Source organism: Gemmatimonadales bacterium, assembly GCA_030697825.1.
GTDB lineage: Bacteria > Gemmatimonadota > Gemmatimonadetes > Gemmatimonadales > JACORV01 > JACORV01.
On sequence record JAUYOW010000272.1, the window covers coordinates 1 to 52,312 of the forward strand.

Annotated in this window: 49 protein-coding genes and 1 tRNA gene; 38 read left to right on the top strand and 12 right to left on the bottom strand. The window is 70.2% G+C overall.

What is annotated here, in order from left to right; all coding sequences use genetic code 11:
- The 7 genes from ccsA to Q8Q85_13215 all read right to left on the bottom strand — a co-directional run.
- The coding region (gene ccsA / locus Q8Q85_13185) for a cytochrome c biogenesis protein CcsA (GenBank protein ID MDP3775210.1) at positions 1–980 on the bottom strand (980 nt) is incomplete at its 3' end.
- 61 nt (positions 981–1,041) lie between these two features.
- Positions 1,042–1,461, bottom strand: coding sequence for a cytochrome c maturation protein CcmE (locus tag Q8Q85_13190; GenBank protein ID MDP3775211.1), 420 nt, complete (start codon positions 1,459–1,461; stop codon positions 1,042–1,044).
- Positions 1,462–1,613: 152 nt separating this feature from the next.
- Entirely contained in the window at positions 1,614–2,825 is a 1,212-nt protein-coding gene (locus Q8Q85_13195; GenBank protein MDP3775212.1) for a c-type cytochrome, read from the bottom strand.
- A complete protein-coding gene (gene nrfD / locus Q8Q85_13200) occupies positions 2,822–4,183 on the bottom strand; it encodes an NrfD/PsrC family molybdoenzyme membrane anchor subunit (protein MDP3775213.1) in 1,362 nt (453 codons plus the stop codon). The genes Q8Q85_13195 and nrfD overlap by 4 nt, the downstream gene beginning before the upstream one ends.
- Position 4,184: 1 nt before the next feature.
- The gene (locus Q8Q85_13205) at positions 4,185–4,868 is read right to left on the bottom strand and encodes a 4Fe-4S dicluster domain-containing protein (GenBank protein ID MDP3775214.1); all 684 of its coding nucleotides are present in this window, start codon (positions 4,866–4,868) and stop codon (positions 4,185–4,187) included.
- Positions 4,869–4,881: 13 nt separating this feature from the next.
- Positions 4,882–7,230 carry a molybdopterin-dependent oxidoreductase gene (locus Q8Q85_13210; protein MDP3775215.1) on the bottom strand — a complete coding sequence of 783 codons (2,349 nt, stop codon included), beginning with the start codon at positions 7,228–7,230 and terminating at the stop codon, positions 4,882–4,884.
- A 10-nt stretch (positions 7,231–7,240) separates the two neighbouring features.
- The gene (locus Q8Q85_13215; protein ID MDP3775216.1) at positions 7,241–7,783 is read right to left on the bottom strand and encodes a cytochrome c3 family protein; all 543 of its coding nucleotides are present in this window, start codon (positions 7,781–7,783) and stop codon (positions 7,241–7,243) included.
- A gap of 342 nt (positions 7,784–8,125) precedes the next feature.
- Here Q8Q85_13215 and Q8Q85_13220 point away from each other — a divergent pair, with 342 nt between their 5' ends.
- The 8 genes from Q8Q85_13220 (at position 8,126) to Q8Q85_13255 (ending at position 18,024) form a co-directional block, all read left to right on the top strand.
- Positions 8,126–9,988 (top strand): ATP-binding protein, encoded by a 1,863-nt coding sequence (locus Q8Q85_13220; protein ID MDP3775217.1) that lies wholly within the window; start codon positions 8,126–8,128, stop codon positions 9,986–9,988.
- Positions 9,985–11,370, top strand: coding sequence for a sigma-54 dependent transcriptional regulator (locus Q8Q85_13225; GenBank protein ID MDP3775218.1), 1,386 nt, complete (start codon positions 9,985–9,987; stop codon positions 11,368–11,370). The genes Q8Q85_13220 and Q8Q85_13225 overlap by 4 nt, the downstream gene beginning before the upstream one ends.
- A gap of 194 nt (positions 11,371–11,564) precedes the next feature.
- The gene (locus Q8Q85_13230; protein ID MDP3775219.1) at positions 11,565–12,512 is read left to right on the top strand and encodes a DmsE family decaheme c-type cytochrome; all 948 of its coding nucleotides are present in this window, start codon (positions 11,565–11,567) and stop codon (positions 12,510–12,512) included.
- A gap of 96 nt (positions 12,513–12,608) precedes the next feature.
- Positions 12,609–14,804 carry an MtrB/PioB family decaheme-associated outer membrane protein gene (locus Q8Q85_13235; GenBank protein MDP3775220.1) on the top strand — a complete coding sequence of 732 codons (2,196 nt, stop codon included), beginning with the start codon at positions 12,609–12,611 and terminating at the stop codon, positions 14,802–14,804.
- A gap of 17 nt (positions 14,805–14,821) precedes the next feature.
- A complete protein-coding gene (locus Q8Q85_13240) occupies positions 14,822–15,151 on the top strand; it encodes a cytochrome c (GenBank protein ID MDP3775221.1) in 330 nt (109 codons plus the stop codon).
- 424 nt (positions 15,152–15,575) lie between these two features.
- Positions 15,576–16,598 (top strand): hypothetical protein, encoded by a 1,023-nt coding sequence (locus tag Q8Q85_13245; GenBank protein ID MDP3775222.1) that lies wholly within the window; start codon positions 15,576–15,578, stop codon positions 16,596–16,598.
- A 12-nt stretch (positions 16,599–16,610) separates the two neighbouring features.
- A complete protein-coding gene (locus tag Q8Q85_13250) occupies positions 16,611–17,261 on the top strand; it encodes a cytochrome c (protein MDP3775223.1) in 651 nt (216 codons plus the stop codon).
- 25 nt (positions 17,262–17,286) lie between these two features.
- A complete protein-coding gene (locus Q8Q85_13255; GenBank protein MDP3775224.1) occupies positions 17,287–18,024 on the top strand; it encodes a c-type cytochrome in 738 nt (245 codons plus the stop codon).
- A gap of 5 nt (positions 18,025–18,029) precedes the next feature.
- Here the strand turns inward: Q8Q85_13255 and glpK are convergent, their stop codons facing one another.
- From glpK to Q8Q85_13270, 3 genes are all read right to left on the bottom strand, one after another.
- Complete coding sequence (gene glpK / locus Q8Q85_13260) at positions 18,030–19,484, bottom strand: glycerol kinase GlpK (GenBank protein MDP3775225.1); 1,455 nt, start codon at positions 19,482–19,484, stop codon at positions 18,030–18,032.
- A 37-nt stretch (positions 19,485–19,521) separates the two neighbouring features.
- A complete protein-coding gene (locus Q8Q85_13265; protein MDP3775226.1) occupies positions 19,522–20,142 on the bottom strand; it encodes a hypothetical protein in 621 nt (206 codons plus the stop codon).
- A 257-nt stretch (positions 20,143–20,399) separates the two neighbouring features.
- Positions 20,400–20,473 (bottom strand) — tRNA-Pro (locus tag Q8Q85_13270).
- 568 nt (positions 20,474–21,041) lie between these two features.
- Here Q8Q85_13270 and Q8Q85_13275 point away from each other — a divergent pair.
- Together Q8Q85_13275 and Q8Q85_13280 are read left to right on the top strand one after the other, a co-directional pair.
- Entirely contained in the window at positions 21,042–21,260 is a 219-nt protein-coding gene (locus Q8Q85_13275) for a type II toxin-antitoxin system VapB family antitoxin (GenBank protein ID MDP3775227.1), read from the top strand.
- On the top strand, positions 21,257–21,622 hold the full coding sequence (locus tag Q8Q85_13280; protein MDP3775228.1) for a PIN domain-containing protein: 366 nt from the start codon (positions 21,257–21,259) through the stop codon (positions 21,620–21,622). The genes Q8Q85_13275 and Q8Q85_13280 overlap by 4 nt, the downstream gene beginning before the upstream one ends.
- 40 nt (positions 21,623–21,662) lie before the next feature.
- Here Q8Q85_13280 and Q8Q85_13285 read toward each other — a convergent pair whose 3' ends face one another.
- Complete coding sequence (locus Q8Q85_13285; protein ID MDP3775229.1) at positions 21,663–23,528, bottom strand: multicopper oxidase domain-containing protein; 1,866 nt, start codon at positions 23,526–23,528, stop codon at positions 21,663–21,665.
- Positions 23,529–23,653: 125 nt separating this feature from the next.
- On the opposite strand from Q8Q85_13285, the gene Q8Q85_13290 reads away from it, so the two are divergent.
- The gene (locus tag Q8Q85_13290; protein MDP3775230.1) at positions 23,654–24,838 is read left to right on the top strand and encodes an amidase; all 1,185 of its coding nucleotides are present in this window, start codon (positions 23,654–23,656) and stop codon (positions 24,836–24,838) included.
- On the opposite strand, the gene Q8Q85_13295 is transcribed toward Q8Q85_13290, so the two are convergent.
- Entirely contained in the window at positions 24,810–25,421 is a 612-nt protein-coding gene (locus tag Q8Q85_13295; protein ID MDP3775231.1) for a hypothetical protein, read from the bottom strand. The genes Q8Q85_13290 and Q8Q85_13295 overlap by 29 nt on opposite strands.
- 351 nt (positions 25,422–25,772) lie before the next feature.
- Between Q8Q85_13295 and Q8Q85_13300 the strand changes: the two genes are divergently transcribed.
- The 27 genes from Q8Q85_13300 to Q8Q85_13430 all read left to right on the top strand — a co-directional run.
- Positions 25,773–26,390: a TetR/AcrR family transcriptional regulator gene (locus tag Q8Q85_13300; protein ID MDP3775232.1), complete on the top strand. Its 618-nt coding sequence runs from the start codon at positions 25,773–25,775 to the stop codon at positions 26,388–26,390.
- A complete protein-coding gene (locus Q8Q85_13305) occupies positions 26,387–27,697 on the top strand; it encodes a TolC family protein (GenBank protein ID MDP3775233.1) in 1,311 nt (436 codons plus the stop codon). The genes Q8Q85_13300 and Q8Q85_13305 overlap by 4 nt, the downstream gene beginning before the upstream one ends.
- Positions 27,687–28,697 (top strand): efflux RND transporter periplasmic adaptor subunit, encoded by a 1,011-nt coding sequence (locus Q8Q85_13310; protein MDP3775234.1) that lies wholly within the window; start codon positions 27,687–27,689, stop codon positions 28,695–28,697. Before Q8Q85_13305 ends, Q8Q85_13310 begins: the two co-directional genes overlap by 11 nt.
- A gap of 53 nt (positions 28,698–28,750) precedes the next feature.
- The gene (locus tag Q8Q85_13315; protein ID MDP3775235.1) at positions 28,751–30,133 is read left to right on the top strand and encodes an ATP-binding cassette domain-containing protein; all 1,383 of its coding nucleotides are present in this window, start codon (positions 28,751–28,753) and stop codon (positions 30,131–30,133) included.
- A 51-nt stretch (positions 30,134–30,184) separates the two neighbouring features.
- Positions 30,185–31,303 carry an ABC transporter permease gene (locus tag Q8Q85_13320; GenBank protein MDP3775236.1) on the top strand — a complete coding sequence of 373 codons (1,119 nt, stop codon included), beginning with the start codon at positions 30,185–30,187 and terminating at the stop codon, positions 31,301–31,303.
- Entirely contained in the window at positions 31,300–31,821 is a 522-nt protein-coding gene (locus Q8Q85_13325) for an ABC transporter permease (protein MDP3775237.1), read from the top strand. The genes Q8Q85_13320 and Q8Q85_13325 overlap by 4 nt, the downstream gene beginning before the upstream one ends.
- Positions 31,793–32,431, top strand: a complete 639-nt coding sequence (locus Q8Q85_13330) for an ABC transporter permease (GenBank protein MDP3775238.1) — start codon at positions 31,793–31,795, stop codon at positions 32,429–32,431. The genes Q8Q85_13325 and Q8Q85_13330 overlap by 29 nt, the downstream gene beginning before the upstream one ends.
- A gap of 75 nt (positions 32,432–32,506) precedes the next feature.
- Positions 32,507–33,100, top strand: a complete 594-nt coding sequence (lepB, locus tag Q8Q85_13335; protein MDP3775239.1) for a signal peptidase I — start codon at positions 32,507–32,509, stop codon at positions 33,098–33,100.
- Position 33,101: 1 nt separating this feature from the next.
- Positions 33,102–33,944: an alpha/beta hydrolase gene (locus Q8Q85_13340; protein ID MDP3775240.1), complete on the top strand. Its 843-nt coding sequence runs from the start codon at positions 33,102–33,104 to the stop codon at positions 33,942–33,944.
- 34 nt (positions 33,945–33,978) lie between these two features.
- Positions 33,979–34,980: a M20/M25/M40 family metallo-hydrolase gene (locus tag Q8Q85_13345; GenBank protein ID MDP3775241.1), complete on the top strand. Its 1,002-nt coding sequence runs from the start codon at positions 33,979–33,981 to the stop codon at positions 34,978–34,980.
- On the top strand, positions 34,977–35,690 hold the full coding sequence (locus Q8Q85_13350; GenBank protein ID MDP3775242.1) for a dihydrodipicolinate reductase C-terminal domain-containing protein: 714 nt from the start codon (positions 34,977–34,979) through the stop codon (positions 35,688–35,690). The genes Q8Q85_13345 and Q8Q85_13350 overlap by 4 nt, the downstream gene beginning before the upstream one ends.
- Positions 35,687–36,610 (top strand): 4-hydroxy-tetrahydrodipicolinate synthase, encoded by a 924-nt coding sequence (dapA, locus tag Q8Q85_13355; protein ID MDP3775243.1) that lies wholly within the window; start codon positions 35,687–35,689, stop codon positions 36,608–36,610. Before Q8Q85_13350 ends, dapA begins: the two co-directional genes overlap by 4 nt.
- Positions 36,597–37,430: a 2,3,4,5-tetrahydropyridine-2,6-dicarboxylate N-succinyltransferase gene (locus Q8Q85_13360; GenBank protein MDP3775244.1), complete on the top strand. Its 834-nt coding sequence runs from the start codon at positions 36,597–36,599 to the stop codon at positions 37,428–37,430. The genes dapA and Q8Q85_13360 overlap by 14 nt, the downstream gene beginning before the upstream one ends.
- A 231-nt stretch (positions 37,431–37,661) precedes the next feature.
- Complete coding sequence (locus tag Q8Q85_13365; protein MDP3775245.1) at positions 37,662–39,887, top strand: TonB-dependent receptor; 2,226 nt, start codon at positions 37,662–37,664, stop codon at positions 39,885–39,887.
- A gap of 209 nt (positions 39,888–40,096) precedes the next feature.
- A complete protein-coding gene (gene hemA, locus Q8Q85_13370; protein MDP3775246.1) occupies positions 40,097–41,404 on the top strand; it encodes a glutamyl-tRNA reductase in 1,308 nt (435 codons plus the stop codon).
- Positions 41,401–42,318, top strand: coding sequence for a hydroxymethylbilane synthase (gene hemC, locus Q8Q85_13375; protein MDP3775247.1), 918 nt, complete (start codon positions 41,401–41,403; stop codon positions 42,316–42,318). Before hemA ends, hemC begins: the two co-directional genes overlap by 4 nt.
- Positions 42,315–43,100: a uroporphyrinogen-III synthase gene (locus Q8Q85_13380; protein MDP3775248.1), complete on the top strand. Its 786-nt coding sequence runs from the start codon at positions 42,315–42,317 to the stop codon at positions 43,098–43,100. The genes hemC and Q8Q85_13380 overlap by 4 nt, the downstream gene beginning before the upstream one ends.
- Complete coding sequence (hemB, locus tag Q8Q85_13385; GenBank protein MDP3775249.1) at positions 43,097–44,098, top strand: porphobilinogen synthase; 1,002 nt, start codon at positions 43,097–43,099, stop codon at positions 44,096–44,098. Before Q8Q85_13380 ends, hemB begins: the two co-directional genes overlap by 4 nt.
- Before the next feature lie 14 nt (positions 44,099–44,112).
- Positions 44,113–44,802, top strand: coding sequence for a chlorite dismutase family protein (locus Q8Q85_13390; GenBank protein ID MDP3775250.1), 690 nt, complete (start codon positions 44,113–44,115; stop codon positions 44,800–44,802).
- A complete protein-coding gene (hemE, locus tag Q8Q85_13395) occupies positions 44,793–45,851 on the top strand; it encodes a uroporphyrinogen decarboxylase (protein MDP3775251.1) in 1,059 nt (352 codons plus the stop codon). The genes Q8Q85_13390 and hemE overlap by 10 nt, the downstream gene beginning before the upstream one ends.
- Positions 45,848–46,771 carry a ferrochelatase gene (hemH, locus tag Q8Q85_13400; GenBank protein ID MDP3775252.1) on the top strand — a complete coding sequence of 308 codons (924 nt, stop codon included), beginning with the start codon at positions 45,848–45,850 and terminating at the stop codon, positions 46,769–46,771. Before hemE ends, hemH begins: the two co-directional genes overlap by 4 nt.
- Positions 46,768–48,168, top strand: coding sequence for a protoporphyrinogen oxidase (gene hemG, locus Q8Q85_13405; GenBank protein ID MDP3775253.1), 1,401 nt, complete (start codon positions 46,768–46,770; stop codon positions 48,166–48,168). Before hemH ends, hemG begins: the two co-directional genes overlap by 4 nt.
- Positions 48,165–49,448, top strand: a complete 1,284-nt coding sequence (hemL, locus tag Q8Q85_13410) for a glutamate-1-semialdehyde 2,1-aminomutase (GenBank protein MDP3775254.1) — start codon at positions 48,165–48,167, stop codon at positions 49,446–49,448. The genes hemG and hemL overlap by 4 nt, the downstream gene beginning before the upstream one ends.
- Positions 49,449–49,468: 20 nt before the next feature.
- Positions 49,469–50,611, top strand: a complete 1,143-nt coding sequence (locus Q8Q85_13415; GenBank protein ID MDP3775255.1) for a TIGR04053 family radical SAM/SPASM domain-containing protein — start codon at positions 49,469–49,471, stop codon at positions 50,609–50,611.
- 120 nt (positions 50,612–50,731) lie between these two features.
- A complete protein-coding gene (locus tag Q8Q85_13420) occupies positions 50,732–50,959 on the top strand; it encodes a hypothetical protein (protein MDP3775256.1) in 228 nt (75 codons plus the stop codon).
- The gene (locus Q8Q85_13425; protein MDP3775257.1) at positions 50,960–51,409 is read left to right on the top strand and encodes a hypothetical protein; all 450 of its coding nucleotides are present in this window, start codon (positions 50,960–50,962) and stop codon (positions 51,407–51,409) included.
- Positions 51,410–51,962: 553 nt separating this feature from the next.
- Positions 51,963–52,312: NAD-dependent epimerase/dehydratase family protein (locus Q8Q85_13430; protein ID MDP3775258.1), on the top strand; the 350-nt coding region annotated here is incomplete at its 3' end.

Genomic DNA, 52,312 nt, shown 5'->3' on the forward strand with positions numbered 1-52,312 from the left:
AGCAGGCTGAAGCCCGCCACCGCCGCGAAGATGAGGAAGCCGAGGAAGAAGTAGCCCACGTTGGACTGGGTGAAGCTGTGCACGCTGGAGATGACGCCGCTGCGCGTGATGAAGGTGCCGAAGATGGAGAGGAGGAACGAGCCCACGACGAGGCCGATGTTCCACCGCTTCAGCATCCCGCGCTTCTCCTGGATCATCACCGAGTGGAGGAACGCGGTCATGGTGAGCCACGGCAGGAACGACGCGTTCTCCACCGGGTCCCAGGCCCAGTATCCTCCCCAGCCCAGCTCGACGTAGGCCCACCACATCCCGAGGACGACGCCGCAGGAGAGGAAGAGCCACGACAGCAGCGTCCAGCGGCGGATGGCGTGCAACCAGCCGGTGTCGAGCCGCCCCGAGAGCAGCGCGGCCATGGCGAAGGCGAACGGGATGGTGATGCTGGTGTAGCCGAGGTAGAGCATCGGCGGGTGGATCGTCATCCCCGGGTTCTGGAGCTGCGGGTTGAGCCCGCGGCCATCGGGCGGCGTGAAGCCGAGCCGCTCGAACGGGTTCGACGCGAACAGCATCACCGCCACGAAGAACGTCACGGTGACGAGCACCACGCCCGCGACGTACGGCATCAGCTCGCGGTACTTGCCACGGTTGCCGAGCATGGCGGCGGAGCCGAAGGTCGCGACGACGATCGCCCAGAAGAGGAGCGAGCCCTTCTGGCCCGCGTAGAAAGCCGACCAGGTGTAGTAGACGGGAAGGTTGCGGCTGGTGTACGCCGCGACGTACTCGATGTTGAAGTCGTGCATCAGCAGCGCCCGCATCAGCCCCACGGACGCCACGAAGAGCAGGCCCCACATCACGTACACCGCGCGCTCGCCGGACGCCGCCAGATCCGCGCGACCGGTCCGTCCCCCGGCGAAAGCGACCGCGCTCCCCCAACAACCGATGAGGAGCGCGATCCAGAGAGCGATGTTGCCGAGATCGGTCACTGGTCAGAGGGCACAGGCGCACGGGCGCATAGACGCACAGGCGAACAACCGCCTTGCGACCTCACGCCCGGGTGCCGCTTTGCCCCGGCACGGCCTCGTAGCGCGAGCCACACTTGGCAAGCAGCGTCGTCGCGCGGAAGGTGCCGTCGGACTGGAGCCTACCCTCGACGACCACGTCCACCTCGTCCGTGAAGGTGTCGGGAGCGAGCCCCCGGTAGATGACCGGGTAGCTGTGCACGCCGTCCGTCACTCGGAAGTTGATGGTCTGCGAGGCGACATCGCGCTGGATCGAGCCCTTCACGACCCGCGCGCCCATCTTCATGCCGACATCATAGAAGGAACGGTCGGTCTCGATCTTGGCGGCCAGCTCGGACGGCGTGAGGTAGTAGACCCCCGTCTCCTTGATGCCTGACGCCATGAGATAGCCGACAGTGGCGAGGATCATCCCGCCGCCGATGAGGAACTTGGTCCGTGCCTTCATGATAGGATCACCCGGTTCGAAAGATATCCGACCCTTCGTATCCGCAAAAGTAATGCCGGGTCGCGGCTGGGTTGAGTATACCCTGGCGGGGACAAAAAGGCCCATAGGGCGTGATGGGTGATGGGTAACGCGTGAGTTCGCCGCCCCCGGTCTCAGCGAGGAAGGCTGGCGCGTCGAGCCGGCGGGGTGGAGCGGGCAAGGCCGCGCAGGAAGACCGACAGGTCTCGCATCTCGTCTCCCTCGAAGCGAGGCCACTCCAACGTGCGAGTGCGCATCACCGCGTACATGGCCGGAGCATGATTCCACATCGCAGCCGCCAGGCGCATCGGTGCCGTCGCGGCTTCGGACTGCGAGAGATCCGGGCCGAGCACGGCGCCCGTATCCGGCCGGTGGCAGCCGGCGCACCCCTTCGACCGGAAGACTCTCTCCCCCGCCGCGCTGTCGCCGCGCGTCTCGTCGAAACGGAGATAGTAAAGAAAGGCGATCACGTCCGCCATCTCGGTTCCGCTGAAGCGCGGGAATGCGAATCCTCGTTCCCGCATCCGCTCCGACATCTGGAACGAGTGGTTCCAGAGCACGCCCGCGATCTCGGAGACGCGCATCCGGAGGGTCGCCGCCCGCAGGTCGGGACCATCGGCCGTGCCGCGACCCGACCCGCCGTGGCAGCGAACACAACCTTTGCTGCCGAACAGTTGCCTGCCGCGTTCCGGGTGGGGGGGCTGTAGGAAAACGGCTCTGCGTGGCGCTTCGCTGGAAGCTCGGCGAATGTAGGCCTGGATGTCGGCCATCTCCCGACCCACGAACGTCGGGGTCGGCACACCCCGCGAGTGCTGGGTCGCCTGCATGGCAGGGCCGTGGTTCCACATCCCTTCGGCGAGCACGATCGGCGCCACATAGCGCGCGTAGCGGTCCAGCGGCGGTCCGACGCGGCCGCCCGCACCGCCCACCCGGTGGCAGTCGACGCACCGCTTGTCGCGGAACCAGCGCTCGCCGAGCCCGGGGTCGCCGGGCTCGTCGAACAGCTTCACGTAGTAGATGTAACTGATGACGTCGACCAGTTCCTGCTCGGTGAGCCGCGACCACTCGAAGCCGCTGCGCCGCACCGTCTCCATCATGCGCGGCGTATGGTTCCAGAACAGCCCCGCCAACTGCTGCATGCTGCGGCCCGCGCCCACGGTGGCGAAGTCGGGGCCCAACGTCCCGCCGTTGCCCCAGATGGAATGGCAGCGGACGCAGCCGCGGTCGTGGAAGAGGCGGCGCCCGGCGCTCGGGTCGCCGGCGCCTCCGGGCGAAGGGGCCGTCTGTGCTACGCCCGCCGGCAGCCGTGCCAAGAGGATCAGCACGAGCACCACGGCGGCTCTCATGCGGTCGCCTCCCCCACCGGCTCCGGCGGCAGGTAGCCGGCCACCCGCTCCGCGACGTCCTGCACCGTCTCGCGTCCCTCGCGCATTTCCCAGATCGAGATGATGGGAAAGAACTTGGTCGCGACCATGTAGAGCAGTATGAAGCCGGAGAGGGTGCCGGCCATGATGGACAGCTCGACCCACGACGGGAAGTAGTGCCCGGCCGACTCGAACTCGAAGCGCGGGTTGACCGATGTGGGGACCACGATGTTGAACCGCTCCAGCCACATGCCGATCACCACCGCGACACTCGCGATCAAGGTTCCGCGCGGCGTCCGGGTGACCTTGCGCCACATCAGCCCCAGCGGGATGACGAAGCAGCACACCACCATCGTCCAGAACGGCACGGCGAACGGCCCCCGCACCTTCGCCCAGAAGGCGCGCATCTCGGAGGGCTCGCCGCCGTAGAACGCGGTGAGGTATTCGGCGAAGGTGAAATAGAACCAGAGCAGGCTGAACAGCAGCAGCAGCCGGCCCATGTAGTCGAAGTGCACGGGGCGGAAATACTCTTGCAGGCCGTACACCCGGCGGAGCACGACCATGGCGATCAGCAGCGCGGCGATGCCCGAGTAGATGGCGCCCATGACGAAATACGGGCCGAAGATCGTCGAGTGCCACATGGGCCGCAGCGTCATCGCGAAAATCCAGCCGATCACCGTGTGCACCGAGATGGCGATGGGTATCACCATGATGGCCAGCACGCCGATTACCCGCTCGAGCCGTGCCCGCTGCGCCGCGGTGTCGTGGTAGCCCGCGGCCAGGAAGCCGTAGAACCGCGGCGCCTTGATGCCGGCGTCCCGGATGATGGCCAGGTCCGGGAGCATCGGGAGATAGAGGTAGATCGTGCTCGCGGTGAAGTAGAGCCCGATGCTGATCACGTCCCACAGCAGCGGCGACCGGAGCTGCGCGTGCCAGAACACGTTGAGAAGCCGGTCGGGACGGCCGAGGTCCACGATCGGCTGGATCGCGCCGAAGCCGAGCACCAGCACCGTGATGAACTCGGCGGACCGCGTGATGGAGCGGCGCCACTCCGCCTTGCTGATGCGCAGGATCGCGGAGATGAGGGTGCCGGCATGACTGATGCCGATGAAGAACACGAAGTTGATGATGTAGATCCCCCAGTACTCCGGCTGGTTGAGCCCGGTGCGCCCCAGGCCGTACCGGAACTGGAGGTAGTAGGCCGCGATCCCCCACACGGCGATACCGCCGAGGACCCCAGCCCACGCGTAGAACCGCCACGTGGTCTCGACCAGGGGCGCCAGCAGCGTGCGGGCGTCGTCGGGAAGCGCGCGGAACCTGGCCAGGGCGGCGGCGGTCACTTTAGGTCCTCGGCGTGAGGTAGTAGACCTTCGGCTCGGTGCCGAGGTCTTCCATCAGCCGCGTGGCCCGCGAATCGTGCCGCAGCTCGAAGACGCGGTGCCGCGCGTTGTCGAGGTCGCCGAACACGATCGCCTGCGTCGGGCAGACCTCGGCGCAGGCCGGCTGGTAGTCGGACTCGCGCAGCTCCCGTCCCTCCGCCCGCGCGTCCTCGCGGGCCTTCTGCAGGCGGTGGTGGCAGAAGGTGCACTTCTCGATCACCCCCTTGGGCCGCACTGAGACGTCGGGATTGAGGTGCGCGCGCTCCGACTCGGGCCAGGACGGTGCATACCAGTTGAAGTACTTCACGGTGTACGGGCACGCGTTGGCGCAGTACCGGCAACCGATGCACCGGGGGTAGATCTGCCCCACGATGCCCTCCTCGCCGATGTAGGTCGCCGCGACGGGGCACACCTTGACGCACGGTGGGTTGTCGCAGTGCATGCAGGGGCGCGGCACGAAGTGCAGCCTGTTGTCCGGGAAGTCCCCGTCGATCTTCGTCATCACCTTCATCCAGCTGATCGTGCGCCCCATGGCCGCCTGCTCCGGGGACACCGTGGCGACGTTGTTCTCGCTCTTGCACGCCACCTCGCAGGCCGCGCAGCCGGTGCAGAGGTCCAGGTCGATCACCATGCCCCAGCGCGGCATCGCGGCCCCGCCCTCAGGCCCGCTCGAGGCGCACGAACGTGGTGCACCAGGAAGGCAGATCGGTCAGCGGATCGGCCGCCCCGTCGAGGAGCTGCAGCGGGTTGGCCGGCTCGCCGCTCGGGTGCGACAGGCCGTAGGGCGCGCCGAGCCCGTCGCGCGCGGTCCCCGCGAAGTGCTTGACCTGCGCCCGGTAGCGGCCGCGCAGCGAGACGACCCAGGCCATCGTGCCATCGTCGAGCCCCAGCTCGCGCGCCGTGACCGGATGCACCTCGACCCACGGGATCCAGTGGACATCGGGGAAGATCGTGGGCCGCTCGGCCAGCCAGGGCGCGAGTTCCAGAGTGCCGGACGCGAGCGTGGAGAGCCGGTACGGGCTCAGGCGGAGCGGGAAAGCGGGCGTGGGTTGGTCCGGGGCGGCAAAGAGGTAAAGGCGCGGCGGCCGGCCCGCCAGGTCCGCCTGGCGGCGCAGCTGCTCGGGCATCAGCTCGATGCGGCCGCTCGCGGTGCGGGAGAGCCGCGCCGGATCGGTGTCATCGAAGAACGGGTCCGTCCATCCCCCGCGCTCCTCCACGGCGGTCCAGAAGCTCTCGAAGTCCGGCGCCGAGGCGAGCCACCAGCCGCGCTCCTCCATCTGGCGCTGCTGCGCGGTCTCGAAGTCGTCGCCGAGCGGCATGCCGCGGTGCGCGTCGTACAGGCCGCGCGCCCGCGCCTTGAGGAGGTCCTCGAAGCTCGCCCAGGGCAGGCTTGCCGCGACGCCCCCGCCCAGCCGGGCGGCCAGCGCGAGCATCAGGTCGCCGGCGCTGCGGCCGCCGGCCCCCGGCGTGACCAGGGGCCGCGCCACGCCCCAGGTCGGGTACGGGTAGGAAAACGGCGTCGGACCGTCCTGCCATCGCTCGTGGGGGAGGAGGTCCGGGATCACGAGGTTCGCATGGCGGGCGCTCTGGTCGAGGAAAGGCGAGAAGCTCACCACGAAGGGGACGCGCCCGAGCGCGTCCGCCCAGGCGTCGCGGTCCGTGGCCGACGCCAGCGGGTTGGCGTAGTAGAGGACGAGCGCTTCGATGGGCGGCGCCGACGCGGAAGCGATGCCCTCGGCGAGGCGGCGCGCCGACGGGGCACCGAACGGCGCGGACGCGGCGACCGGGATCGTCGCTAGGCCGCGCCGCGCAACGTCGTCCATCACTACCGCGGGAAAGGACGCGAGCGGCGGATCGTCGGCGAAGAGCACCCCGCCCGGACGGTTCACGTTCCCCATGAGGACGTTGAGGCTGTGGATGGCGAGTCCCGCGGCGAGGCCGTCGGGAGCGTGTGTCACGTCGGGGCCGCAGACCGCGAGCGCGGGCGTGGTGTCGGCAAACGCCTTCGCGAGCCCTACGATGCGCTCGACGGGAACGCCGGTCGCCTCCGACACTTCCTCGGTCCGGTAGTTCCGCAGCACGATGGAGCGATACCCCTCGTGCGCCGTGCCTTGGGCGTCGGTCCAGTCCTCGAAGCCTGACACGTGCCGCGCCACGAACTCCGCCTCTATCCGGTCTTCCTTGATGAGCACGTACGCGATGCCGAGCGCCAGGACGGCATGGGTGCGCGGCCGCACGCCGACCCACTCGTGGGCGTGCGCTGCGGTGCGCGAGAACCGGGTATCGACCTGGATGAACCGCGAATGCCGCCGCCGGCTGTCGGCTGGCCGGCCGTAGGCGACGTACGCCTGAAGGGGCGACCACCACGCCTCGAACAACGGAGCGCCGAAGGACAGCACCAGGTTGGCGCGCTCGAGATCGTAGCCCGGGCGGCGCGCGATGCCGTGCATCGCCGCCATGATGGCCTCGGTGCCGTCACCGTACGCGTCGGCAACGTAGTTGGGCGAGCCGTAGGCGCGCAGGAACTGGCGCCAGGCCTCGTCCATCGATCCGGCGCAGTAGCCGGCCAGCACCGCGAGCGTCTCCGGCCGGCCGGCCGAGCGCAGCTGCCCGAGCTGGCGAGCCAGAAGGCTCAGTGCCCCGTCGTACGAGACGGCACGCCACGACCCGGCCCCGGGCGCGCCCACCCGCACCAGCGGCGTCCGGAGGCGCTCGGGATGATAGAGCGTCTGGACGGCCGCGGGCCCGCGCGGGCAGAGGCCTCCGCGGCTCAAGGGATGCAGCGGGTTGCCGTCGATGCGCACCAGACGCCCGTCCACCACGCGCCCGCGGATGCCGCACCGCGACGGGCAGATCAGGCAGGTCGAGTTGCGCCGCTCCTCGAGGCCCGGCGCCCATCCGGGCCCGGCCTGCTCCTCCGACCACCTCACCCCGCACGCTTCGGCGAAGGAGAGGCCGGCTACCCCTCCGCCCATCGTCTGCAGGAAGCGACGGCGATTCAAGCTCACGGGGGGCTCCCTAGCGATGGCACGCGGCGCAATCGAGGGTCTGCCCCATGCGGCGGTGGCAGTCCAGGCAGAACCCCATCCGGATCCGGACCAGCGGCCGCCGCGGCGGGCGGGTGGAGAGCGCGATGTCGCCGTGGCAGTTGTCGCAGCTCAGCTTCGCGATTCCGACGTGCCGGCGGTGAGTGTAGAAGACGTGCGGCGGGAGCCGGAAGAGCTTTGCGAAAGCCAGTGGGCGCTGCTGTTCGACGTACGCCGTCAACCGGGCCGCCTCGGGGCTCGTGCCCTGCGTCGCCTGGTGGCAGAGGGCGCAGGTATCGAGACCCGGCAGCCCGGAGTGCGCGCCGGTCTGCACGTACGGATGACAGAACTCGCAGCCGAGCTGGAGGTCCTGCGTGTGCTTGCGGTGGTTGAAGGCGATGGGTTGATCGACGCCGCCCGATCCGGCGGCGACGGCTGCTCCGAGAGCGACGACGAGGAGCAGCATCGCGACAACCGCGATCCGCAGCCGCACCCGCATCCTGGTCACGCCTCCGGCGAGCCGAGCCAACCACATCTGTCATGCCTCCCGCAGAAGTCGAAGGGGGTCCCCGCACCAATGCCTGACCCAGGGTTGTGGCAGAGTGGGCTAAATGCCCCACTCGATGCCCCCGTCCGCGGTGTGTCGCCGGTCCCTGAGGAGCTTCACGACTCAGGACTAGCAGGTTGAATGCCACGCCGCGTCATCAGCGGCAACCCTTTGTGGCGGCGGATGTTACGGCTCAAGACGCTGTCCTGGGCGCCCTGGCGAGTGTGGGGCAGTAGCCCCGGTCTGGGGGGCCTGGCCGGTCAGGCCGAGTCAGCGGGCGCGGCTTTTGCCAGTTGGTTGATCGGCGTTTGGGAGGCGATGATCCCCTCGATGCAGGCTGCTTGGACAAGCTGGCGCGCGCTGTGGCGCGAAAACCCCCTGCGCAGTGCGCTAGGGAAACGGCTCCTCGCGTGGCTGCTCCTCCTCTCGCTCCTGCCCCTCATTCTCTCCAACGCCGTCGGCTACGTGGTGAGTGGCCGGATCATAGGGGGACTTGCCGAGCGCGATCTCCGAGCCCTCACCACAGTGCAGGCGCACCATGTGCGCGACGTGCTGGAGCGGCTTTCGCTGGGACTCGAGTTGGCCGCCGGTGCCGACCGGCTGCTGGTCGCCAGCGCGGCGGCGCTGCGCGACTCGTCGGCGAGCCCGGTCGTTCTGAGCGGCGCGAGCGGACTTGCGGCGGAGGAATTGGACCGCCTGCGGGAGCAGCTCACGACCTTCAGCTCGCTCGCGCTGGTTCGACCCTCGGGCCGCGTCGTCGCTTCGTCGCCGCGGTTCGCGTCGGGGGTGCTGTGGCGCGATCCGGTGCTGGTGTCGCGCGCCGCCTCGCAGGAGCGGGCGTTCGCCGTAGGGCGGGGAGTCGAGCGACGGGAACCGTCGCTGGTCTTCGCCGTCGCCCTCCCCGCGCCGGACCCGGCGCCGCCCGCGGTGGTCATCGGGGTGATCGCCTTCGCCGACATCGGGTCGGCGCTGCAGATACCCGCCCGCCTGGCGGGCGTGGTCGAGGGTTTCGTGGTGGACGAGGCCGGACGGCCGGTCTTCGCGTCCGACCCGCGCGGGCCGATCGACTACGAACGTCCGCTCCCACAGTATCGCTCGCTCGCCGGAGGCGTGACGCGCTACCGTGACGGGGACGGGGACGAGGTGGTGGGCAGCCGCGACCGAGTTCCCGGGTATCCGCTGCAGTTCGTCAGTCAGGTGCCCGTCCGCGCGGCGCTGGGTGAACTGCGCTGGCTGCGTCAGCTCTCGGTGGTCGTCGAGGTGACGTTCGTGCTGGTTCTCGTCGCGGCGGCGTGGGTGGTCTCGGGCGGCATCGTGCGCCCGGTGTACCAACTCGTGGCGGCCGCCGAGCGCATCGGCCGGGGCGACCTCGGGGTGGCGGTGACCGTGACCCAAAGAGACGAGCTGGGCCAACTCGCGGAGCGCTTCAACGACATGGCGGCCCAGCTTCGGGAGTCGGCCATGCGGATTCGCGACCTGCACGCGGAACAGATGCGGCGCGCCGAGCAGTTGGCGACGGTGGGGGAGTTGGCGGCAGGCATCGCCCACGAGCTCAAGACGCCGCTGCTTGGCCTGAGCAGTGGGACGCAGCTCTTGAACCGGCACCTCGATCCCGGGGACCGCGAGGGCCGACACCTCACCGGAGAGATGCTTCAGCGTATCCAGCGGATGGAGACGGCCATCCAGGACCTGCTGAACTATGCGCGGCCTTCGCCGGCGCGCCTGTCCCGGCTGGACCTGAACGCCATCGTCGAGCGCGCGCTTCGGTTGGTGGAGCCGCGGGCGGAGCACTCGGGGGTCCTGATCCACCGGGACCTCGCCAGCGGTCTGCCGCACCTCCAGGTTGATCCGGAACAGATCGGGCAGGTGCTGGTCAATCTGGTGCTGAACGGCATAGAGGCGATGGTCGCCGGCGGCCACCTCGAGGTAGAGACGCGACGGACCGGCGCCGCGATCCAGGTCGTGGTGAACGACTCGGGCCCGGGGATCAGCCCGGCGGAGCGCGAGCGCGTGTTCCGGCCGTTCTACACTACCAAGCACACTGGCACGGGGCTCGGGCTCGCCATCGTCCGGCAGATTGTCGAGCGTCACGGCGGCGGCGTGTCGGTCGGCGAAGCGCCCGGGGGCGGGGCACAGTTCGTGGTGTCGCTGCCGACTGACGTGGGAGGCAATGCAGCCGGAGGTGCCGCATGAGAAGGCGACGCGAGCGAATCCTGGTCGTGGACGACGAGGAGCTGTTCCGGATCTGGCTCGGCGAGCAGCTGCGCGCGGCGGGCTTCGAGGTGTTCGTGGCGGGGTCGCGGCAGGACGCGGTGCGACTCGCGGCGCAGGAGGCGCCGGCGGTCGTGCTGCTGGACCTGAAGTTGCCCGATACACAGGGGCTGGCCGCCCTGGAACAGCTGCGGAAGGTCGATCAAGACATGACCGTCATAATCATGACGGCCTACGGCGAGGTGGAGACGGCGGTCGCGGCCGTGAAGGCGGGCGCCTACCAGTTCCTCCAGAAGCCGCTGTCGTTCGACCAGCTCTTGGTGACACTCGACAAGGCACTCGAGGCTGGGCAGCTGCGTCACCAGGTGGCCAGTCTGCGCGAGATGCACCAGTGGACCGCCCGGTCGGTCACGGTCATCGCCCGCTCGCCCGCGATGCGGGGGGTGATGCAGTGGGTCGAGAAAGTCGCCGCTGCCGACCCGGCCACGGTGCTGCTCCAGGGCGAGAGCGGCACGGGGAAGGATCTCATCGCGCGCGCGATCCACGAAAAGAGCCCGCGGCGCGACGAGGCGTTTGTCCAGGTGCCATGCACGGCGATCCCCGAGAACCTGATCGAGTCGGAGCTGTTCGGCCACGAGCGCGGCGCCTTTTCCGACGCGCGCGAGCGCAAGCGCGGGCTCCTCGAGCTCGCCGACGGCGGCATCGTCCTGCTGGACGAGATCGGCGACGTCCCGCTGGGCGTCCAGGCGAAGCTGCTCAGCTTCATCGAGACGCGCACGTTCAGGCGCGTGGGCGGCCTGGCGGACCTCGAGGTCGACGTGCGGATCATCGCTGCCACCAACCGAGATCTGGCCGCCGCCGTGCGCGCGGAGGCGTTCCGGCCCGACCTCTTCTACCGGATCAACGTGCTGCCCCAGACGCTCCCGACGCTCCGTGACCGACCCGACGACATCGAGCCCCTCGCCCTCCATTTCCTCGACAAGTTGAGCCGCGAATTCCGTCGCTCCGCTCCGCGCATGACCCCCGAGGCCATCGCGTGCCTGCGGGAGTACGACTGGCCCGGCAACGCGCGTGAGTTGCGGAACGTGATCGAGCGCGTGCTCCTGTTGGAGGAAGGCCACGAGATCGTACCGGCGCAGCTGCCGGTCGAAGTGCAGCTCGGCGGCTCGTCGGCTGGTGTGGGCGTCGCCACGGGCGGCGTGATGGCCTTCCCGGCCGAGGGCGTGGACCTCGAGGAGCTGGAGCGGACGCTCATCGCGCAGGCGCTGCGCACCGCCGGCGGCAACAAGACCCGAGCCGCGCGCCTGCTGCGGCTGACCCGGGACACCTTACGCTACCGGCTGGAGAAGTACGGCATCGTGTAGCGCCGGGTGGGGCAAATGCCCCGGCGGCGCGGTATCTCACGCAGCTGGCGTGGAGCAACCCGCCGGTCCAGTGGCGCGCATTCCCAAGCCCTCCAACGTGTTGATACGCGGCGCCACCCTGGCCCGGGTAATGCGGTTAACACGCCGCAGTACGTCCGATCGCCCTTCGCCGCAGCTCAGGGGAGGAACAAGCTATGAGCGGGCGCTCCCGGTGCCTGTCCCGCCTCCGCGCAGTTGGCTTCGTGACTGCCCCCTTGCTCCTGCTCATCTCAGCCGGACGCCTGAGCGGCCAGGCCCCGGGAGCGCCTCCGGAGACGCGGGTTCCCCCGCCGGGGTACGTGGGGCAGGAGGTCTGCCAGGGCTGCCACCAGGACGCGGCCACCGCCTGGGAGGCGACCACCATGGGGAGAGTCCTGGCGCGCCGCCCTCGCAATGAGCTCGAGGGCAGAGCGTGCGAGGCATGTCATGGCCCGGGCGGAGACCACGTGAGGGCGGCAGGGGATAGGACGAAGATCTTCCGGTTCGGGAAGAACTCTCCCGCGTCCGTGGCGGAGCAGAACGATCGGTGCCTGCAATGCCACGAATCGGGCGCCCGCCAGCACTGGAGCGGCAGCATGCACGAGAGCCGGAATCTCGCCTGCGTGGACTGCCACACGGTGATGACGTCCGTCTCTCCGGAGCGGCAGCTGGCGCGCGAGACCGTGGCGGAGGTCTGCTCCCAGTGTCACCTCCAGCGACGCGCCCAGGGACAGCTTTCCTCGCATATGCCGGTCCGGGAAGGGAGGATGACCTGCACGGATTGCCACAACCCTCACGGGACGGCGACGCCCAGCCTCCTGGTCGAGAACTCGGTTAACGAACTTTGCTACAGGTGTCATGCCGAGCGGCGGGGACCATTCCTCTGGGAGCACCCTCCGGTGACGGAGAACTGCGCCACCTGCCACGATCCGCACGGATCGATGAACACATACCTGCTGAGAGTTCGCGAGCCGCGGCTCTGCCAGCGGTGTCACATCGAGGCGCGCCACCCCACGACTCCGCAGGGCGAAACGGCGCGGTTCGTGTTCGACCGGTCGTGCACCAACTGCCACTCTCAGATCCACGGATCGAATCATCCATCGGGGATGCGCTTCCACCGGTGATGCGGAGATGACGCGCGGAATCGAGACGGAGCAGCACTCTTTCGGGAGACGGCGAATATGGTGACCATGCGCGTGAGGTGGGTTCACGGTGCCTTGGTGGCCCAACTCGGTCTCGGGCTGTTCGTCGCGACGGCACGGGCGCAGGGGCCGACGGCAAGCGGCCAGATCGAGTTCGGAGTGCGAACCCTCTGGGACAAGTTGGCGCGGTCATCGTCGAAGTTCTCGGAGTACGAGGCGATCCCGCGGGGGCTGTTCATCAGCCAGGCGACCGCCGGTCTGAACTGGGGCGCGACCGGGTACTACGTGACGCTTCGCGCGCGGGACGCGCTGGAGGGGGACCAGCAGGTCCGCCTGCGTGGTGGCCGCCATGGACGGTGGGAGTTCGGGCTCGAGTTCGACCGGCTCCCGCACGCCTTTTCGAACACCGGACGCTCCATCTACACCCAGACCGCACCGGGTGTCTTCCGCCTCCCGGACGACGTGCAGGAGCGGCTCAGGACGATCTCCACGACCGACATCGATCCCACGTTGGCGGGCCGCCAGATCGACACGGTGCGGCTTGGGGCGCTCGTGAATGGCCTGGCACGACCCGTGGCCCTCTCGTTACGACGCGAGCGTGCTGCGGCGACGTTCCGGTACAACCCCGTGCCAAAGTGGGACATGAAGCTTCGATACAGCGAGGAGAACCAAGTTGGGACCCGGCCCTTCGGGGCCACCTTCTCCTTCAACCCCTCCGAACAGCCTGAACCGATCAACTACCGGACCCGGCAGTTCCAGGCAAACCTGCAATGGTCCGACAGGGCCTGGACCGTGCAGCTGGGATACGCGGGCTCGTTCTTCCACAATCGCGTTAGCGCCCTGGTCTGGGACAACCCGTTCCGGGAAGCGGACGTCGCCGGGAACCCGGCCGCGGGCCAGATCGACATGTACCCGTCGAACAGGACGCATCAGGGCACGCTGACGGCGGCCGTCAGCAGGCTGCCGTTCGGATCCCGCGTGACGGTCACCGCCGCCTACGGCGTCATGCTGCAGGACGACTCGCTGCTGCCCTTCACGATCAACACGGCGATTACGACCGCTCCTGCTCTGCCCGCCGCCACCGCGTCGGGAAAATTGAGGACGCTGCTCCTGAGTACCACCGCGGTGAGCCGACCGGTCCGCGACCTGACGCTGACGTTCCGCTATCGCAGCTACGAACGCGACAACCAGACGCCGAGCCTCGTGTTCTCCGACTATGTGCGGACGGATCAGACTTTGGATACGACCAACCGGCGCAACCTCCCGGTCGGGTACACCCGGCAGAACGCGGGCGTGGAAGCCTCATGGCGGGTGCTTTCGCCGGTCTCCCTGAAGGCGGGATACGACTGGGAGGGTTGGGACAGGGTGCATCGCGAGACACCCTCCACCAGCGAGCGCACCCTTGGCGGGGCGGTGAATGTGGACGGTGGCCGCGGGCTCTTCGTCCGGGCCTCGTTCCGTCGCTCCACTCGGACGGCACACGACTACGAGGCTGAGAGAGTGGCGGAGGAAGCCTTCCCCGCCGGAGAGCCGGGGCTTGGCCAGCTCGATGTGCTGCGCAAGTTCGATCAGGCCAGCCGGGAGCGAAGCCGGGCGGAACTCGTCGCCCGAGTCAGTCCGCTGGACAACCTCGACCTGTCGGCGAGCTACTCGCTGACCGACGACGACTACAACGAGAGCGCGTACGGGATGCTCACGAGCCGGGGCGCGGGCCCGTCGCTCCAGGCGACGTACAGTCCCACCCCGCGCTTAACTTTGTTCGCCGAGTACGCCCACGAGCAGAATACCATCAGCATGCGGTCGAGGCAGCGCACGCCCGCGACGGCCACGGCCCCGGTCAACGACAAGCCGGACAACGACTGGGTGAGCGACGTGCGGGACCGCGCCAACATCTACTCCATGGGGCTCTCCGGCGAGCTGCTCCCTGCGCGGCTGCGCGCCGATCTGAGCTACAGTGTCTCCGACGGGAACGGTCTGACACGGACCCGGACGCCGGGGACCCCGGACCTCGTCACCACCGCTAGGGACTATCCCCAGACTACCAGCAACCTCAGGACCGCCCGCGCCACGTTCACGTACGCCCTCGCTCGGCAGGTCGATCTGCGGTTCGCGTGGCGCTACTACCGGTACGACGAGGTTGACTACGCGCTGGACCCCATGTTGCCGTTCATGGGCTTCTACGACGGCTCCTCGGCAGCGACCGTGTGGCTGGGAGCCACCCGACCGGGCCATCGGGCGCACGTAGCGGCGCTGAGCATGGCCTACAGGCTCTGAGCGTGCAGGGAGGTCCGGTGCGTGGATTGACGTTGTGCTCGCTGGTTGCGCTCGCCGCATTGCTCGGAGCGCACCGGGGACAGACGCCCGCCACGGGGCGGGATGTCTATCGCACACGCTGCGCGATGTGCCACGGCCCGGAGGGCCGCGGCGACGGACCGGCCGGTGCTGCGCTGACCCCTCGAGCGACGAACCTGACTGTCGGCGCGGACCTGACGGCGGTTTCGGATTCGGTGGTGAGGGCGATCGTCACGAGCGGGCGGCGCGGCATGCCGGCGTTCGGCCGGATGCTGACGCGCGCACAAACCGATTCCGTCGTGGCGTACTTGCGGACGCTGCGGCACTGACCAGGCGGTGGCGGGGGTGCCGCGGCGAAGAATCCCCTTCCGGCTCCTTGTTTGGCTCGCCGCCGGGTGCGCGGCAAGCCTGCTCCCCGGGGGCTGCGGTGCGGACGCGCGACAAGCGGCAACAAGACCCGAGCCGCGCGCCTGCTGCGGCTGACCCGGGATACCTTGCGCTACCGGCTGGAGAAGTACGGCATCGGATAGCGGCCGGTGGGGCATCTGCCCCGGTCCGCCAGCGGCATCTCACCCGGCCCGGCGGTGCGCCGGATGGCACCACGTTCCGCAACTTCATACCCAGTAACGAGTACGAGGCGCAACGCACCCGCGGCCCGTTTGGTGCTAGGGAAGCACTCGGTGTCACCTGCGGGATCACGCGGATGCACTCGCCACTCCCGCGCCGTTGGGCATACAGCCTTAAGGAGGGGGCATGCGAAAGACGGTCATGTGGACGGCGATCGCCCTGAGCGGTATCGCCGCGCCGCCGGTGTTGGCGCAGGGACTCATCGTCAGCGGATACGCGACCGAGGAGCTCGAGGTGAATCTCACCAAGCCGAGAGCGAACACGTTCGACGCCCAGAACTTCAACCTGATCTTCCTGGGGCAGCTTGGCGGCGACGTGTTTGCCGCGGCGGAAGTCGAGTACGAGCACGGGGGCGAGGAGATCGAGTTCGAGTACGGCTACCTGGCGTTCACCCGGTGGTCGTTCGCGAACATCGTCGCCGGCAAGTTCCTGGTGCCGTTCGGACGCTTCAACGCCGACCTGCACCCGGCGTGGATCAGCCGGATCCCGGGTCGGCCGCTGCCGAACGATGCCATCCTTCCGGTGGGCTACAGCGACGTCGGCGTGATGGTACGCGGCGCCGCCGCGGCGGGCACCGCCGGGCGCTTCACGTACGACGTGTGGGGCGTGAACGGCCTCGCCGGGGACGCGGGCTCGGGCATCCGCGGCATGCGCGACAACAACGTGGACGCGGACAACAACATCGCGCTTGGCGCGAGGGCCGGGTTCGTCAGCACCATGGGCTTCGACGTGGGTGCCTCGTTGTACAACGGCGTGTACTGCGACTCCGCGTGCAGCAGCAGCAGCGGGGACCTCAACCTCCGCATTCTCGGGTTCGACGCCACCTACCGCCGCGGCCTGATGGAGGTTCGCGGCGAGTGGATGCAGGCCGCGCAGGACACGTCCCTGACGGCCGACGTAACCAAGAGCGGCTTCTACGTGCAGGGGTCGTACCTTTTCGTGCCGACGGTCGAGGCCGCCTTGCGGTTGTCTCAGGTGGACTTCCCGGATGCTGCCAACGACAAGCGGCGTATCAGCCTGGGCTTCAGCCTGTATCCGTCTGATGCGGCTGCGGTGCGGATTTTCTACAACATCAACAGGCATTTCGGCAGCGGCGTCACGGACCCCAAGGACGACTCGTTCATCGTGCAGTTCACGGTGGGCTTCTAGGAGGAGCGCGACATGAACACAACTTGCAAGCGCACGGCGCCGTTCGTCGCCGTAACGTCCCTCGCGGCGCTTCTGCTCCTGCCTCCGCGGCTCGCAGCCCAGGCGGCGAGTGGCCCCGAGGTGTGGGCGGCCAACTGCGGGAGCTGCCACCGGCTTCGCTCCCTGGAGACGTACACTGCATCGCAGTGGAACACCATTGCCACCCACATGGGATTGGTGGCACGCCTCACGGGGGCCGAAACGCGCGCGGTGCGCGAGTTTCTGGTGAATTCGGCGCGGGCCCGGGCGGCGGCCGAGACGGCACGCCTGCTGGCCCCGGACCTCGCGGGTGTCCCGGCCACCGGAACATCGGGCGGCGCCCAAGGCGCCGCGGTGATGACCCGCGAGAGTGGAAATATCGATCCGGTGGCGGGGCGGGACATCTACCGTGCCAGCTGTGCGGCGTGCCACGGCCCGGAGGGGCGCGGAAACGGGCCGGCTGCGGTGGCGTTGAACCCCCGGCCGACAGACTTCACCAACGCGGCACAGCGCCAGACGACGACGGACTCCGCGATCGGCGATGTGATCGAGCATGGTCGTCGCACTATGCCGGCGTTCGGGCGGACGCTGACGAGCACGCAGATCGACTCCCTGGTAGCGCACCTGAAGACGTTCCGGCGCTAGCCAGCCGGGGGAGGAGGGATGCAGCGTGTCGCGCCGGCTCGGAGTGGGAGCCGCGCTCCTCGTCTGCGTCGTCGCGTGCCGCGAGAATCCGCCGCCCCGGCCCGCAGCCGAGGTGGCGGTGTCCGCGCGTCCCGGCGCAGCAGCCGCGTTCGGGACGGCCCTCGACTCCGTCCCCTCGGTGGCGCAGCGGCCCCTGACCCCGCTGCAACTGGAGGGGCAGCAGGCCTATAACACGTTGTGCTGGACCTGCCACGGGCTCTACGGGCACGGTGACGGTCCCGCGGCCCGGGGATTCGCGGACCCCTTGCCGGATCTGGCGAGGGTCGCCCGACTCCGGTCGGACGCCGAGATCATGGAACGGATGTCCAGGCCGCGTGCCCCGGGAGCGGGAGGCCAGGCGGAGCCCCTCTGGCACGCGCTCGAGCCCGAGGCAAAGCGCGCCGCCGTGGCGTATCTGCGGAGCTTCGCCCCGACCGGATCCCAGGGAAACCCTGCCGCCGGCCGCCTCGTTTACGCCACCTACTGCGTACACTGCCACGGCGTACGTGGCGCGGGGGACGGCAGGCTGGCACCCGCGCTGGGGAGCCGCCGCGCCAGTCTTCTCCATCTCACGCTCCACGGACATGAAGCACAGGTGCTTGCGACCATCCGGCGCGGTTCTATCCGGCACGACGCATTCATGCCTGAGTGGGGGCGCGCCTTCACCGATCCGCAGTTATGGGACGTCGTTGCCTACCTTCAGGTGCTTCAAGCCACCCACTGAACGGCTCAAACACGGTCCTTTGCCCAGGCCAGCGTTGCCCTAATCGCCCGCTGCCACTCCCGCCACCGCTCGTCCGCCATCCGGCGCGGGTGGAACTCGGCGTAATGCCGGGCGGCCACGAACCCCTCCGATGACTTCCAGACGCCCGTTGCGATGCCGGCGAGACCGGCGGCACCCATCGCCGTCGTCTCGATCACATCGGGCCGGCGGATCGGCACGCCCAGGACATCGGCCTGGAACTGCATCAGCCAGTCGTTGGCCGCCGCGCCGCCGTCCACCCGCAAATCGGCGAGTGAAAGGCCGGCGTCCGCGCTCATGGCGTCCAGCACTTCCTTGGTGGAGAAGGCCATCGCCTCGAGGGCCGCGCGCGCGAGGTGCGCCTTCGAAGTGCCGCGGGTGAGACCGTAGATCGCGCCGCGGGCCTCCGGCTCCCAGTGCGGCGCGCCGAGTCCGACGAAGGCCGGGACGAAGACCACGCCGCCGGTGTCGGGCACGCTGCGTGCCAGAGTCTCGGTCTCCTTCGCGCCGGCGATGATACCGAGGCCGTCCCGCAGCCACTGCACCGCGGCGCCCGCGATGAACACGGAGCCCTCCAGTGCGTAGGCCGCCTTCCCTTCCGCATCGCACGCGACGGTCGTGAGAAGGCCATGCGTGCTGTGCGCGCGCTCCTGCCCGGTGTTCAGGAGCAGGAACGCGCCGGTCCCGTAGGTGTTCTTCGCCCCGCCGGCGGCGAAACATCCCTGTCCGAACAACGCGGCCTGCTGGTCTCCGGCGATGCCGGCGATGGGGATCTCGTGACCGAACCACTCGGCGTCGGCGAGCCCGAAGATGCCCGAGGATGGGTGGATCTCGGGCAGCAGCTCGCGCGGAACGCCGAACAGCGCGAGCAGCTCGTCGTCCCACTGGTGATGGCCGATGTCGTACAGCATCGTGCGCGACGCGTTGCTCGGATCGGTGACGTGGGCGCGGCCCTTGGAGAGCTGGTGCACGAGCCAGGAGTCCACGGTCCCGAACGCGGCGTGCTTCGGCCTGCCCAGCTCCCTGAGCAGCCACTCGAGCTTGGTTGCGGAGAAGTAGGGATCGGGGACGAGGCCGGTCTTCTCGCGGATCAGTGCGGGATCGAGCTGGCGGCAGCGCTCCGCGGTGCGGCGGTCCTGCCAGACGATGGCGCGATGGAGCGGGGCGCCGGACTTCCGGTCCCAGAGCACCGTCGTCTCGCGCTGGTTGGTGATGCCGATGGCGGTGATGTCCTTGCGGCTGACGCGGGCGTTGCCGAGCGCCTGGCGCGCGGCTTCGAGCGTGACCCGCCAGATGTCGTCCGGCTCGTGCTCCACCCAACCCGGGCGCGGGAAGTGCTGCGGAAGCTCGCGATACCCTCGACCGAGTACGCGGCCCTCCGCGTCCACGACGAGGGCGGTGCTGCCGGTGGTGCCCTGGTCGAGGGCGAGGACGGTCTTCACGCGGGTTAATGTTCGCGAAGCCGCCCTCGCCGCAAGCCTACCGCCGCGAAGCGCTGCCGAGGTAGAGGACGATCTGTTGCGTCTGCTCGGGGGTCACGCCGCTCACCCGCATGCGCTCCATGTTGCGCTCCATACGCATGACCACAGCCGGCCAGTCGGCAGAGGAGTGGGATCGTGGGTCGGGGAGCGTGTGGCAGCGACTGCAGCGCTCCTCGAACACCTCGCGTCCCGCTCCCGGCGGCAGGTTCTGGGCCACCTTGAGCGCGTTGGCGAGCACGTAGTTCAGGAGCTGCATGCGGTCGGCCGAGGTCGGGGTGACTACGCCGAGCTCTCCGTGCATCATGTCGATGCGGACCCACATCCGCCGCGCGACGGACGGCCAGTCCTGCGGCGCGTGCATCGCCGGCGACGGCAGCGCGTGACACTGGGTACAGTACGCCACGAGCAGCTGCGCTCCGCGGGAGGCCGGCTGCGGCAGGCTCTCGGCCACTAGTCCCTCCGGCGGCAGCGCGATCGTCGTCGCCGTGAGCAGCCGTCGCTCCTGCAGGTTCAGCGCGGGGTTGGCGACCGCCTGGGAAGCCACGTCCTGTGACGCCGACTCCGGTTTGCTGCAAGCGGCCAGCACGAGACCCAGGGCCAGGAACCGGAAACGGGGCATGGCGATCCTCCATGACGGTGGCAAGCGGGCGCGCAACGCGCTCATCAACTATGATTGACCGGCAGCAAGACCTCAAGACCTCGATGTCATTCGCGAGCCTCTAAAGATCACGGCGGCGTGAAGCGCAGCGACCTCATCCGACATCTGGAGAGGCACGGTTCCCGGCGCCCAAGAAACTGACCCCCAAACTGATCCCCGTGGCGCTGCAACGAAAAGCCCCGAGCCGACAACCCAATGTCGACCCGGGGCTTACACAGTCGGGACGGCGGGATTTGAACCCGCGACCCCCTGAACCCCATTCAGGTGCGCTACCGGACTGCGCTACGTCCCGTCGATCCTGCAACCAGACCGGTACTTCGTGGGGTCGCGGGTTCCCGCGATCCCCCTGATTCGATGCCCCGAGCAACGCGAGGGGCGAGAACGGCTGCGGTCGCCGAGTGAGCGACCCGTCGCGAACCCGGCGACTGCGGCACACCCCATTCAGGTGCGCTACCGGACTGCGCTACGTCTCGTCGATCCTGCAACCAGACCGGTACTTCGTGGGGTCGCGGGTTCCCGCGATCCCCCTGATTCGATGCCCCGAGCAACGCGAGGGGCGAGAACGGCTGCGGTCGCCGGGTGAGCGACCCGTCGCGAACCCGGCGACTGCGGCACACCCCATTCAGGTGCGCTACCGGACTGCGCTACGTCCCGTAAACCGTCTTGAAGCCGCAGCGCTACCGGACTGCGCTACGTCCCGCGTAAGGCGCCGTCAATGTAGCACCTTCGCGCTCGTCTCGGCACCCGTCAGCCATGGGCCACGTCCGGGCCTTCATCCCCGGCGCCGGCCCCGGCTTCGCTGGTGACGGCCCGGTGAGGCCCCGTTGACAGCTGCATATATAATGTGCATATCTATGCATATGCGAACGACACTCATCCTGGATGACGCGCTGGTCGAGCGAGCCCGCCGGCTCACCGGCCTCACCGAGAAAACCGCGCTGGTCCACGCCGGCCTCAGGGCGCTGATCGAGCGCGAGGCCGCGCGGCGCCTGGCCGCCCTCGGCGGCACGATGCCCGACCTCGAGGCACCGCCGCGCCGCCGCTTCCCGCCCGCTCAGAAGCGCCGCCGGCGCCCGTGATCGTCCTGGCCGACACGTCGGTCTGGGTGGACCACTGGCGACGCGGCAACCCGGCCTTCGCGGAACGGCTGGCGGGCAACCACATCGCCGTCCACCCCTTCGTCCTCGGGGAGCTGGCGCTGGGCGCGATCAGCCCGCGGGCCGCGGTGCTCGCCGGCCTGAGGTCGCTCCCGGCCGCGCGCGTTGCCGACGACGACGAGGTGCTCGGGCTGATCGAGCGCCGGCGTCTCGCCGGCCGCGGCATCGGCTGGGTGGACTGCCATCTCCTCGCCTCCGCCCTGCTCGACCAGGTTCGCCTCTGGACGCTCGACCGGCGGCTCGCGCGTATCGCGACGGAGGCCGGCGCCGCCTGGACCGGATGAACCCGGCCGAATTCGGCGCGGTGCGTCAAGGCCGACTCGGCTAGCGCACGATCACCCGCTGCGTCCGCGTCTGCCCCGGCTCGTCGTATCCCACGGTGAGCCGGTATTCCCCCCGCGCCGGCGGCGTCCACCAGAAGTCGTACGTCTCCCCGATCTGCACCCGCGCCTCGGCGCGCCGCTCGACCGACTGCGCCGCCGGAAGGTCCGCTCCGTCCTTCGCCACCCAACGCCACGTCACCGGTCGGCCGCGCTGCTCGATCGCGAACCGGAGCTTCAGCGCCGCGCCGATGTTCACCAGCCGGAACCGGTGCGCCACGCCGAAGGAAAGCTCCAGCAGCTTGGGCAGCGAGTCGCCGTTCATCAGGATGTGCGGCGGGTCCTCTTCGCCATCCCACCCGGCCACCACGACGTGGTCGGTCGCGGGATCGAACCCCTGGCCGGGCTCGAGCACCACGATCGCGCCGTAGAGCCCGGCGCCCAGCTGGATGACATCGTTGAGGTGGGTGTGATAGATGAACGTCCCGGACCTCGGCACGGTGAGGTGCGCCGTGAAGGAGTCCCCCGGCGCGATCGAGGACGCGACGCTCGCGCCCATCCCGCTCCATCCCGGAACGCCGTCGGAGCGACTCTCCAGCTCGATGCCGTGCCAGTGCACCCCGGTGGCTTCCACGAGATGGTTGACGACGGTGATGTCGGTGGGCTCGCCCCGCGCCAGCACCAGGAGCGGGCCCGGAATCTCGATCGAGTCGCGCGCCGGCTCGCGCCCGTCCCGCTCGAGGACGTAGCCGAGCGCCCGCGGCGAGCGACCTCGCCGCCGCCCCTCCTGCACCAGGAGCCGGAGCGCTCGCGGATGCACGCGGTCGGGCGCGCGCCACCCGCGCGGCGCGTTAACCGTGATGCCGAGGACCAGCCCCGCCATGTGCCGGCCGACGTCGGGCGAGAGGTTCTCGTGGACGCGCTCGTCGTCACCGGAATCGGGGGGCGCGAGCCGCGCTCCGCCGGGCACGACGTGGAACGCGATGTGACAGTGGAACAGCCAGTTGCCGTCGCGGTCCGGCACCCAGCTCACCGCCATCGTCTGACGCTCCCGCATGTCCTCGGTGACGACGAGCCGCCGGCGCTCCGGGGCGTAGAGGGTGTCGGCGTAGGCGTCCCCGCGCGCGTTCACCGAGTAGTAGAAGCCGTGGAGGTGCATGGGATGCGGCCGCAGGCTCGCGTTGACCCAGCGCCAGCGCACCGTGTCGCCGATGGTGGCTTGGATGTGCTCCGTGTACGGGAAGGCGCGGCCGTTGATGGCGAGCGCGTTCCGGTAATTCACCGAGTCCACCGGCTGGCCCCAGATGTTGATCACGAAGACGCGGTCGTCGGTGCGCCCCGTCGCCGAGTCCACGACGAACGCGCCCGCGAGCTGCTCGCGCTCGACGCTGTCCGACTGCGCGCCCACTCGCGCCCGGTAGAAGTAGGTGCCCGGCGCGCCGGCGGCGAACCGCACCAGGACGCTGTCGCCGGGCCGGATCACGAGGCTGTCGCGCGCCGCGCTGCCCCAGCCGGTGGCGCCGGGGGCTCGGCGCGTCGTGAGCCCGAACACCGTGACGGTCGAATCGGGAAGGGTGTTCCGCACCGTGGCCGCGATCGTCGTGCCGGTGCGCACGCGGAGAAGCGGGCCAGGGATCCGCGGCGCCTTCCCCGTCTCCGCGAAGCCTTCCACCATCAGGCTGGGGCCGCGGTCGCTCTCGGGGCGCCACTCGGCGCGAACGACATCGAGCTGGATCGTAAGCACCCCGGTGTTCAAGCGGCCCGCCGGCTCACGATTGTCGTTGGCGCGGACCACGTGCGGGTCTTCGGCGCGGCCGCCGCACCCGGCTGCCAGAGCGGACAGCGCGAACGCGAGCGCGACGCGCGCCACGGCTCGGCGTCGCCGGGCGCCATCGAACGGCGCGCGTTGTCGGGGGGAGATCACACGGGAGCATCGGCCACTGCCGCGGCGGCGTCAAGCCTCGCCTGCCGACGCCTCAGTGGTATCATTGGTGCGTGACCATCCACGACCCGTACAACGCGTTCATCACCCGTACGCCCCGGGACGGCGCGGGGATCCGCCTGGCGGTGAAGGACCTGATCGCCACGGGCGGGGTGCGGACCACGGCGGGCTCGAGGATCCTCGCCGACTGGATCCCGCGGCGCGACGCGCCCATCGTGCGCGCGCTCAAACAGGCCGGCTACGTAGTGATCGGGAAGACGAACACCCACGAGTTCGCCTTCGGCACGACGAACGACAATCCCCACTACGGCGCCACGAAGAACCCCTGGAACCCGTCGCTCACGACCGGCGGATCCAGCGGCGGCTCCGCGGCGGCGGTGGCCGCCGGGCTGGTGCCGGTGGCGCTCGGGACCGACACCGCGGGCTCGATCCGCATTCCGGCCGCGCTGTGCGGGTGCGTGGGGTTGAAGCCGTCATACGGACTGCTGTCGACCCGCGGAATTGTGCCGCTCGCGCCCACGCTGGACACGGCGGGCCCGCTCGCTCGAACCGTGGATGAGGCCAGGCGCGCACTCGAGGCGATGACGGGCGAACGATACGCCGAAGAGCTGCCGCGCAAGCCGAGGATCGGAGTGCCGGCACACTACGTCTACGATCGGGTGGATGCGGAGGTCGAGTCGTGCGTGCGCGACGCGATCGCTTCGATCGGCGCGGAGGTGCGCGAGATCCGGATCCCGGAGCTGGAAGCGTGCGGGCAGGCGGGGATCAGCATCGTGCGGCCGGAGGCGCTCGCGTTCCACCGGCGCTGGTTCCCGGAGCGCGCGGCCGAGTATGGGGCGGACGTCGCGAAGTCGCTGCAACTGGCGAGCGAGATCTCCGCCGCGGAGTACCTGGCGGCGAGGGCGCAGCGCCGCGCGATCAGCCGGGCGATGCGGCGGGCGCTGCGCGAGGTCGATGTCCTCGCCGGACCGACGGTACCGATCCTGGCGTTCGAGAACCGGGTGGCGTACGAGCCGGTCCTGCCGGGCGGAGAGCTGCCGCGCCACGCGTTGACGAGGCTCACCTATCCGTTCAGCCTGAGCCGGCTTCCCGCGATCAGCATCCCGTGCGGGCTCTCCCGCACGGGACTGCCGATCGGACTTCAGTTAGGCGCTGGCCCACGGCGCGAGGGGTTGCTGCTCGCGGTGGCCCGCATGTTCGAAGCGAGCGTCAGCTTCCGGCCCTGGACGGCATCATGACGTGCACGTACGGGGTCCCCTTCCACATGACCCATGGCCCGCCGCTCGTCGGATGATCGGGGATGCCGTTGAGGGTGTTGAGCATGCTCCGCGGCACGATCATCATGAGGTGCGGTCCTTCCGTCCCCCACTCCTGCCCTGAATCCGGCCGCATCTTGAACGGGTCGGTCATGCTGGCCGCCTGGCCGCCCTTGAGCATGTAGGCGACGCCGACGCCGGTCGGGTTCGGGGCCCCATGAGACACGTATGCCTGCACCCAGCCCATCCACTGCGCGTCGAGGCACTGGGGATCGTCCATCGGCGAGTTGGGCTCGTCGGGGAAGCAGGTCCAGCCGTTGGTACCGGCGCGGAGCTGCGTCGGCTGCGCGCCCTCACTCGCCGGCCAATCCATGATCGTCGCTCCCTGACCGATCTCGGCAGGAGCCGCGCTCATAGCGTCGGCGATCTTCCATTCGGGCGTTCCGGGCGCCGGGCCGGCCGCCGCCGCCGCTGCGGGATGTTCGGCCGCTTCGTCTTCCTTTTCGCACGCCGCGCACAGGGCCACGAGCGCGAGGCTTGGCAGAACCAGCTGCCACTTCCGCATAACTCCTCCAGTTGAATCGGTGCCAAAGAGCGTGCATCGCGGTCGGCGTTAGCGCAATGGCGCGGAAGTGGCGGCCCGCCGCGGCCAACCCGGGGCGCACCAGAGGCCCCTGAATGCGGGGGTTGACACTTCATACGATCGTATGAATAATTCATACACTCGTATGACGCACCGGCTTTCTCGTTATCTATCCCATCTACGACGGAGCAGCTTCGCGCGACCGGCCGCGATTCAGAGCGGCGGCCCGGTCTCAGCCGCGACCGGGTTCCGGCTCGGCCGCGCCGGCGTTCCTGGAACAAGGCTGACTTGCAGGGTCGGTTCCAGGAGTCACCGAGGTACAGGCCGACCTCGGTGAGAGCACACGATCTGAGACCACAGGATCACTGTACCGACCGGCTACTGGCCGCGGGGCGCGAGTTGTTCGCGCGTAACGGCTACGATGGCACCTCGGTCCGCGCCATTACGTCGAAGTCGAAGGCCAACCTCGGCGCCATCACCTATCACTTCGGCTCCAAGCACGTCCTCTACTACGCGGTCCTCTCGCTGCTCATGAAACCGCTCGGCAAACGGGTCAGCTTCTCCCTGTTGAGCGAGCGGCCGCCCCTCGACAAGGTCGAATCGGTGGTGCGCGTGTTCTTCGACCACATCCGTGCCAACCAGGACATGCCCGCCATCATGATTCGTGAGATAGCGAGCGGACGGCCTGTCCCGCGACTCGTCTCCGAGACGATGGGCCAGGTCCTTCAGCAGCTGTCCGCGGTTATCGCCGAGGGGCAGGCAGACGGCACCATTCGCTCCGGCGACCCGTTGCTGCTGGCGCTCAGCTGCGTCGCTCAGCCCATCTACCTCAACCTCGCGCGCCGCGCGATCGCCGCGGCGGCGGGCCTCGACCAGGACGACGCCGCCGTATTCCACCGGGTGGTGGAGCACGCGGTCGAAACCGTGCGCGCCTCCCTCAGGGCCTCATGATCGGACTACTCCTTGCCATGGCGATCCAGGACCCGGGCCGCCTGACGCTCGCGCAGACCGTGCAGCGCGCCCTCGCGCAGTACCCGACGGTCGCGGCCGCGCGCGCCGTCCGCGACCGCGCCGCCGCCGACCTCGGCGAGGCCACGGCCGGCCGCCGGCCGCGCCTCTCCTTGGACGCCTCGCTCACCCGGTTCCAGGAGCCGATGGTGGTTTTCCCGCTCCACGGCTTCGATCCGGCCAACCCGCCACTCTTCGATCGCACGCTGATCCAGTCGGGCGTGACGCTGAACTGGACCCTCTTCGACTTCGGCAACCGCGCCTCGCGCGTCCGCGCCGCCCGCGCCCTGGGCGGCGCCGCCGACGCGGCCCTCGGCGCCGCCCTGAGTCAGCTGGTAGCGCGCGCGTCGAACGCGTACCTGCGAGTGCTCACCGCGCGTGGCGTGCTCGCGGCGCAGGACCAGCGGCTCGCCGCCCTCACCGCGGAATCGGAGCGCGCGCGGCGCCTCCTCGCTGAAGGCAAAGCCGCCCGCGTCGAGATCCTCCGGGTGGCCGCCGAGCTGGCCCGCTCCCGCGCCGACCGCATCGCCACCGAGGCGCAGCTCGAGGTGGCCGAGCACGACCTCGCCCAGCTCGCGCAACTGCGCTACGACCAGGTGCACGCCGACTCGCTCGCCCCGCTCGCGCTCTCCGACACGACCCCCGCGCCCGACCGCGCCGCGATCGTGGCCCGTGCCCGTGACAGCAGCCCGGAGCTCCTCGAGGTGCGCCGCCGCTCCGAGGCGGCGCAGGCGGGGCTCGTCGCGGCCCGCGCCACGCGCTTCCCGGAGCTTCGTCTCAGCAGCGGCTACTTCGACCGCGGCCGCGGCTCCGGCGACTTCAAAGCCGAGTGGCAGGCCGGCGTGGGCCTCTCCTACGCGCTCTACACCGGCGGCAGCCGGTCCAGCCAGATCAGCCGCGCCGACGCCGACCGGCGTGGGGCCGGCGAGCAGCTCCGGCTCGCCGAGCTCAACGTCGAACAGGGCGTGGACCGCGCCCTCGCGGCGGTGCGCGAGGCCCACGCGCGGGTGGCCGCGCTCCAGAGCGCGGTGGAGCAGTCGGAAGAAGTGGCCCGCATCGAGCGGCTCTCTCTCGAAGTGGGCTCCGGCACGCAGACCGACTATCTCGACGCCGAGGCGAACCTCCTGCGCGCCCGCGCCAGCCTGATCGAGGTGCGGAACGCGGAGATCTCCGCGCGCATCGAGCTGGCCCGGATCGCGGGCGAGCTGTCCCCCGACTGGATCACGACCAAGGTGACACATGGACCGTAGGCGCATCCTCATCCCGTTGGCCGCCATTGCGGCCATCGCCATCGCCCTGAAGCTCACCGTCTTCAGGAGTGACGGCGCCGACGGCGGGCTCGAAGCTTCGGGCACGGTAGAGGCCACGGAGGCCGAGCTGGGCTTCCAGGTCCCGGGCCGCATCGAGGCGATCCTGGTGCGTGAGGGCGATCGGGTCACCGCGGGCCAGGAACTGGCCCGACTCGACCGCGCGGAGCTGGACGCGCGGAAGCAGCAGGTACAGGCGCAGCTCGCCGCGGCTCGGGCGCTCCTCTCCGAGATGGAGTCGGGGGCGCGGAGCGAAGAGGTCGCGCAGGCGCGCGAGGCGCTGCGCGCCGCGAACGAGCGATACGCCGACGCGCGGCGCGACCTGGACCGCACCCAGCGTCTGGTGGAAGGCGGCGCACTCTCCCAGGAGAGGCTGGACCGCGCCCGCCTCCAGCTCGAGCTGCTCCAGAGCCAGCGCGACCAGGCCCAGCAGCAGGTCCAGCTGGTCGAAACGGGCCCGCGCCGCGAGCGCATCGAAGGACAACGCGCCTCGGTGGCGCAGGCTGAAGCAGCGGTCCGCCAGATTGACGCGTCGCTCGCCAACGCGGTGATCCGCGCGCCGTTCGCCGGAGTCGTCACCGTGAAGGACCGCGAGCTCGGCGAGACGGTCGGCGCGGGCGCGCCCGTCCTCACCATCATGAACCTCGACGACCGATGGGTCCGGATCTACATCCGCGAAGACCGCATCGGCGCGGTTCGCATCGGCGAGGACGCGACCATCACCGCCGACACCTATCCGGGCCGGACGTACCGCGGCCAAGTGGCGTTCATCGCCAGCCAGGCCGAGTTCACGCCGCGCAACGTGCAGACCGCCGAAGAGCGAGTGAAGCTGGTGTACGCGGTGAAGGTGCGCGTGACCCAGGATTCGACCTACGACCTTAAGCCGGGGATCCCGGCAGACGTCAGGCTCAGCGGGAGCCGGGAGCCGGGAGCCGTTCCTTGAGTGCCGCCGTTCAGCTTCGCGGCCTAACGAGGACATTCGGGGAACTGACAGCCGTGGACGGGCTCACGTTCGACGTGCAGCCCGGAATGCTGTTCGGCCTGGTCGGTCCCGACGGCGCGGGGAAAACGACGACGCTCAGGATGCTGGCGGGAGTGCTCCGCCCCACGTCGGGCGACGCGCTGGTAGGCGGCGTCAGCGTCGCGACGGATCCCGAGGGCGTGAAGCACCGGATCGCCTACATGAGCCAGCGCTTCGGCCTCTACACCGATCTCACCGTCCGCGAGAACATCGACTTCTACGCCGACCTCTACCAGGTGCCCAAGGCCGAGCGCCCCGCCCGCCTGGAGCGGCTCTACCGCTTCTCGAACCTCGGCACCTTCGAGGACCGGCTCGCTGGGAAGCTCTCGGGCGGGATGAAGCAGAAGCTCTCGCTCTGCTGCGCGCTCATCCACCACCCGGAGATCCTGCTCCTCGACGAGCCGACCTTCGGCGTGGACCCGATCAGCCGCCGCGAGCTGTGGCAGATCATCCGCGACAACGTCGCGGAAGGGATGACGGTGCTCATCACGACCTCCGCGCCGGAGGAAGCCGAGCGTTGCGACGACGTCGCACTGCTTTCGGAAGGGCGGCTCGTCCCCGGCAAGCGCGTAACGAATCCCCCGCCGCTCGAGCACCCGGACAGCCACGTCGGCGCCGAGCCGGCGGTGAGCGTGCGCGACCTCACCCGCACCTTCGGCGACTTCACCGCGGTCAGCCACATCTCGTTCGAGGTGCCCCGGGGCGAGATCTTCGGCTTCCTAGGCCCCAACGGCGCCGGGAAGACGACCACGATCAAGATGCTCGCGGGCCTCCTGTCGCCTACCGGCGGCACGGGCGTCGTAGCCGGGCACGACGTCCGAACCGACAGCGAGTGGATCAAGCAACGCATCGGCTACATGTCGCAGCTCTTCTCGCTCTACAACGACCTGACGGTGGAGGAGAACATCGCCTTCTTCGCGGGGCTCTACGAGGTGACGGGCGAGCGGCTCGACGCGCGCCGAGACTGGGTGCTGGCCATGTCGGGACTCGCCGACCAGCGGCACCGGATGACGGCCGAGTTGCCGCTCGGCTTCAAGCAGCGCCTCGCGTTGGGCTGCGCGATGCTGCACCAGCCGCCCATCCTGTTCCTCGACGAACCGACGTCCGGCGTGGATCCGGCGGCGCGGCGCAGCTTCTGGGAACTCATCTACCGGCTCGCCGACGGCGGGACGACCGTCTTCGTCAGCACCCACTATATGGAGGAGGCGGAGTACTGCCACCGCGTGGCGCTGATGAACCGGGGCAAGGTGATCGCGCTCGACACGCCGGGCGCGCTGAAGGCGGAGCTGGGCGTGCCGACGCTCGAGGACGTGTTCGTCACGATGGTCGAACGCAGCGGCGGGCAGGTGATCGGATGATGGCCGGCGGCCAACGCCCAACGGCTACCGGCTAACGGCTAACGGCCGCCCATGATACGCCTCGGACGCCTGCTCGCCGTCTCCCGCAAGGAGGTCATCCAGCTGCGCCGCGACCCGCGCAGCCTCGGCATGGCGTTCGTGGTGCCGGCGCTGCTGACGCTGCTGTTCGGCTACGTCATCACCTTCGATGTGCGCGACATCAGGTTGGGCGTCCTGGATCACGACGGCACGCAACCGAGCCGCGACCTGGTGCAATCGTTCGCGTCGTCGGGGTATTTCCGCGTCCACCGTCACCTCGAGCGCGACGCCGAAGTCGGGCCGCTGCTCGAGAGAGGGGACGTGCGGCTGGTGATGGTGATCCCGCCCGGGTTCTCCCGGGACCTCGCTTCGGGCCGGCCGGCGCCGGTGCAGGCGCTGGTGGACGGCGGGGACGCGAACACCGCATCCATCGCGATGAACTACGCCCGCGGCATCGTGACCGCGTACTCGGCGCGCGCGGTGCTCCGCGGCAGGCCCCTGGTCCCGCCGGTGTCCATCGAGGCGCGCGTCTGGTACAACGAGGAATTGAAGAGCAGCAACATGGTGGTGCCCGGCCTCGTCGCGGTCATCATGATGATCATCGCCGCGATGCTCACCGCGCTCACCGTGGCGCGCGAGTGGGAGCGCGGCACCATGGAGCAGCTCGCCGCCACGCCCGTGCACCGGGTCGAGGTCATCTTCGGGAAGCTCCTGCCCTACCTCGCCATCGGCCTGATAGACGTCGCGGTCGCCGTAACCATGGCGGTCACCATCTTCGGCGTGCCATTCCGGGGGAACCCGCTCTTCCTGCTCGCGATGTCGTTCCTCTTCCTGCTCGGCTCGTTAGGCCTCGGGATATTCATCAGCGCCGCCATCAAGTCGCAGCTCCTCGCCACGCAGATCGCGATGCTCGCGACCTACATGCCCTCGCTGTTGCTCTCGGGGTTGATCTTCGACATCGGCGGGTTCCCGCCGGCGCTGAAGGTCGTTTCCGCGCTGGTGCCTGCCCGCTACTTCGTCACCGTGTTGCGCGGCGTCTTCCTGAAGGGCGTCGGGCCGGACGTGCTCTGGGAGCAAGGGCTCGGCATGATCGTCTTCGCGGTGGTCGGACTCACTCTCGCCGTGCGCGCGTTCCGCAAGGAGATCGGGTGATCGGAGGCCGGGTGAACCTGGGCCGGCTGCTGCAGCTGGTGCGCAAGGAGTTCCGGCAGATGCTTCGGGATCCGCGTTCCAAGCGGATGCTCTTCGTGTCGCCCATCATCCAGCTCCTCCTCTTCGGGTACGCGGTGAACACCGACGTGCGCAAGGTGAAGACGTTCGTGGTGGACCACGATCGCACCGCGGTCTCGCGCGAGCTGGTGGAGAGCTTCCAGGCCTCGGGCTACTTCCGGGTCGTGGGCACGGGCGACCGGCCCCAGGAGCTGGTCGACGCGCTCGACCACGGGGACGCGCTGGTGGGACTGGAGATCCCGCGCGGTTTCTCCGCCGACCTCGCGGCGGGGCGCACCGGGCGGGTGCAGGTGCTGCTCGACGGGACCAGCTCGAATACCGCCAACGTCGCGCAGGGCTACGCGACGCAGATCATAGAACAATTCGCAGACGCGCAGACGCGCAGTGGCCGGCAGTCGTCAGGCGGCCGGCGTGGACCTGCGAGCCCGCGCGTGGTATAACCCCGACCTCCGGAGCCAGGTGTACAACGTGCCGGGCGTGATCGCCACGATCGTCATGCTGATGGGGCTGCTGCTCACTTCGCTCGCGGTGGTGCGCGAGCGGGAGATCGGGACCCTCGAGCAGCTGATGGTGAGCCCGCTCACGCCGAGCGAGCTGATCCTCGGCAAGACGCTGCCGGTGGTAGTCGTGGCGTTCGCGGACCTCTTCCTCGTCACCGCGGTGGCGCTGCTGTGGTTCCACGTCCCGCTCCGCGGCAGTCTTGCGCTGCTCCTCCTGGCGAGCGCGTTCTACATCCTGTCGGGGCTCGGGATCGGGCTGCTCATCTCGACGGTGTCGAACACGCAGCAGGAAGCCTTCATGTCGATGTTCTTCTTCTTCCTGCCGGCGCTGATCCTGTCGGGCTTCATGTACCCGGTCGAGAACATGGCGGTCTTCTTCCGGTACGTGACGCTGCTGAACCCGGTGCGGCACTATCTGGTGGTGGTGCGGGGGATATTCCTCAAGGGAGCGGGATGGGAGGCGTTGTGGCCGCAGATAACGACGCTCGCGGTGATGGGAGTGATGGTGCTATGGTTCGCCACCACGCGGTTCCACAAGACGACAGTGTGACAGGTGGCGGTAGGATTGCAGAGTTGCAGAGTTGCAGAGTTGCAGCGGTTGGCAGGGAGCAGGGGGCAGGCACGCATGGACCGACACTGGCACGACCGCGCCGCCGTCGTTGCTCGCTGGGCCGGGCTCGCCGTCGTGTTGGCCGGCGCCGTCCTGGTGCTCTGGATGACGCGCTTCTTCACCGAATGGCCGGAGACGTACGTAGGCAGCGGGCCTTCGATGGAGCCCACGGTGAAGCCGGGCGAGTACTTCACGGTGCGCTCGCCGGTGGGCGAGCTGCGCCCCGGGATGCTGGTGATCTTCCGGTTCGTTCACGAGGACGGGACGGTCTTCCACGTGCTGCGCCGGCTCGCCGCACTGCCGGGCGACACGATCGCGATGCGCGAGGGCCGCGCGATCCTCAACGGCCGGCCCACCGATTGGCCGTTCCGCGTGCTCGAGCCTCGCGCATCGCGATCGCAGCTGGCGCGGACGCCGGACCTCTACACGTGGGGGCCGTGGGTCGTGCCGCGCGACTCGGTCGTCCTGCTCTCCGACACGCGCGACATCGTCGGCTGGCCCGACAGTCGTTTCCTCGGCTTCATCCCCGGGACCGCGCTGGAATCGGAGGCGGGGCGCATGCTCTGGGCGCCGACCCGCGGCGGGATGTTCCTGCGGCGGTTGCGCTGACGTGAGGTCGAAGACCGTGCTGCTGCGTCTTCTCGTGATGGCCGCGGCCGTTTACGTCGCACTCGGCGTGCTGCTCTTCTTCGCGCGGGATTTCCTCGTCTTCCCCGGGCGCCACGACGCCACCCCGGAGCCGCGGCGCGTCGGTATCGCCGACGGTGAGAAGGTCACCGTGACGACGGCGGACGGCGAGCGGCTGGTCGGCTGGTATCTTCCCCCCCGCGACACCGTTGGCCGGCGCGCGGGCGCCGTGCTCTGGTTCCACGGCAACGGCGAGACGATCGGCGGGATCGGCCCCGTGCTGCGCGAGTTCCGGCCTCCGCAAGCGGCCCTCCTCGCGCTCGACTACCGCGGCTACGGCGAGTCATCGGGGCGCGCCGGCATCGAGGGCACGCAGCGCGATGCCGAAGCGGCGTGGGCCTGGCTCGCTTCCCGACCCGAGATCGACTCTACGCGGATCGTGGTATACGGCCGGTCGGTGGGGAGCGGTCCCGCGGTTTTCCTCGCGGCGGCACGACCCGTGGCGGGACTGGTGCTCGAGTCCGCGTTCACGTCGCTCCGCGACATGGCGCGCGTCCACTACCCCATCTTCCCGTCTTTCATCGCCGGCCACGGCTTCGACAACCTCGCGCTCATGGGCCGGATCGACTGTCCGGTGCTCTTCGTGCACGGCGATGCCGACCAGCTGATCCCCATCACGATGGGACGGCGGCTCGCCGAACAGGCCGGGGCGCGCGGCGAATCGCTGGTGCTCCCCGGCGCCGACCACAACGACACGTACGACTCGGGCGGCGACGCGTACGTCGCGCGGGTGCAGGCGTTCATCACGCGCGTGACCGCGCCTTGACACCCCGGAGGCCACCCCGTAAGGTGGCCCGAAGGTGACCGATTGCATCGATCTCGCGCGCCGGCTCATCGCCATCCCGTCCGTCACCGGCGACGAGGCGAAGGTGGCGCAGTTCCTGGCGATCCACCTCGAGGGTCTGGGCTGGCACGTGGAGCTGCAGGAGGCGGCTCCGGGCCGGCCCAACGTGATCGCGACGACCGATTCCCCGCCCCGCGTGGTGTTGAGCACGCACCTCGACACGGTGCCGCCGCACTACCCGCCTCGGGAGGACGACACCCACCTCTACGGCCGCGGCGCGTGCGACGCCAAGGGGATCGCGGCGGCGATGGTCGAAGCCGCCGAGCGGCTGCGGGCCGAGGGCGTGACCGGGATCGGGCTGCTGTTCGTGGTGGACGAGGAGATGGACAGCGTGGGCGCGCACGCAGCCAACGCTCACCCGCTCGCGCGCGAATGCCGGTGGCTCATCGACGGCGAGCCGACGGAGAACCTGCTGGCGCTGGGCTCCAAGGGCTCGCTTCGTTTCACCCTGCGCACCGAGGGTACGGGTGGCCACTCGGCGTACCCGGAACGCGGCGCTTCGGCCATCGATGCGTTGCTCGACGTGCTCTCCGACGTGCGGGCGGTACGCTGGCCGAAGAACGGTGTCATGGGCGAGACGACGTGCAACATCGGCGTGGTGGAGGGCGGGACGCGGCCCAACGTCATCGCGGAGGCGGCGCACGCGGACCTCCAGATCCGGCTGGTCACGGATCCGGGGCCGGTGCGCCGGCTGCTCGAGGAAGCGGTCCGCGGCCGCGCCAAGATAGACGTTCACACCTGCGTGAGCCCGGTGCGCCTGACGGCGCCCTCCCTCCCGGGGTTCGACACGGGCATCGTGGCTTTCACGACCGACATCCCCAATCTCTCCAACTGGGGCTCGCCCTTGCTCCTCGGTCCTGGATCCATCCACGTGGCGCACACGGCGGACGAGCACATCGCGAAGGGGGACCTCCAGCGCGGCGCCGACCTGTATGTGCGCCTGGTGCGCGCGCTATGAAGCTGGCCTTCTTCGGCGACGGCGGGATGGGGAGCGTGGCGATCGCGCGGGCGCGGGCGGAGGGGCACGACGTCGGCGCCGTGATGACCGCGAAGGAGTCGTCGGTCGGGCAGCGCGAGTTGGCGGCGATGCTCAAAGGGCACGACGCCGCCATCGACTTCTCGGTGGGCAAGGCGGTGTTCGCGCACGCCACGGCGTGCGTGCTGGCGGGCGTGCCGTTGGTCGAGGGCACTACGGGATGGAAGAAGGACGAGCGCGGCACTCTCCAGTTCGTCGAGGATGCGGGCGGGTCGATGGTATACGGGCCGAACTTCTCGCTCGGCGTGAACGTCTTCTTCCGGGCGGTGGCCGGCGCGGCGGAGCTGCTAGCCAGGTTCGGCGGCTACGACGCGTTCGTCGAGGAGGCGCATCACGCCGGGAAAAAGGACTCCCCCTCTGGCACGGCGATCATGCTAAGGGACATCCTTCAGAGCAAGCTCGGCAAGGAGCCGCCGGTGGCGAGCATCCGGGCCGGACACAACCCCGGCACGCATCGGGTCGGCTTCGACTCGGCCGCGGACGAGATCACGCTCACGCACACGGCCCGCTCGCGCGAAGGCTTCGCGGCGGGGGCGCTGCTCGCGGCGAAGTGGATCGCGAAGCGGCGCGGCGTGTACGCCTTCTCGGAGGTGCTCGACGACATCCTGGGCATGAAAGGGAAGGCCAGATGACGATGCGCGTGGGATGGCTCCAGGGCTGCGCGACGGCGCTGGTCACTCCGTTCACCGCCACGGGGAGCGTGGACGAGGAGCGGATTTGCGCGCTGCTCGAGCGCCAGATCGCGGGCGGGGTGCGGGTCCTGGTGCCGTGCGGGACCACGGGCGAGGGCGCCACTCTGACGGACGTCGAACAGCAGCTGGTCATCCGAATCACGATCAACGTCGCTGAGGGCCGGGCGCGAGTGATCGCGGGCGTGGGGAGCAACTCCACCGCCGTCACGGTGGACCGGGCGCGGGCCGCGAAGGGCGCCGGAGCGGACGCGGTGCTGGTGGTGGCGCCATACTACAACAAGCCGACGCAGCCCGGCCTCCTCGCGCACTTCTCGGCGGTCGCCGAGGCGGTTGAGGGCCTGCCGGTCGTCATGTACAACGTGCCGGGGCGCACGGCCTCCAACATCAGCGCGGCCACGACGCTCCAGCTCGCGCGCGAGGTCCCGAACATCGCGGGCGTCAAGGAGGCGTCGGGCGATCTCGCTCAGATGATGGCGATCCTTCGCGACCGGCCGGCGGGGTTCCGCGTTCTGTCCGGCGACGATGCCGTCACGTTGCCGCTGATCGCCCTCGGCGCGGACGGGATCATCTCCGTCGTCTCGAACGAAGTCCCCGACCGGATGGCGCAGCTCACGGAGAGTGCGCTAGCGGGTGACTGGAAAGCGGCGCGGGCGCTGCATTATCGGCTGCTGCCGCTCATGGAGGCCAACTTCATCGAGTCCAATCCCGGCCCGGTCAAGGCGGCGATGGCGCTGATGGGCCTCCTGGAGGAGCAGTTGCGGCTCCCGCTCGTTCCGGTGCAGGAGAAGACGCGGGCGCGGCTACGCGAAGTCCTGGCCGAGCTCGGCCTTCCGGAACGGGCGACGCATGTCGCTGCGTGAGCGCATCCTCGCGGCCTCCGCACCGGGTCGCACCGATTTCACCGACGACGACCGCGCCCTCTTCGCCGAGTTCAAGGCGGCGTTGAACGTCGGCGCGATCCGGGCGGCCACCCGCGGCGCCGACGGGACGTGGACCGCGAACGCCTGGGTGAAACAGGGCATCCTGCTCGGCTTCCGGATGGGCGTCCTGGTGGACATGTCGGTGGACGGCACGCTGCGCTTCTTCGACAAGGACACCTATCCGGTCCGCGCGACCGGCCTGGGCGACCGGATCCGAATAGTCCCCGGCGGCTCGACCATCCGGGACGGGTGTTTCGTGGCGGCAGGGGTGGTCTGCATGCCTCCGATGTTCATCAACGTGGGCGCGTACGTGGACGAGGGGACGATGATAGACAGCCACGCGCTGGTGGGCTCTTGCGCGCAGATCGGGAAGCGGGTCCATCTCTCCGCGGCGGCGCAGGTGGGTGGAGTGCTGGAGCCGGCGGGGGCGCTGCCGGTGATCATCGAAGACGACGTACTGGTGGGCGGCGGGTGCGGCGTCTACGAAGGCACGATCGTTCGCCAGGGGGCGGTCCTCGCGGCGGGGACGGTCCTGACTGGAGCGATGCCGGTCTACGACTTGGTGCACGGCAAGGTGTACCGGCGGGGTGAGAACGGGGTGCTGGAGATCCCGGCAGGCGCGGTAGTGGTGCCGGGTTCGCGCGCGTTGGGCGGGGCGCAGGCGGAGAAGTGGCGGCTCTCGCTCTATGCGCCGGTGATCATGAAGTACCGGGACGACAAGACGGACGCGGCGACGCAGCTCGAGGACGCGCTCCGGTAAGAAGGGCACCTATCGCGGTCATCATTCGTGCATCATCTCGACATTGAGGAGCCATTGACGAAGGGTGTGCTCGGGCACTTTGGGCGGGGCGTTGGAGGTGCGCGTCGCGAGGTCTACGTAGGAACATTCGCGGATTGACCGGTGCCCGGCGAGCTAGTACTCTTACACGCGTGCGTAGTTGCTTTTGAGTCTCAATCTCAACTGCCGAGACCAGTCAAGTGACCAGTATCAATGCGTAGTCGCATCCCCCTTCTCCTCGCCGTGGCACTCTCCGCCACCGGACAGCTCGGAGCCCAGAGTCGCCAGCTGCCGGAGGATTCCAAGGACACACTCCGCCTGGCGGAGATCAGGGTGGTCGGGACTGCCGATGCGCTGGCCGCAATCCCCGGATCGGGCGCGCTCATCGACGGCATATCTCTCTCGCGATGGCACGTGCTCACCGTGAACGAAGCGCTGCGGCGCGTTCCCGGCGTGCACGCGCGCGATGAGGAAGGCTTCGGCCTGAGGCCCAACATCGGCATCCGCGGCCTCAACCCTACCCGCTCGACCAAGGTCCTGCTCCTCGAGGACGGCATTCCCCTGACACTCGCCCCCTATGGGGACAACGCCAGCTACTATCATCCGCCGGTCGGCCGCTTCGCTCGAATCGAGGTGCTGAAGGGTTCGGGCCAGATCCTTTTCGGGCCGCAGACCATCGGCGGCGTCATCAACTACGTGACGCCGTCCATCCCGGATCGGCGAGCCGGCACGCTCACCGTCTCGGGCGGCAGCCGCGAGAACCGCAGCGCGATGGCGCGTTTCGGCGGCACGTGGGGACCGGTGGGCGCGATGGCGAACCTCTCCCACAGATCCGGCGACGGGGTGCGCGCCAACACCGGCTCGCGGCTCGACGACGGCACGATCAAGACCACCCTGGCGCTCGGGGCCGGCCACAACCTGACGCTGCGCGGCAACGTTTTCCGTGAGCGCTCGAACGTCACCTACTCCGGGCTCACCGAGGCCGAGTGGGCGGCCGATCCAAGAGCCAATCCGTTCCGGAACGACTCGATGCTGCTCGACCGCTGGGGCGCGTCGGCCACCGACCGCCTTGAGCTGGGCCGCGGAGTCACTCTGCTCACCACCATTTACGGCTACGGCGTGAGCCGCGACTGGTGGCGGCAGTCGAGCAACTCCGAGCAGCGCCCGAACGACCGATCAGACCCGGCGTGCGGAGGGATGCAAAACCTCAACACCACCTGCGGCAACCAGGGCCGGCTGCGCGACTATAGCGTCTGGGGTGTCGAGCCGCGGTTGCGTGCGCCGTGGTCGGGCTTCGGCGGCCACGCGCTGCTGGACGCCGGCGTGCGAGTGCACGGCGAGCGCCAGGAACGCCGCCAGGTCAACGGTGACGCGCCTACCGCGCGTTCGGCGGGCGATCCGACCAACCCCGGCTCCGGAATCGCCGAGGATAACCGGCGCAGCACGCGAGCCTACTCGGCGTTCGCGCAGAACCGCTGGTTCCTGGGGCGGTGGACGGTCACGCCGGGGCTGAGACTGGAACATGTCCGGCACGAGCGCACCAACCGACTCCTCGACCCCGACGTCTCCGGCGCCACGAACATGACGTACCTCGTGCCCGGGCTTGGGGTGACCTACGCGCCGAACCCGCTCGTCACGCTGTTCGCCGGCGCGCACCGCGGCTTCGCGCCGCCGCGCGTCGAGGACGTCATCGACAACGCCAGCGGCGGAGTGGTCGAGTTGGACGCCGAGCTGAGCTGGAACTACGAGATCGGCGTGCGCACGAGGCCGGGGTCAGCATTTGAGCTGGAAGCGACCGCCTTCAGGCTCGACTTCGAGAACCAGGTCGTTCCGGCAAGCGTCGCTGGCGGTTCCGGCGCGACGCTCACCAGCGCGGGCCGCACGCTCCACCAGGGACTCGAGCTGGCGGCACGGGTGGATGCCGCCACCCTGCTCCGAATCCAGCACCAGGTGTTCGTGGAGGCGGCGTGGACCTGGCTGCCGGCCGCGCGCTTCGAGGGCGAGCGGTACCTGTACGTCGGCACCGCGGCGCCCGACGTGACCGGCAAAGCGTACTCCGGACAGAACGGCGCGGGTACGCGCGCCCAGACGAGCGTGACAGGCAATCGCCTACCCTACGCCCCCGAAGGGATGCTCGCGGCATCGCTGGGCTATCAGTATCGCTCGGCACTCGACGCGCGGATCGAGATGGTGTACCTCGGTCCCCAGTTCGCCGACCCGCTGAACACGACCGCTACGGTGCCCGACGGGCAGCAGGGTGTGCTCCCCTCGCACACCGTCTGGAACGCCGCGCTCAACTACACCGTCGCGGCGACACGGAGCACGGCGTTCGTGAGCGTGAATAACCTGTTCGACCACCTGCATGTCGCGGACCGCACCCGTGGCCTTCTGCCCGGCGCGCCGCGGACGGTCCAGGCCGGGATCACGCAGTCGTTCTGAGCGTGGCGGCGCAGCCGCGGCAACCCGTGGCCGCGCCTGGATGTGGAGAAGAGACCCACTGAGACGAGCCGACGGCATGAAGGTAACTTCATGTCGGCAGCGGAGTCAGCCGTTTTCCCCTAGGTAGAATCCACAATAGTCCCGCGTAGTGGCTTGGCCCTAGTATGACCGGTAACGCGCGAAGAGAACAGCGCGCTAGAGAGGGCCACATGCCGTTCGTATGCATCGGTCTCAGTCACCATTCCGCTCCCGTCGCGCTACGGGAGCTTCTCGCCTTCGGTCCCGCCGAGCAGCGAGAGTTCCTCGCGGCGGCTTCCGGCGAGACCGCCTCTGCCGGGCTAGGAGAGCTGGCGATTCTCTCCACCTGCAACCGTACCGAGCTCTACGCCGCCGCGACCGATCCGACCACCGCGCCGACCGTGCTGTCTCGGGTGCTCGCGGCGTGGCGGGACGTGCCGGCGGCCAGGCTGGACGCGCACCTTTCCGCGCGGCTCGGCGCGGACGCGATCCGGCACCTGTGCCGGGTTGCGGCAGGGCTCGACTCGATGGTGATCGGCGAATCGGAGGTGCTGGGCCAGGTCGCGGCGGCGCACCAGCTGGCCACGCGGGAGAGCACGTCCGGTCCGGTGCTCGACGCCGCGTTCCGCACTGCGATGCGCGCGGGCCGTCGGGCGCGCAGCGAGACCGGGATCTGCCGGCGTCCGACGGGAGTGAGTTCGGAGGCGGTGAGGCTGCTGTCCGAGGTCGCCGGCCCGCTCGAAGGCCTGGCGGTCCTCATCGTGGGAACGGGCAAGATGGGGCGGCTGGCCGGCGAGGCGCTCCGCGCGCACGGCGTCCGGCGGATCTCGGTCGTAAGCCGCACCTCGCAGCATGCCGAGGCGCTGGCGAGCAATTGGGGCGCGACCGCGCTGGCGTGGCACGACCTCGCGGCCGCCATCCGAGCGGCCGACGCGGTGCTGTGCTCGACGGCCGCACCGCATGCCGTCGTCACCCGCGAGCTCGTCGAGCGGGCAGTTGGCCCCGGCGGGGACGGGCGGCGACGGGTGTTCATGGACATCGCAGTCCCCCGCGATGTCGAGGCGGCGGTCCGTGAGATCCCCGGCGTCGAAGTCCACGACATCGACGCGCTTCAAGAGCGCCTGCACGACAACCTCGAAATGCGGCGACGGGAGATCCCCGCGGTCGAGCGGATCGTTGACGAGGAAGTCACGCGGTTCGAGGAATGGCGCCGGGGCGTGCTGCTTCGGCCGCTGCTGGCGCAAATGCACGCCCGCAGCGAGACGATCCGCCTGCGAGAGATCGACCGGTTGACGAGACGGCTTGGGGATGTGCCGCCGGAACTCCTACAGCAGATCGAGCTGTTCTCCCGGTCCCTCGTCAGCAAGCTGCTGCACGAGCCGACCCGCCGGCTGCGTGAGGCGCGTAGCCCGGACCAGGCCCGTACGTACACGGCTGTCACGCGCCAGCTCTTCGGACTCGACCAGGACGACCAAGCGGCGGGAGGCAGCGCAGCGTGACGCTGGCGACGCGAGTCGTGCGGGGTGGGACCCGCGCCTCAGCGTTGGCGCGCTGGCAGACGGCGCGCGTGTCGGAGGCGCTGCGGACGCTCGCCGGGTTGACCTGTGAGGAGGTACTGATAGCCACCGAAGGCGACCGGATGCTGGATCGGCCGCTTCCGGAAATCGGCGGCCAGGGCGTGTTCACGGAAGCGATCGAGACCGCGCTGCGCGATGGCGCCATCGACTTCGCCGTACACTCGCTCAAGGACTTGCCGGTGGAGCCGTCGCCGGGGCTCTGCCTGGCGGCGATCGGCATGCGGGAGGACCCCCGCGACGTGCTGATCGCGCGGGAGCCATGGACGCTCGCCACGCTGCCCCCCGGCGCCACCGTGGGCACGTGCAGCACGCGGCGCAGCGCGCAACTGCTTGCGGCGCGGCCGGACCTGGCAATGGCGCCGCTGCGCGGCAACGTGGACACCCGGGTGCGGAAGGCGCTGCGGGGCGACTACGACGCGATAGTGATCGCCGCGGCGGGAGTCATCCGGCTGGGGCTGGCCGATGCGATCCGCGAGTTCTTTCCGCTGGAGGTGGTGATGCCCGCGCCGGGCCAGGCCGCCCTGGCGGTCCAGTGCCGCCAAAGCGACGCGGCCACCCGCGCGGCGCTGGCGGCGCTTGACGAGCCGGCCGTGCGCGCGGCGGTGGAGGCCGAGCGGGCGTTCCTCGAGGGCTTGGGTGGCGGTTGCGCAGCGCCGATCGCCGCGCACGCGAGCGCCGACTCGGCGCGCGTGGCACTCCGCGGCGTGGTGGCGTCGCTCGACGGCAGTCGTGTAGTGCGGGTTGAGGGCAACGCGCCCGCGGCCGAATCCCGCGCGCTCGGCCTCTCCCTGGCGCGTCAGGCATCCGAGGCGGGCGCCCTGGAACTGATCGCGTGAGCGCGCTCGCCGGCAGGATGGTGCTGGTCACCCGTTCGCGCGAGCAAGCCGCAACGCTGTGCGCAGCCATCGAGGCGCGTGGCGGGCGCGCGATCGCGTTCCCGACCATCGAACTCCAGCCGGTCGCGGACCCGGCCGCCGACCGGGCCATCGGCGGGCTGGAGGGCTACGATTGGATCGCCTTCACCAGCGCCAACGCGGTCGCGTGCTTCCTGGACCGGATGCGCGCCGCGGGCCGCACGACGCTTCCGGCGGGCGTGAAGGTGGCCGCGGTCGGCGCGGCCACCGCCGCGGCGCTCGCCGAGCGCGGCCTGGCGGTGGCGGCGACGCCGGACACGTACCTCGGCAGCGAGTTGGCCGGGGCGTTGGGCGCGCTCGTGGGACGGCGAGTGCTGCTCCCGCGCTCGGACATCGCGCGAGGCCAGACCGGCGCCGCCCTGCGCGCCGCGGGCGCCGAGGTGGATGAGGTGGTCGTCTATCGCACCGTGCCCGCGCGTCCCGGTCCCGGCGCGCTGCGCGTCCTCGAGACGCCCGTGGACGCCGTGACCTTCACCTCGCCGTCCACCGTGCGCGGCTTTCTGGCGGCGGGCGGCGCGGCTGCCGAGCGGCTGATCCGGCGCGCCGCGATCGCGTGCATCGGCCCCGTGACGGGCGATGCGGTGCGCGAGCTGGGCCTGCCGGTCGCCATCCAGCCCGCAGAGCACACCACAACCGCGCTGGTGGACGCGCTCGAGTCCTTCTTCGCGACGGCGCCGGTCGCGCCGATGGTAGGCCCCCGATGATCGTCCGCCCGCGCCGCTGGCGCCTGACGCCGCAGCTCCGCGCCCTGGTGCGCGAGACCACGCTCGCGTCCTCGGACCTGGTGGCGCCGATCTTCGTGTCGCCCCACGGCGGAGCCGAGCGGCCGATCGCGTCCATGCCGGGCGTGTCGCAGTGGCCGGTGGACCGCGTGGCCGCGGAGGCCGAGTCCCTGGCGCGCGCCGGCATTCCGGCGGTCATCCTGTTCGGCATCCCGCCTTCCAAGGACGCCACCGGCAGCGACGCCGCCTCGCCCGACGGCGTCATCCAGCGCGCCATGCGCGCGATCAAGCGCGCGGTGCCCGAGCTGGTGGTGATCGCCGACCTGTGCCTGTGCGAGTACACCGACCACGGCCACTGCGGCATCGTCAACGGCACGGTGGGCGCACCGGACGCGCATCTGCCGGCCGGCTACGTGCTCAACGACGCCACGCTGGAGGTGTTGGGGCGCGTCGCGGTCGCGCAGGCCGAGGCGGGCGCCGACATCGTGGCCCCATCGGGCATGATGGACGGGATGGTGGGCGCGATCCGAGCCGCCCTCGACGGCGCCGGGTTCGCCCACCTGCCGATCCTCTCGTACTCGGCGAAGTACGCCTCGAGCTTCTACGGCCCGTTCCGCGACGCGGCGCAGGGCGCGCCGGCCTTCGGCGACCGGGCCACGCACCAGATGGACCCGGCCAACGCGCGCGAAGCGCTGCGCGAGCACGCGCTCGACGTGGCCGAGGGCGCCGACATGCTGATGGTCAAGCCGGCGCTGGCCTACCTCGACATCATCCGCGCCACCCGCGAGCGGTTCCCCGAGCTGCCGCTGGCCGCCTACAACGTGAGCGGCGAGTACGCCATGGTGAAGGCCGCGGCGGCGAGCGGGTGGCTGGACGAGCGCCGTGCCGTGCTCGAGATCCTCACGGCGATCCGCCGCGCCGGCGCCGACCTCGTCATCACGTACCACGCGCGCGACGCGGCGCGCTGGCTGGGCGCCTGAGGGCCGGAGCGCGCATGCCCGAGCAGACGCCGATCACGCTGAACCACTTCGCGCTGGTGCGCTTCACCGACACCTACTGGCGGCTGGACCAGGAGGCGCGGGTCCGTGCGCGGTGTGACTGGCTGGCGGCGCTGCGCGGCGCCTCGGAGGCGCTGCACCTCTACCAGGTTTACGGACTCGAGGCGGGCAACGACCTGCTGGTGTGGTCGGCCCGGCGCGCCGAGGACCCTGGCGCTGCCGCGGCGTTCTTCGCGGGCTGGGCGGCGGCCACCGCGAAGGTCCGCGCTCTGGTCGAGGTGCGCGAGACGCTGTGGGGGTTCACCAGGCCGTCGCGGTACACCAAGACCCGCTCCACGCAGGAGCTGGATCCGTTCGCGCCCGAGCGGCACCCGTACCTCATCATCTATCCGTTCGTGAAGACGGCGGAGTGGTACCTGACGGACAGCGACGCGAGGCAGCGGATGATGGCCGGGCACATCAAGGTCGGCAAGCAGTACGAGGACATCACGCAACTCCTGCTGTACTCGTACGGGCTTCAGGACCAGGAGTTCGTGGTGGTGTACGAGACTCGCGACCCCCTGCGCTTCCTCAGCCTGGTGCAGGAGCTGCGCGGCACGGAGGCCCGGCGCTACACCCTGCGCGACGCGCCGCTGCACACCGGCCTGCTGCAGCAGGGCGAGGAGGCGCTCGCGTCATGGCTGTGAGCGGCACGGCGACGGCGCCCCTGCTCCTGGCGGCCGCGCGGCAGCCCGCGGGCGTGACGCCGGTATGGTTCATGCGCCAAGCCGGCCGTTACCTGCCCGAGTACCGCGCCATCCGCTCGCGCCATTCCCTGCTCGAGATCTGCGCCCAACCCGAGCTGGCCGCCGAGGTCACGCTCCAGCCGGTGCGCCGGCTCGGCGTGGACGCGGCCATCCTGTATTCCGACATCCTGCTGCCGTTGGTGCCGATGGGTCTCGAGCTGGCGTTCGCGTCCGGCGAGGGGCCGGTCATCGCCAACCCGCTCCGCACGCCGGGACACGTGGCCGCACTGCGCGAGGTGGACGTTCGGGAGGACCTCAGCACGGTGCTCAAGGCGGTGCGGCTGGTGCGCGGGGAGCTGGACGGCCGGGTTGCGCTCATCGGTTTCGCCGGCGCGCCCTTCACGGTGGCGAGCTACGCCATCGAGGGCGGCTCCACGCGCCAGTTCGTCGAGACCAAGCGTTTCATGTACGGCGCGAGCGAGGCGTGGCACCAGCTGATGGTGCGGCTGGTGCGCGTCACCTCCGCCTATCTCGCCGCGCAGGTCGAGGCCGGGGCGCAGGTGGTGCAGGTGTTCGACAGCTGGGCCGGCGCGCTGAGCGCGGACGACTATCGCCGCTTCGTGTTGCCTCATCAGCGCGCCCTGTTCGCGTCGCTGCGCCCGCTCGGAGTGCCGACCATCCACTTCGGGGTGGGCACGGGCCACCTGCTCGAGCTGCTGCGCGAGGCGGGCGGCGACGTGATCGGGCTGGACTGGCGCACCCCGCTCGACGAGGGCCGGCGGCGCGTCGGCATGGACCGCGCAGTCCAGGGCAACCTCGACCCCACGGCGCTGTTCGCCCCCCCGCGGGAGCTCACGCGCCAGGTGCGCGCGGTGCTGCGCCGGGCGGCCGGCCGGCCGGGGCACGTGTTCAACCTCGGCCACGGTATCCTGCCCGGGACACCGGTGGACGCGGTGCGCGCGGTGGTGGACCTGGTGCACGAGGCAACCGCGGGCGGGGCGGCGGCGTGACCACGCCGATCGGCGTGCTGGTGATGGCCTACGGCGGGCCGAGCAGCCTCGGCGAGGTCGAGCGCTACCTGCTCGACGTGCGTGGCTTCCGCCCGACGCCGCCCGAGGTCGTGGCGCAGGTCCGCGAGCGCTACGCGCGCATCGGCGGCCGCTCCCCGATCCTGGAGCGCACCGAGGCGCAGGCCCGCGCGCTCCAGGACGCGCTCCGGGACGGGGGCCGGCCGTACGAGGTGGCGGTCGGGATGCGACACTGGCACCCCTACATCGGCGACGCGCTGGCCCGCATGTCCGAGCGGGGCGTCCGCGAGGTGGTGGGTGTGGTGATGGCCCCGCACTACTCGCGCCTCAGCATCGGGGCGTACTACGCCGAGGTGGAGGAGGCACAGTCGGGCGTGATGGTGCGCGGCATCGAGAGCTGGCACCTGCTGCCCGGCTACGTGCGCGCGGTGGCCGACCACGTGCGGGCGGCGCTGGCGCGCCTCCCGGAGGCGGCGCAGCGGGACGCGCCGGTGATCTTCACGGCTCACAGCCTGCCGGAGCGCATCCGGACCTGGGACGATCCGTACCCGCGTCAGCTGGCCGAGACGGTGGACGCGGTGATGGCGGTGCTGGGGCCGCGGCCCCACCGGTTAGCGTACCAGTCGGCATCGCATACCCAGGAGCCGTGGCTGGGCCCGGACGTGTCCGAGGTGCTCGATGAGCTGGCGGGCGCGGGCGCGCGGCACGTGGTGGTGGCACCGATCGGGTTCGTGTCCGAGCACGTCGAGATTCTGTACGATCTCGACATCGAGCTGGTGGAGCGCGCGGCCGAGCTCGGCGTGCGGCTGGAGCGCATCGCCATGTTGAACGACGCGCCCGGGATGATCGCGGGGCTGGCGGACCTGACCCGAGCGACGGCGCGCGCGGCGGGGTGGACGTGACGGCGCGAGTGCCCGTAGTGGTGGTGGGCGGCGGCATCGCGGGACTGGCGGCCGCGCATCGGCTCGCGGAGGTGCTGGGGCCGGACGCGGTGCTGCTGCTCGAGGGCGCACCGCGGCTGGGCGGCAAGATCTCCACCGAGCACGTGGAGGGGTTCGTCATCGAGGGCGGGCCCGACTGCTTCCTGGCCTCGAAGCCCGCCGGCGTCGAGCTGTGCCGCCGGCTGGGGCTGGCCGAGCGCCTGCGCGGCACGGACCCGCGGTACCGGCGCAGTTACGTCAAGCGCGGCGGCCGGTTGCACGAGCTGCCGGATGGCATCACGGGCCTGGTGCCTTCGCGCATCGGGCCGCTGCTCACCACGCCGCTGCTGTCGCTCCGGGGCCGTGCCCGCGCCGCGCTGGAGATCCTGGTGCCACCGCGCCGCGACGGGGCCGACGAGTCCATCGCCGAGTTCGCGCGGCGCCGGTTCGGAGCCGAGGCGTACGCCTGGCTCATCGAGCCGCTGCTGGGGGGCATCTTCGCGGGCGACGGCGAGGCGCTGAGCCTGGCGGCCACGTTCCCGCAGCTGCGCGACGCGGAGTGGACCCACGGCGCCATCCTGCGGCTGATGCTGCGGCAGCGTCTGAAGGGCGGCAACGGCGCCAAGCCGCTGGGCTTCGTGACGCCGGAGCGCGGGCTGGCGGAGCTGGTGGCCGCGCTCGAGGAGCGCCTGGCGGGCCGGACGCGCACCGGCGCGACAGTCACCGCAGTTCGGCGCCTCGCTGATGACTGGCGCGTCGAGCTGGCCGATGGCACCTCGCTTGCGGCCCGGGCCGTCATCGTTGCCGCGCCGGCCTTCGCTGCCGCCGACCTGCTGGGCCAGATGGATCCACCGCTGGCCGCCGATTTGCGCGGCATCCCGTTCGTGAGCACCGCGACCGTGTCGGCGGCGTTCTCCCGCGCGGCAATCCGGCGACCGCTGCCAGGGTACGGCTACGTCTCGCCGCGTGCCGAGGGGGGCAGCATCGTGGCATGCACCTGGACGTCGAACAAGTTCCCCGCCCGGGTGCCCGAGGACGGTGTGCTGCTGCGGTTCTTCGTCGGCCGCGCCGGGCGCGAGGAGGCGGCGGCTGGCGACGACGAGGCGCTCAAGGCGCTCGCCCAAGCCGAACTGGCGGCGGTTCACGGCATCACGGCGGAGCCGGCACTGTGGCGAATCTACCGCTGGCCCAAGGGCATGCCGCAGTACACGGTGGGGCACCGCGAGCGCCTGGCGCGCATCGAGCAGCGGGTCGGCACGATGCCAGGGCTGGCCCTGGCTGGCGCTTCCTATCGCGGCGTGGGGATCCCGGACTGCATCGCTTCCGGCTCGGCGGCGGCGGACGCGGTCGCCGTGCAGCTGCAAGGGGTGGGCGCATGACCGCCGGGCCGCGCTCGGGCGAGCTGTTCGCCGAGGCGTGCGCCCTGTTCCCCGGAGGCGTGAACTCGCCGGTGCGCGCGTTCCGTGCGGTGGGGGGCGAGCCGCTGTTCATCGCCAGCGGCCGGGGTGCCCACATATGCGACGTGGACGGGAACAGCTACGTGGACTACGTCCTCTCCTGGGGCCCGCTCATTCTGGGCCACGCGCCTGCCGTGGTGGTCGCGGCGCTCCGGGAGACGGCCGAGCGCGGGACCAGCTTCGGCGCTCCGAGCCCGCTGGAGGTCGAGCTGGCGCGCGCGGTGCGCCGCTTCTTCCCCGCCCTCGATCTGTTGCGGTTCGTCAACTCCGGCACCGAGGCGACGATGAGCGCGCTGCGGGTGGCGCGCGCATTCACCGGCCGGCACGCCATCCTCAAGTTCGAAGGCTGCTACCACGGCCACGCGGACCAACTGCTGGTGCGCGCGGGCTCCGGCGTGGCCACGCTCGGCCTGCCCGACTCGCCTGGGGTGCCGCCGGGGACGGCGGCCGACACGCTGGTCGCCCCCTACAACGACCTCGCCGCGGTGGAGCGGCTGTTCGAGGCGCACCGCGGCCGCATCGCCGCCGTCATCGTAGAGCCCGTGGCGGGAAACATGGGCGTGGTGCCGCCGGTGTCCGGCTTCCTCGAAGGCTTGCGCGCTATCACCCGTGAGCACGGCAGCCTGCTCGTTTTCGATGAGGTGATGACCGGCTTCCGGGTGCACCCCGGCGGGGCGCAGGGCCTGAGCGGCGTCACGCCGGACCTCACCACGCTGGGCAAAGTGATCGGCGGCGGGCTGCCGGTCGGCGCGTACGGCGGCCGGCGCGAGATCATGGAGTTGGTGGCTCCGGCGGGGCCGGTGTATCAGGCCGGCACGCTCGCCGGCAACCCGCTGGCGATGGCCGCCGGGATCGCCACGCTCGCGGCCTTGGAGCGCCCGGGGGTGTGGGACGCCATCGCCGCGGCCACCGCGGACCTGGCGGGCCGCCTCGAGCGCGCGGCCGCGCGCGCCATGGTGCCGGTCGTCGTCAACCGAGTCGGCACCATGCTCACGGTGTTCTTCACCGGCCGCCCCGTCACGGACTGGGCGAGCGCCCGCGCCGCCGATACGGAGGCCTTCGGCCGGTTCTTTCGGGGCCTGCTGGCCGGCGGCGTGTACTGGGTACCGTCGCAGTTCGAGGCCGCGTTCCTGTCCGCCGCGCACGGCGAGGCGGAGCTGAGCCGGACCGAAGCGGCGGCGAGCGCCGCGTTCGCCACCTGATCCGACCTCACGGAGCCGATATGCCGCATCCCCACGCAACCCTTCAGCACCACGCCGAGAACAGCTTCGACGTCGCGGCTGAGTTGGCCGGCACGTCCTATCCGGGCTACGTGTTCCGGGCGGCGCCGCGCAACGTGTATTGGGAAACGACGATCGCGTGCGAGCTGGCCTGCCAGCACTGCCGGGCCGACGCGATCCGCCATCGCGACCCGCTGGAGCTGACGACGGACGAGGGGCGCGCGCTGATGCGGGACGTGAAGGCGATGGGCAGCATGCTGATCCTGACCGGCGGCGACCCGATGCAGCGGCCCGACATCCTGGATCTCATCGGCTACGGGCGCGAGATCGGGCTGCCGGTCTCCATCACGCCCAGCACCACGCCCAGCCTGACGCGCGAGCACGTGGCGCGCTTCCGCGAGCTGGGCGTATCGGCGATGGGGGTGAGCCTGGACGGCCCGAGCGCGGAGGTGCACGACGCGTTCCGGGGCGTGGCGGGCACGTTCGCCAACTCGATGCGGGCCCTGAGCTGGGCGCGCGAGTTCAAGATGCCGGTCCAGGTCAACACGACCGTGACGACCGCGACGCTGCCGCACCTACCGGCGCTGCTGCGCCTGCTGCGCGAGCAGGCCAGCCCGCCGGTGCGACGCTGGAGCCTGTTCCTGCTGGTGCCAGTCGGCCGCGGGGAGCGCCTCGGGATCCCGAGCGCAGCCGACGTCGAGGCGCTATTCGCGTGGGTGTACGAAACCGGGCGCGACGCGCCCTTCCACATCAGCACCGTGGAGGCGCCGCATTACCGCCGCTTCTGGATCCAGCGCAAGCAGGCCGAAGGGACGCCTAAGGCCGAGATCGCGCGGTTCGCCAAGCGCATGGGGTTCGGAGTGCGCGACGGCAACGGGGTGATCTTCGTCTCGCATCGCGGCGACGTGCACCCGGCCGGCTTCCTCCCGTACCCGCACCTGGGCAACGTCCGCGAGCGTCCCCTGCCGGAGATCTACCGGTCGGCGCCCGCGTTACGCGCGCTGCGGGACGCCGACCGGTTCACGGGCCGGTGCGGCGCGTGCGAGTTCCGCTGGGCGTGCGGCGGCTCGCGCGCGCGGGCCTTCGCGATGACCGGGGACATGCTGGGCTCCGATCCATTATGCGCCTACGAGCCAGCGGCCTGAGCCGGCCTCCGCGAGCGGCCCGCAGCCAAGCCCCATTCGCTATGCCGCACTCAGGACCCCAGGGTTGCGTCCGTACGGATGCAACAGCATGTTCGTACGTACATCCAGTCGGAGCCTGATATGCCGTCCACCAAGTTTCCTGCGCCCAGGAAGCACCCCAGCCGCCGGGGCAAGGTCCGCAAGGAGTTCTGGCTCGATCCCAAGGCTCTGCGCCGGGCCCAAACCCTCCTCGGGGCCGAGACGGAACGAGAAACTGTCGAGCTGGCCCTAGATCTGGTCGCCTTCCGTCAGGAGCTCGGTGAGGGGCTGCGCACGTTGGCGGGGCTTGAACTCGACCGGCGGGACTGAGTGCGCAAGTACGTCCTCGATGCCAACTGCTATATCGACGCGAGCCGTGATTCAGAGGCCTGGACGGCGCTTACCCGATTCACGACGTGGTCGGCGCCCCGTCTCTTCCTGAGTAGCGTGGTTGCCGCGGAGCTCCGTGCCGGGGCGCGCTCGGCGCGGGATAGGGAGAAGCTGGAAGACACGGTGCTGGGCCCGTTCGTTGGGCGCCGTCGCCTGGTTACCCCGAGCGCCGCCGCCTGGGACGCTTTGGGACTGACTTTGGCGACGCTCCGCGCACGGGAGGGACTCCAGCCGGCTCAGGTGCGGCGCGGGTTCGCCTTCGACATCCTGCTCGCCTACTCCTGTCGCGAGAGCGGCGTCGTCTTGGTGACGCAGAATGCGCGGGACATGGCTCGGATTCGCCGCGTCTTCACCTTTGAGTACGTAGCCCCGTATCCCGATCGGTCCTGATCGCCACCCATGGGCCTGTTCATTGTCACCGGCGGAGCCGGCTTTATCGGCAGCAACATCGTCCGGGCGCTCAACGACGCCGGGACGAGCGACATCGTCGTCGTGGACGATCTCATCCACGCCGACCGACGCGCAAACCTGGCCGACTGTCGGATCGCCGACCTGCTCGACCGGCGGGAGTTTCTGGACCAGGTCGAGCGCGGCGCGTTCGGCGCCACCATCGAGGCCGTGCTGCACCAGGGCGCGTGCACCGACACGATGGAGCGTGACGAACGTGTCATGATGGAGCACAACGTCCGCTCCTCGGAGGTGCTCCTCAACTGGGTCGTCCCCGCCGGCATCCCGTTCGTCTACGCGTCGAGTGCCGTCGTGTACGGCGCGAGCACGACGTTCGCCGAGGACGAGCGGAACGAGCACCCCCTGAACGTCTACGGCCATTCCAAGCTCCTGGTCGACCGGCTGGTCCGCCGCGCGCTTCTTCGAAGCCACGGCCACGGTCGTCGGGCTGCGCTACTTCAACGTCTACGGCCCGGGCGAAGCCCACAAGGGACGCATGGCCTCGGTGGTGTTCCAGATGGCCCGGCAGCTGCGGGAGACGGGCTCCGTCCGGCTGTTCGTGGGCACCGGCGGATACGCCGACGGCGAGCAGCGGCGGGATTTCGTTTACGTCGAGGATGTCGTGCGCGCGAACCTGTTCTTCGCCCGGGGACCGGTCCGCAAGGGGGTCGTCAACTGCGGAACCGGCCGGAGCCGCACTTTCAACGACGTGGCGCACGCGCTCATCGCTGCGCACGGCTCGGGTACCATCCAGTACACCGCGCTGCCCGAGGGATTGGAGTCGCGCTACCAGAGTTTCACCGAAGCGGATCTCGCCGGGCTGCGGCGGCTGGGCTATGAGGCGTC

Bases quoted from the DNA above. Each gene is read 5' to 3' on its own strand.
- Q8Q85_13250 (MDP3775223.1), top strand. From the start codon at position 16,611: ATGAACACAACTTGCAAGCGCACGGCGCCGTTCGTCGCCGTAACGTCC.
- Q8Q85_13390 (MDP3775250.1), top strand. From the start codon at position 44,113: ATGCCCGAGCAGACGCCGATCACGCTGAACCACTTCGCGCTGGTGCGC.
- Q8Q85_13245 (MDP3775222.1), top strand. From the start codon at position 15,576: ATGCGAAAGACGGTCATGTGGACGGCGATCGCCCTGAGCGGTATCGCC.
- Q8Q85_13275 (MDP3775227.1), top strand. From the start codon at position 21,042: ATGCGAACGACACTCATCCTGGATGACGCGCTGGTCGAGCGAGCCCGC.
- Q8Q85_13265 (MDP3775226.1), bottom strand. From the start codon at position 20,142: ATGCCCCGTTTCCGGTTCCTGGCCCTGGGTCTCGTGCTGGCCGCTTGC.
- Q8Q85_13205 (MDP3775214.1), bottom strand. From the start codon at position 4,868: ATGCCGCGCTGGGGCATGGTGATCGACCTGGACCTCTGCACCGGCTGC.
- Q8Q85_13365 (MDP3775245.1), top strand. From the start codon at position 37,662: ATGCGTAGTCGCATCCCCCTTCTCCTCGCCGTGGCACTCTCCGCCACC.
- hemL (MDP3775254.1), top strand. From the start codon at position 48,165: ATGACCGCCGGGCCGCGCTCGGGCGAGCTGTTCGCCGAGGCGTGCGCC.
- Q8Q85_13215 (MDP3775216.1), bottom strand. From the start codon at position 7,783: ATGTGGTTGGCTCGGCTCGCCGGAGGCGTGACCAGGATGCGGGTGCGG.
- Q8Q85_13415 (MDP3775255.1), top strand. From the start codon at position 49,469: ATGCCGCATCCCCACGCAACCCTTCAGCACCACGCCGAGAACAGCTTC.
- Q8Q85_13360 (MDP3775244.1), top strand. From the start codon at position 36,597: ATGTCGCTGCGTGAGCGCATCCTCGCGGCCTCCGCACCGGGTCGCACC.
- lepB (MDP3775239.1), top strand. From the start codon at position 32,507: ATGGACCGACACTGGCACGACCGCGCCGCCGTCGTTGCTCGCTGGGCC.
- hemA (MDP3775246.1), top strand. From the start codon at position 40,097: ATGCCGTTCGTATGCATCGGTCTCAGTCACCATTCCGCTCCCGTCGCG.
- Q8Q85_13225 (MDP3775218.1), top strand. From the start codon at position 9,985: ATGAGAAGGCGACGCGAGCGAATCCTGGTCGTGGACGACGAGGAGCTG.
- hemE (MDP3775251.1), top strand. From the start codon at position 44,793: ATGGCTGTGAGCGGCACGGCGACGGCGCCCCTGCTCCTGGCGGCCGCG.
- Q8Q85_13305 (MDP3775233.1), top strand. From the start codon at position 26,387: ATGATCGGACTACTCCTTGCCATGGCGATCCAGGACCCGGGCCGCCTG.
- Q8Q85_13295 (MDP3775231.1), bottom strand. From the start codon at position 25,421: ATGCGGAAGTGGCAGCTGGTTCTGCCAAGCCTCGCGCTCGTGGCCCTG.
- Q8Q85_13350 (MDP3775242.1), top strand. From the start codon at position 34,977: ATGAAGCTGGCCTTCTTCGGCGACGGCGGGATGGGGAGCGTGGCGATC.
- Q8Q85_13320 (MDP3775236.1), top strand. From the start codon at position 30,185: ATGATACGCCTCGGACGCCTGCTCGCCGTCTCCCGCAAGGAGGTCATC.
- Q8Q85_13310 (MDP3775234.1), top strand. From the start codon at position 27,687: ATGGACCGTAGGCGCATCCTCATCCCGTTGGCCGCCATTGCGGCCATC.
- Q8Q85_13220 (MDP3775217.1), top strand. From the start codon at position 8,126: ATGCAGGCTGCTTGGACAAGCTGGCGCGCGCTGTGGCGCGAAAACCCC.
- Q8Q85_13420 (MDP3775256.1), top strand. From the start codon at position 50,732: ATGCCGTCCACCAAGTTTCCTGCGCCCAGGAAGCACCCCAGCCGCCGG.
- Q8Q85_13195 (MDP3775212.1), bottom strand. From the start codon at position 2,825: ATGAGAGCCGCCGTGGTGCTCGTGCTGATCCTCTTGGCACGGCTGCCG.
- hemB (MDP3775249.1), top strand. From the start codon at position 43,097: ATGATCGTCCGCCCGCGCCGCTGGCGCCTGACGCCGCAGCTCCGCGCC.
- Q8Q85_13190 (MDP3775211.1), bottom strand. From the start codon at position 1,461: ATGAAGGCACGGACCAAGTTCCTCATCGGCGGCGGGATGATCCTCGCC.
- dapA (MDP3775243.1), top strand. From the start codon at position 35,687: ATGACGATGCGCGTGGGATGGCTCCAGGGCTGCGCGACGGCGCTGGTC.
- Q8Q85_13230 (MDP3775219.1), top strand. From the start codon at position 11,565: ATGAGCGGGCGCTCCCGGTGCCTGTCCCGCCTCCGCGCAGTTGGCTTC.